This is a genomic window from Nitrosomonas ureae, assembly GCF_900108305.1.
In the GTDB taxonomy this organism is placed as follows: Bacteria; Pseudomonadota; Gammaproteobacteria; order Burkholderiales; family Nitrosomonadaceae; genus Nitrosomonas; species Nitrosomonas ureae_B.
Window position 1 is genome coordinate 57,672 of record NZ_FNUX01000011.1, and the last position, 40,784, is coordinate 98,455.

The window sequence follows — 40,784 nt, forward strand, 5'->3', positions numbered from 1 at the left end:
GTTATGACAAAAGACCGTATCACGACTACAGTGGAAGCGGTCAATGAAGTTATTGCGGAACTTTATCCTGAATTACCTGATGGTGTAGGCATAACGACTTGGGATGATTGGTCGAAATACTATGAGCAAAACATGTCGATGCTCATGTCTTCAGCTTTGTCCGGTTTTTGTCTGATCTTTCTGATATTGGCATTAATCTTGCGATTCCGTCTGGCGCTTTGGGTAAGCAGCGGGATTCTGATATCGATCATGGGTGCTTTCTGGATGATGCCGATACTGGGTATTTCATTGAATACCTATTCAATTGCGGCGTTAATTCTTGTATTGGGCATTGTGGTTGATGATGCTATTGTGGTAGGTGAGAATATCTATACCCATGAACAGCGAGGGTATATCGGCTTATCAGGAGCAATCAATGGAACGCTGGAAGTTGCTCCGTTAGTGATCATTATGGTGTTATCGACAATGATTGCTTTTATCCCCGGTATTTTTTTGCCCGGGATGAGCGGTCATTTGATGTATAACGTTTCAGCCGTGGTTATTTTAACGCTGATGTTCTCTATTTTGGAAGCGCTACTGATATTGCCTTCCCATTTGGCGGCATACTATAGCCCAAATGCCGATCAATCTCAGAATGGTTTGATGGTTTTTTTTAACGCACTCCGAAGAAAGGTCGATGCAGGGCTGCATTGGTTAATTAACAGCGTATATATTCCGACCCTTGGAGTATTATTGTGTTTTCGTTATATCACGTTATCAGTATTTGCCATTGTCCTATTGATTGCTATTGCACTGGTCTCTTCCGGGCGTGTTCAGAGTATTATGGACATGCCGGTGAGTGATTATTACGTGTTCGCTGTTCTTCAGCTGGCCCCAGGTACTCCGTTTGAGGTGGTCAATCATGAGGTGATGCGCCTGGAGCAGATAGCCAATGATATCCGGCTTGAATTGAATACGGAACTCGGGATCGATGCAACGACCCCATTGAAAGATAGTTTCCAGCATATTATCGCAGTGATGCATGACAATTCCGGTTTTGTGGACATTGAAATAGCTATTGATGAACGTATTCGTTCGCGGGTCGATAGCATCAAACAAAAATGGCAGGAGCGTTTTGGCGAACTTCCCGTTGATGCGACTTTATCTATCCAGACTTACTGGCCAAGAAATCTTGGGTTGCCAGCAACGCAATCGGCAAGCGCAATCGAATTGAAATTGATCGCACCAGATACAGCAAGTCAAAGCGCTGCTAGTGAGATACTCAAAACCAGGCTTTCTTCTTATGCCGGAGTTCACAGCGTAACTGGCTCCATGCAAACTGGAAAGCCTGAATTGAATCTCAAATTAAAACCTGAAGCTGCACTCCACGGATTAACAATGAGAGATCTGGGAGAGCAGGTACGCAGCGGTTTTCTGGGGCTCGAGGTGCAGAGATTCTTTCTTGAGCGTGATGAAGTTCGAGTGATGCTGCGCTTTCCTTCGGAATATCGCCGCTCTGTGGATGATTTGAATCACATGCCGATAAAACTGGCTAATGGTAAAACCGTGCCTTTTTTTACGGTTGCAGAAGTGGAATATGCGCCAGGTTTTGTCAGTATTACTCGTCAGAATCGTGAACGTATACAACTGATCAGCGCAGAAGTGTATAAAGAGGAAGCGAGTGTTGAGGCTATTCTTGCTAGTTTGCGTACGAATGAAATTCCGAAACTGGAGGCGCAATACCCAGGGCTTAAAATTGAACCAGGTCAATCCAGGCAGAAGCAAGAAGAAACGATGTCAGCGTTGTGGGGTTATGGCGCATTAGCAATTCTCGGAATTTACGCACTTCTGGCGGTGCCGTTGCGTTCTTATGTACAACCGCTAATAATTATGCTGGCAATTCCATTTGGTTTTATCGGTGCAGTATTAGGCCATTTGCTTTTGAATATACCGCTATCGTTGGAATCTTATGTGGCGTTGTTTGCGGTTGGAGGAATAGTTATTAATGATAGTCTGATATTGGTTGCAAAAATCAATGAGATTTCACAAAATGATACATCAGTTCATAATGCTGTAATTTCTGCCGGCAAAGCACGATTTCGTGCAATATTCCTTATGACTACAACCACCTTCGTGGGATTGTTGCCGCTAATTAATGCACAAAGTTCAGATGCGGAAAAAATTATGCCGATGGTGGTCACCCTTGCATTTGGCATATTGTTCTCGTTTTTGGTTACTTTATTTCTAATACCAACCGCTTGTGCCATTTTAAAAGAAATATCTTATCAAAAGCCTATCCATAAGATTTCCGGGTAGATTCTGCGGATGCAATCTTTATGATTATCCTGGAAAGATACTAAATTAATGGTTAAGCAAATAATCTTTGGAAATATTTTCCTTGCGAAATAATACAAATAACAAGGAGGGATCTTGCGTAGATTTATTTCCCTGATTCATCGGTATGTTGGTTTGATCATGGCGGTTTTCTGCTGATTACCGGACTAACAGGAGCAATATTGGCATGGTATCACGAGCTTGATGCTGTGCTAAATCCTCGGTTAATGCAAATCCAAGCGCCATCCCCAGATGCACAACCTTTAAATCCTTTTATTTTGCACGAACAGGTGAAAGTTCACTATCCGGATGCATGGGTAAATTTTAAACCGGTATCAATAGTAAATCATCAGTTCCAATTCCTGTTGCTACTAATGTGCTATTTTTCACTATCTCGAATTCGAGGCATGCGAACTGCCGGTTCGAGGGCTTCAGGTGAATACATTGCTTCATTGTCTCAAGAAATCGAGTACTCATTCAGCTGAATGTATGAGAGATCTTTTTATATTCCAGAAATATCAGGAGAAATTATTTCTAATCCAGAATTTAATTTATAGGTTTTATGGTTTACTGGAAACATTTCCAATGACCCAGTGAAGAGGCTTGCCATGATGAAGAGTAAGTTATTGCATAATAATATCTATGATATAGATCCTGAAGCTATGAGCTTTGATGACGAAGATGCATTGGCTGATGGCATGATTCCAGATAGCCGGATTGCCAAACTTATTGATGAGTTGGAAACTGGTGATGATGATTTGTGTGTTGTGGAGGAATCTGAGATCGCAATAAAATCATTGGGGTTTCACCAATATTACAACTACGAGTAATGAGAGAATAATTCGATATAAACTCTCAGAGTGCTGCTGCTGATATTGGGGTATTTTTTTGTATTATTTTCAGTTGGATAGATCTGGATAGACGCGGTTACGTCCCTTCTTCTTGGCGTGATATAGTTGCCGATCCGCTTGTGCGATTAATTCGTTCAGAGATACGTTAATATCTTGAGCGGTCGCAACGCCAAAGCTTGCGGTGAATGAGATTTTCTCGTCATTATCAATTGAAATTTGAATAGTCGTGATTTTTTTACGCATCCTATCTGCAATGGTTATTGCATCCGTCAATTGCGTTTCCGGCAGAAAAATAAGAAATTCTTCGCCCCCCCAGCGTGCCAGAATATCGCCGCTGCGTGCTTCTTTCTGAATTGTTTCAGCCAGCCGCACCAGAACACGATCGCCTGCAGGATGACCATAATTATCATTCAGTAATTTGAAATCATCGATATCCAGTATGATTACCGAGGTGTAGCTTTTGCTGCGCAAGCTAATGGCCCACAGCGGCTGCACGAATTTGTAAAAGGCCCGTCGGTTATTTAAGTTGGTTAATAAATCAATATCAGCTCTTCTTTCAGCGGCCAGCTTCTCGCTCTGGTTGATGTTAAAACGCTCAGCAAGTGCAAGCGCTAGCAAAATCGCATCCGCCACCATCCCAATTTCTGTGGCTCGGTAAGTGAGCCAGTTGAAAGGAATGAAACCCAATACCGCATTAGCTGTAATGATGCCGCCACAAATCGCAAAAATTGATGCTAAGAGAAAATATTGAGCGAATCTGTTTTGTGCTCGCAGAGAAATAATACCCAATATGACAGCAAGAATATAAAAATAGAATATGAAGAACAATGATATAAATAGCGTTACTATGAATTCTCCGGCTAAGGTTGCAATTAATGTTAATACGCTAAAGCCGAGACAGCAGACGACGACTGACTGATAGATGCGAGGACTGGCGGTTTTGATATTCAAGAAGTTCAATGCAAATGCACAGCCGCTTAAGGTACATGCCACGATCAATACCGGATTGGACCATTGTTGCCAGTACGGTGAATCAGGCCATAACCACTGATAGCCATGACCAGTATAGGCTGCATTGAGTAGCAGAAATAATAAGAGATAGAGTGAGTAAAAAAAATAGGGACCAGAGCGTAATCCGATATACAGCATGAAATTGTAGACTACCAAAGCCAGAATAATTCCATATATCAATCCGTAGCTATATGCTTGCAGCATATTTCTGTCAGTTGTTTCTTCTGAGGTAAAAAAATAAATGGGTAAAACCATTGCGTCGTCAGACTCAACGCGGATTAGCACGGTAGTGTCACCGGTTCCAAAATCATGCCCGATAATAAAAAATCGATGGTTAAGCGGTCGTTGCGAAAATGGTTGGCTGTCGCCCATATGATAGCTATTAACTAACTGATTTTCATGAATATGATAAACATCAATCTTGTCCAGCCAGGAAGTTTCAAGCAATATATTTCGAAGTGCATGGCCATGCGTATTATTTTTGACGCGAAACGCAAGCCACACTGGTTTTGCGCCGATGCCAAAATTGAGCACGGAATCCGCGGATTGCGAAAAGGCGCCATTCTTGAATGCGTCATATGCACTTTGCATGCTTAGATGAGCATCGTCATTTTGATAAAACTGAATATGTTGTCCAATCGGTTCTTGGTATTTTTTAGAAACATCAATATCTTGTGCGTTTGCCAGTAAGCTCCAGAATGAGCACATGAACATCATGGCTAGCAATGCGGATATTTTTTTCATGAACTGCTTGTGTGCGATAGTCAAGTATGAAGAGCAGTTGCGTTAAGCGGATTAAATTCGCGTTATCTTAAGTTTCATAAACAGATATCTGGCGTACGTGCATTTCTAAGTATAATGGTAATTGTGGATAGGTTATACCGTTTCTCCGTAAGGCAAAAAAATAGGGTCAATAATTTCATGTCATGAAAACAATATGGACAAAAAATTGCAGCATAAAACACTTGGTTTTATTTTTGGGTATCTGAAATTTTCTTGATCAGGTGCATTGATAGCAGTATTATCGGCAGTCGGCTATCATCAAAGTACTGCGAACCGAATCATATCATTCACAAAGTCGAATCTGGCTAACCTCTGGAAAGTAGGTTATTCCGATCCGAATTCAATCGCTGTGGATCGACCCTATGCTCAGATTCTTGAGCGGAAGTTATATTGACAAAAAATGTGACCGGGAAGCTGTGGTTTTTCTGGTGAGTGACAGAATTAGGATATAGGTAGTAGTGATATCATTTCGTAAATTATTTTCGATTCTGGTTTTTGTTGAGATCTGATGTTTTTATTTGACAGAATTTATTTCATCTTAGTCTGATGGGATAAATTATGAAGAAATCTAGAAATGTTTATAAGGTGGCAGTGCGCAAAATAATTGTATTATTCCTGCAAATTATATTTAAGTAATTAATGTTGAAAAGAGTTATATGAATTAAGCAGGAAATACCCAACAGCTAATCAATATCCTATCTATGAATTTATCGCTTGTCGCGCTTATACCTTTTGCCGGCGCCATTTTTGTTGCATCCATTTCCCGTTTGGGTCGATTGCATGCCGCTTGGGGCGCCGGTTTCGTGACGCTACTTGCGCTAGCTATTTTATACCCGATGATTGCTGATGTTTTTTCAGGGCAAATTATCATTCAGCGCTTTAGTTGGATACCGGTGCGCGGCTTGGATGTGGTTTTTCGTCTCGATGGATTGGGTTTGCTGTTTTCGCTGATGATCTTGGGTATTGGCCTGCTTATTATCCTTTATGCCCGGTATTACTTGTCCGAGCGGGACGATATGGGGCGTTTTTTTGCTTATTTGCTGATGTTCATGGGTTCCATGCTGGGAATTGTGATATCAGAAAATATTATTCAGCTATTGATTTTCTGGGAATTGACCAGTCTGTCATCGTTTTTGCTCATCAGTTACTGGCAACACCGGCAAGAATCACGCAGCGGCGCGCGTATGGCATTGGCCGTTACTGGCGGCGGCGGTCTGGCATTGCTCGGCGGATTTCTGCTATTGGGTGAAATTTGCAACAGCTATGATTTATCCGTGATTTTGATATCAGGCGACAGTATTCGTGCCCATGCGTTATATCTGCCGATGTTGATACTGGTATTACTTGGTGCTTTTACTAAATCAGCCCAGTTTCCTTTTCACTTCTGGTTGCCTAATGCCATGGCAGCTCCTACACCGGTGTCTGCTTATTTGCATTCCGCCACTATGGTAAAAGCCGGTGTGTTCTTGCTTGCTCGTTTGTTTCCCGCCTTGTCGGGCACATCGGAATGGTTCTGGCTGGTCAGTATGACAGGGCTGATCACATTGCTTGTGGCCGCTTACATTGCTATGTTTAAGCACGATCTAAAAGGATTGCTTGCGTATTCGACGATCAGTCATCTGGGTTTGATTACTTTATTATTCGGCATGGGAACCCCGCTTGCAGCGGTTGCCGGTGTTTTTCATATCATTAATCATGCGATTTTCAAAGCATCCTTGTTTATGGCTGCAGGCATTATCGATCACGAAGCGGGTACGCGTGATATGCGCCGTTTGCGAGGATTATGGAAATTTATGCCACACACAGCATTGCTGGCCATGGTGGCTGCCGCTTCTATGGCGGGTGTGCCTCTGTTTAACGGTTTTTTATCTAAGGAAATGTTTTTTGCCGAAACCCTGCATCATACTCATCAGCCGTGGGGATGGCTGATGCCTGCCGCAGCAACTCTGGCCGGTATTTTTGCTGTGGCTTATTCATTACGGTTTATCCATACGGTTTTTTTTAATGGCGAGCCGGTTGATCTACCCAAAACACCGCATGAACCTCCACGTTGGATGAAAGTGCCGGTGGAAATTCTGGTAGCTTTATGTTTGCTGGTTGGGATGTTGCCCGCATTAACTGTAGAGCCCATTCTTGCAGTAGCCGCTGCCGGTGTTCTACAGGATTCTGTTCCAGAACATGATTTGGCTATCTGGCATGGTTTTAATCCAGCATTATGGATGAGTGTTATTGCATTATGCGGTGGAATTTTAATTTATCTGGTTCGCCGCCCATTATCTGCATGGTACGAAAAAATCGGTGATCGGCTGGAATTTAGAGCATTATACAATTATATGCTTGACCAGCTTTTTAAAATTGCTCGTTATATAACCCATTTACTGAATGCACATTCGCTTCAGCAGATGCTGTTTGTTTTTATGCTTTTTATTCTGGCGCTTGGAGTGACAGGCTTTATCGATAATGCATCCGCTTTAACCGGCGATCGCGCACGACTGCCGATAGATGGTGTCAGCATACTTGTTACGTTGATTCTTATAATTGCGGCAATAGGCGTGGTTGTTTTGCATCGACAACGTCTTGTAGCGCTCATTTTAATGGGCGTAGTGGGTTTGGGAGTGTCTCTTGTTTTTATCAAGTTTTCTGCGCCGGATCTGGCTTTGACACAATTATCCGTCGAGGTGGTAACGATTGTTTTGATGCTGTTGGCGTTATATTTCTTACCGCAATTTTCACCGCAGGAATCCGGGAATCATATACGCAGCCGTGATGCTTTGGTCGCTACAGCAGCGGGTTTAGGTGTGAGCTTATTAGTTTGGGCTATTTTAACCCGTCCTTATCACAGTATCGCAGATTACTTTTTGAACAACAGTGTGCCAGGTGGCGGTGGAACGAACGTAGTCAATGTCATTCTGGTTGATTTCAGAGGTTATGACACGCTTGGTGAAATTACCGTGCTGGCGTTGGCCGGACTGGGTGTATATGCGATGCTGCATCAACTAAAGTTATCCGGCTCGGAACAAGACAATCAGGGACGAATCTGGGATCGTGATTTGCATCCGGTTATCATGGCGTCGTTTGCGCGTCTGTTATTGCCACTTGCTTTGCTGGTTTCCATGTATATTTTGCTGCGCGGGCATAATCTGCCCGGGGGTGGTTTTATCGCTGGATTGATAACTGCGGTAGCGCTAATCATGCAATATTTGGCCAATGGTGTTGCATGGGCGCACGCCCGTTTGTCAGTCAATATGCATCATGTGATTGGTGCGGGTATTTTTATCGCGGTATTGACCGGTGTTGCCAGTTGGTTGTTTGACCATCCTTTTTTGACTTCCACCTTTAGTCATTTGCATTGGCCGATAATTGGAGAGTTCGAATTAGCTTCAGCCATGATTTTTGATTTGGGTGTTTATCTGGTTGTCGTCGGTACCACGCTGTTGATACTCATTTATCTTGGTCTGGTACATAAAGAGAGTCATTTGACAAACGTCAGAAAGAGAATCCGTTAATGGAAGCGCTGGTAGCAATACTGATAGGAACGCTCGCTGGCTGTGGCGTTTATTTGGCTTTACGCAGCCGTACTTTTCCGGTTGTGCTGGGCTTGACCTTTTTGTCTTACGCAGTCAATCTATTTCTACTGGTAATGGGGCGACTCACTATTGGTAAACCACCGATTATTGTGGAAGGCGTAGCAGACTATGCAGATCCTTTACCGCAGGCTTTGGTGCTGACAGCTATCGTGATCAGTTTTGCCATGACTGCTTTCGTTATTGTATTGTCCCTCAAGGCACACCTGGAAATGGGGAATGATCATGTGGATGGGAAACATAAACCATGATAAACCATATTGTCATTCTCCCCGTGATATGGCCGTTATTGCTGGGTGCGTTGTTATTATTGCTGCAGAAACAGAGTCTAAAGGTGTTGCGTATCGCGAGCATTTCATCCGTAAGTGTTTTGGTCCTGTTGGCAGGATGGTTGCTCAGCATCGTTAATGACGGCGAGATTCTGGTTTATGCATTAGGCAACTGGCCACCGCCCTTTGGTATTGTTCTGGTCGCCGATCGCCTTGCTGCCTGGATGTTGATCATTACTGCATTGGTTTCCTTGTGCGCGTTACTTTATGCGGTGCGCGGTACGGATACTATGGGTCCGCATTTTCATGTGTTATACCAATTGCAATTATTTGGTTTAAATGGTGCATTCTTGACCGGTGATCTGTTTAATCTGTTTGTATTCTTTGAAATTCTGCTACTTGCTTCCTATGGTTTATTACTGCATGGCGGGGGTCGGTTACGCACGATGGCCGGATTGCATTTTGTAATCATCAATCTCGTAGGTTCAACCTTGTTTTTGTTTGCCGTAGGAACACTTTACGGGCTTTTGGGCACATTAAATATGGCTGATCTGGCGATTAAAGTTGCCGATGTTGCTAGCGAGGATATTGCGCTCATTCGTACGGCGGGCTTACTGTTGTTTGCCGTGTTTGCTCTCAAGGCCGCTCTTTTGCCGCTTTATTTATGGTTGCCTGCGGCTTATGCGCATACATCTGCGCCGATTGCCGCTCTATTTGCTATCATGACTAAGGTTGGCGCGTACAGCATCCTGCGTATTTATACCTTGATCTTTGGCGAACAAGCCGGGCCGATTGCCAATTTGATTCAACCCTGGTTGTTACCATTGGCTTTGGCAACACTGATTGCAGGTGTACTGGGTGTTCTGGCAAGTGCGCGTTTGCGGCAGCAAGTGGCCTATCTGGTGGTTGCATCGGTTGGCACGCTGCTCATTGCTTTTGGCATCAATACGAGCGCCGGAATAGCGGCGGGATTGTATTACCTGCCACATTCCACCTTTGCTGCCGCCGCATTTTTTCTGCTTGCTGATGGCATAGCCAATCGCCGTGGCGAAACGAGCGATCGTTTTGAGCCGGGTTTGATCATGATGCACCAGCGAATAGTAGGTACACTCTTTTTTATAGTGGCGGTTTTAGTGGCGGGACTACCCCCATTATCCGGCTTTGTAGGAAAATTCCTGATCTTGCAAGCGGCACTATCACATGCGGCTCTGCCATGGATAATGGCTATTGTATTAATAACCAGCTTGTTTACTATCATTGCATTGGCGCGTAGCGGGAGCCTGCTTTTTTATCGGGCACAAGCACCGCAAGCGATTCATACTGCAATGGATACCCATGTTCAGCCCGGTATAACGCCAGACATAAATGGATTGGTGATTACTGCCTGCTTGCTTGCACTATGTGTGGCTTTAATGATCTGGGCGGGTGCAATTATCGAGTTTGTACAGGCAACGGCAAATCAGTTGCTGCAGCCTGATGATTACATTCAATCCGTGCTAGGTATTGAAAAATGACTACCATGACTCGTTTGCTGCCTCATCCGATTCTATCCCTCACGCTGACAGGCTTATGGTTATTGCTGGTAAATAGCATAACGCCCGGGCAGATTGTTCTCGGTTTATTACTCGGTTGGATGATACCGTTATTAACCCTGCGCTTCTGGCCAGAAGTTGTGACAATTCGCAAACCTTTTACCTTGTTGCGGTATGTTGGGTTATTATTATGGGATATTATCGTGGCCAATTTTACGGTAGCGCGATTAATTCTTGGCGATCTAGATCGCCTTAAACCGATTTTTATTCAATTACCATTAAGCCTGACATCTGATTTGGCTATCAGCTTATTAGCTAGCAGCATCACATTGACACCGGGGACAGTATCCGCGAAGTTGTCTGAAGATCGAAGATATTTGTTGGTTCATGCGCTCAATGAAGCTGATCCGGATACACTGATTGCAACGATTAAGCAACGCTATGAACGTCCATTGCAGGAGATTTTTGAGTAATGTTAGATTTCGTGATAGTCATCGCGCTTGGATTAGTGGCTGTGGCAGTCGCTATGAGCTTCTGGCGACTGTTACGTGGTCCCAGCTTGCCGGATCGGGTTCTGGCACTGGATACTCTATATGTAAATGCCATTGCATTACTCATGTTGCTGGGAATTCATTTGGGTAGCGCGCTATTCTTTGAGGCAGCATTATTGATTGCATTGATGGGCTTCATCGGTACTGTTGCATTATGCAAATATTTACTGCGTGGCGATATTATCGAATAAACTATGCTGGAATATTTATTATCTTTCTTAATTTTGACTGGCGCTATTTTTACTTTCATCGGTTCCTTAGGCCTCCTGCGATTAAGGGATTTTTATATGCGCTTGCACGGACCGACCAAGGCTACAACATTGGGTGTGGGCAGTCTGCTGATTGCATCGGCAGTATTCTTCAGCAACCACGATGCGGGTATCAGTCTGCACGAAATATTGATTACGCTGTTTCTTTTTATCACTGCACCGGTAAGCGCACATTTACTTGCCAAGGCAGCATTGCATCTGAATCTGCATTCGTTTGCGAAAATGCCGGTCAAATCAATAAAAGAAAAAGAAAGATCAAGTAGTGACGCAATCGATGTCAAACACTGAAGGGAAAGCCTTCTTCATCAGATAAGAGTGTATCCCGTAAACTGGTTTAATTAAAAAATAGCAGTGATATTGTTTTATTCGTCAAGCTCCCTATTCTGCGCGGTCTTCCAGCAAACCTTTTCTTGCTAAAGACAATTCTTAATAATAAATGCAGAAAATTGACTTACTTAGAATGTCCGCAAGTATTATTTAAATCAGGCATATACTTTCAGACTAATCAGGACCTTCAGAAATTTAGGTAATTTTCGTTGTTCGTTGTTAGTATTGCTGGCTTGAAATTCAGGTATTTAATTACTGCTTGAATAAACAAGTAGATTGATAGGGAAGTTATAGTAAATTTTAAGATTTGATTCTTTAGTACCTGCTATTATTCGATAATAAAGCCAACAGTTAATTCACATCTACATTTGTTAAGCAGGAAATCAGAAGGTTTGTTTCTAAGTTAAAATTACGAGGATAAACCGGTTTATTTCAAGATAAGAAAGATCCTCTATTTATATTAATATAACCTTAATGCTATTACATTTTTTTGAAGGAAACTATTAACAATGTTGACACATATACAACGCCTTGAAGCGGAGAGTATTCATATCATGCGGGAGGTAGTTGCAGAGTGCGAGCATCCGGTAATGCTCTATTCTATCGGCAAGGATAGTGCAGTGATGCTGCATCTGGCAGTAAAGGCATTTTATCCCTCGAAACTACCTTTTCCGTTACTGCATGTCGATACTACATGGAAATTCAAGGAAATGATTGAATTTCGTGACGTAATGGTAAAAAAATTGGGAATTGATCTCATCGTTCATATTAACCCTGAGGGTGTTGAAAAAGGAATCAATCCTTTTACGCATGGTTCGGCAATTCATACGGATATCTGGAAAACCGAAGGTTTAAAGCAGGCGCTGGATAAACATGGATTTGATGTCGCTTTCGGTGGAGCACGTCGCGATGAGGAAAAATCGCGCGCCAAAGAACGAATTTTTTCCATTCGATCAGCACAACATCGCTGGGATCCCAAGTTGCAGCGTCCTGAGTTATGGCGGCTATATAATGCGCGCAAGAATCCAGGCGAAAGTATTCGTGTTTTCCCACTTTCAAATTGGACCGAGCTCGATATTTGGCAATACATCCATCTGAATAATGTTCCTATTGTCCCATTGTACTATGCTAAGGAACGGCCTGTTGTAGAACGTGATGGTACTTTAATTATGGTTGATGATGAGCGTTTGCCGCTGAGAGAAGGCGAGTCGCCGATGATGAAGAAAGTCCGTTTCCGTACACTGGGTTGTTATCCCTTAACCGGTGCAATTGAAAGTGAGGCAAGTTCCTTGGTGGATATTATTCAGGAGATGTTGCTGGCGCGAACATCCGAGCGGCAGGGGCGATTAATCGATCATGATTCCACAGGCTCGATGGAGAAAAAGAAACAGGAGGGTTACTTCTAATGGCACACGTATCTGATTTAATTGCCGAAGATATCGAGTTGTATTTAAAAACGCATGAGAACAAAAGCATGCTTCGGTTCATCACTTGCGGTAGTGTTGATGATGGGAAAAGCACCTTAATTGGGCGCATGTTGTATGAGTCCAAGATGCTATTTGAAGATCAATTGGCTCAGTTAGAGGTGGATTCCAAGAAAGTCGGTACTCAGGCCGGTGATCTGGATTTCGCATTACTGGTCGATGGACTTGCTGCAGAGCGCGAACAGGGAATAACTATTGATGTCGCTTATCGTTTCTTTTCCACCGATAAGCGCAAGTTTATCGTCGCAGATACGCCAGGTCATGAGCAGTACACCCGCAATATGGTCACAGGAGCTTCAACAGCGGACGTAGCAGTAATTCTTATTGATGCACGCAAAGGCGTATTGACGCAGACGCGGCGCCATAGTTATCTGGTTTCATTAATTGGAATCCAACATGTGGTGCTTGCAATCAACAAGCTGGACATGGTGGGATATTCAGAAGAAATTTTTCACCGGATCAATAACGAATATCGTGAATTTGCAAAAGAACTAGGGTTGAATAATATTGTAACTATCCCGATGTCAGCCCTCAAAGGCGATAATATTACCGCATTAAGCGAAAACACGCCTTGGTATCACGGTGAAACGTTGATGGGATTTCTGGAAAATGTACAAGTCGATGATACGAATGTGGAATCCGGATTTTTTCGCATGCCGGTACAATGGGTTAATCGCCCTAATCTGGATTTTCGCGGTTATTCCGGTATGGTTGCGCGTGGCAGCGTTAAGCCAGGTGATCTTATTCGTGTTTTACCTTCCGGCAGAGAAAGTCGCGTAACTCGCATTGTGACCGGCGATGGTGATTTGACACACGCAATTTCCGGGCAATCCATTACATTGACATTGGCCGATGAAATTGATATTAGCCGTGGGGATATTTTAGCTGCCATCGATTCTTTGCCCGGTGTAGCAGATCAATTTGAAGCTACGATTGTGTGGATGGTTGATGAACCGATGCTCCCCGGCCGGCCCTATTTGATGAAAATTGGGACAAAAACTGTTGCTGCGAATGTTTCAATGCTGAAATATAAGGTAAACGTCAATACGCTCGAACATATCGCCGTTACCAAGCTGGAACTCAATGAAATCGGTATTTGCAATCTCAGTACCGATCAGTTGATCGCTTTCGACCCGTATAAAGAAGATCATGATATCGGCGGCTTCATTCTCATTGATCGCTTAACTAATAATACAGTGGGTGCCGGCATGCTGCATTTTGCCTTGCGCCGATCACAGAATATTCACTGGCAAGCGATTAATATCAATAAGCAAGCGCATGCTGCCACAAAAAGACAGAAGCCATTTATTCTTTGGTTTACCGGCTTGTCCGGCAGTGGTAAATCAACCATTGCCAATTTGGTCGAGAAAAAACTCTATTCTCTGGATAAGCATACCTACCTGCTGGATGGAGACAATGTGCGTCATGGGCTTAATAAAGATCTTGGTTTCACCGATGCAGACCGGGTTGAAAATATCCGCCGCATCGCTGAGGTTGCTAAATTGATGGTCGATGCAGGGCAGATTGTATTGGTGTCATTCATTTCACCTTTCCATTCAGAACGCAGAATGGCCAGGGAATTGGTAGAGCAGGGTGAATTTTTTGAAGTATTTATTGATACCCCCATTCATGTCGCAGAAGAGCGCGATCCCAAAGGGTTGTACAAGAAAATGCGCCGAGGTGAATTGAAGAATTTCACCGGAATTGATTCACCTTACGAAGCGCCAGAGAATCCGGAAATTCATATTAATACAACGAAACTTACCCCCGAGCAGGCTGTTGAGCACATTGTTAACTATCTGACGCACATAGGTGCATTAAGCTGATATTTTTAATAATCATTGCCCGTTGAATAAAAAATGAGAATTAATTGTTTTTTTTATATGTTTTCATATAGGAAGAAGCTATTCAAATGAATCGTTTTTATGTATTTAATGGTGACGCGGATGGCGTATGCGCATTACATCAACTCAGACTTGTGGATCCAGCAGCCGCGAATCTGATAACTGGTGTTAAGCGGGATATCAAGCTGCTGGATCGGGTGGAAGCAAAATCCGGTGATTCCTTAACGGTACTGGATATTTCTTTGGATAGTAATCGCAAAGGATTGATGCGGTTACTGGAGGAGGGTGTCAAGATTGAATATTTTGATCATCATTATGCTGGAGAAATACCGCAGCACCATAACTTGACTGCACATATCGATTTATCCGCTGATGTTTGTACCAGCCTTTTGGTTGACCAGTATTTGAAAGGGAAATTTCATCTGTGGGCAATCACTGCCGCTTTTGGCGATAATCTTGTGCAAAAAGCTCGTCAACTAGGAATCGCAGCAAAATTAACAGAAACTGAAATAGATCAGCTTGCACATCTGGGTGAATATCTAAACTATAATGGCTATGGGGATAATTTGCCTGATCTGCATTTTCATCCCGCTGCACTTTACGAAGAAATCAAACCTTATATTAGCCCATTTGACTTCATCGCTGAATCGATTGCTTTTAGGAAGCTTTCTGCAGGATATCAGGATGATACGATCCGGGCAGATTCATTGCAGCCTTTAACGATCGATGAACGGTATGCCGCATATTTATTGCCCGATGCGCCTTGGGCAAGGCGCGTCAGCGGTATTTTTGCCAACAAATTGGCAAACGCGCATCCACAGCGTGCACATGCCGTAATAACACCAAATAATTCAGGCAGTTATACTGTAAGTGTGCGAGCTTCTCTCACAAATCCGAGTGGTGCCGATGTATTGTGTTTGCAATTTGATACGGGAGGAGGGCGCAAAGCCGCAGCCGGCATCAACCATTTACCGACAGGTTCATTGGATAGTTTTATAACCACCTTTAAACAGCACTTTTGCAGCTAATTCCGTGAAGCACTGGAAAATTCAGGCGAATTTCAATTCGATTAAATAGATCTACCATTTTTTGCCGAGGCTTATTGTCATGATTCTTGTCACCGGTGGTGCCGGGTATATCGGGTCGCATACATGCGTTGAACTGCTGAATGCCGGTTTTGATGTAACCGTGTTTGATAATTTTTGTAACAGTAATCCCGAAGCACTTGCACGTGTAACACAAATTACCGGTAGAAAACCAGAATTAATTTCTGGTGATTGCCGTGATCAAGCTGCTTTAATTGCCGCCATGCAGCAAAGTAAAGCTACTGCAGTTATACATTTTGCTGGTCTTAAAGCCGTCGGGGAATCCGTCGCTCATCCCCTTTCATATTATGATAATAACGTAGCAGGAACATTGCGGCTATTGGAAGCAATGCAGGAATGCAATGTCAGAACCCTGGTATTCAGCTCTTCTGCAACAGTTTATGGCGATCCGGTTAAGTTACCGTTGACGGAAGATCATCCACTGGCTCCTACTAATCCTTATGGGCGCAGCAAGTTGATGGTTGAAGATATATTGCGTGATTTCCAGCACAGTGATCACTCATTCCGAATCGGCATATTGCGTTATTTTAATCCAGTTGGTGCGCATCCAAGCGGTTTGATCGGTGAAGACCCGCAGGGAATGCCGAATAATTTGATGCCTTTTGTGGCCCAGGTTGCCGTCGGCCGTAGAGATACTCTAAACGTGTGGGGTAACGATTATCCTACTGTTGATGGAACTGGGGTCCGTGATTATATCCATGTCGTTGATTTGGCGCATGGCCATCTCAAGGCATTGGAAGCGCTAGGAGCTCCGCAAGGGGGACAAGAAAATAATCAATTTTCAAACTGCTTAACCGTGAATCTAGGCACCGGTCGAGGATACAGTGTGCTGGAAGTTGTTCGTGCCTATGAACAGGCAAGTGGGCGGTCTATTCCTTATCGAATTGCGCCGCGACGTTCAGGTGATATTGCTTCTTGTTATGCGAATCCAGATCGTGCTTATGCATTACTTGGCTGGCGAGCAAAACTTGGATTGGATGAAATGTGCGCTAATAGCTGGCACTGGCAGAACACTAATCCCAATGGCTATAAAAATTAGACTGAAGAACCTTCTGATTTAATTGACTAAGAAATATTAAGGAGATATTGAATGAAAGCAATCAGAAAAGCTGTATTTCCTGTTGCCGGGTTAGGAACCCGTTTTTTACCGGCAACCAAAGCGAATCCCAAGGAAATGCTGCCTATCGTTGATAAGCCATTGATTCAGTTTGCCGCAGAGGAAGCTGTTGCTGCGGGCATCGATGTGTTAATTTTCATTATCGGTCGTAACAAGAGTTCAATACCGGATCATTTTGACAAAGCTTTTGAATTAGAAGCTAAGCTGGAGGAAGGAGGAAAGCAGGAAATGCTCAATGTAGTTCGCAACATTCTGCCGTCTCGTATTGATTGCGTTTATATCCGCCAGACGGAGGCATTGGGACTGGGGCACGCCGTTTTATGCGCGCAATCTGTAGTCGGTGATGAACCTTTCGCGGTACTGCTGGCCGATGACTTGATCAATGCGAATGAGCAATGCTGTTTGAGTCAAATGGCCGATATCTATAATCAAAATCATTGTTCAATTTTGGGTATTGAACGGGTGCCGCACGAAACGGTTAACCGCTACGGTATAATCGATAGCACGCCAATTTCGGATAAATTGTCCAAAGTTAATGCCATTGTTGAGAAACCGGCGGTTGATCAAGCGCCTTCCAATCTTGCAGTTGTCGGACATTACATTCTGACGCCACGAATTTTTAAACTTCTGGAGCAAACCGAGCGCGGCGCTGGCAATGAAATTCAACTTACGGACGGTATTGCAAAGCTGCTAAAAGAAGAATCTGTACTAGGTTATGAATTCCAAGGCAAACGCTTTGATTGTGGGAGTAAGTCAGGTTATCTGCAAGCAACGGTAGAGTTCGCATTGCAACACCCTGAACTTAAGCAGGAATTCAAAACATATTTAACTGATTTAACAAAAGAATATTCCTGATAGTTATTAGACTCACATAATAACTGAGATTCACGTATTAAGGCGAGCCAGATCGGCGTAAAACTCCGCTATCTCTATGTGTTGAGGTTTTGCAAAATTCTTTATGTTTCCATGCCGCCCTACTTGAATTTTCTAAGCTCTAGGCTAGCAGAACAATCCGTTAGCCTAGTAAAATATTAGAAAAAGTAAATTAAGTTATTGTTATATAAAATAAATAATATGTTTCAAGACCGCGAGGCTTAGAAACGCTCAAACTGATACAGCTTTTCTTTTGGTCTGTCTTGATTCTTTGCATACCGCTCAATTACGCCCCAGTCCGCTTTCTCACCTACAGTTGCAGCGTAATAGTCATCCGTCCAGAACTCACCATTCCTCAGGGTGCTCCGATCATGTCTACTGTAATACTCGACTAATCGTGATACCGTTCGCTTTGACAATCGGCATGATGTTGGGCATGTCAGCGCAAACTGTTATGATGGTAGTCGCAATGGCTGCAACTAGTCTTGTTGGTTCAGTGTCGTATCCGGCTAATACTCTGGTAATGGGTCTGGGAAAATACCGATTTGCCGATTACTCGAAGCTTGCCATCCCGCCCACTTGGGCCGTTTTCTGACTATATTCTTTTTGTTGCTAGTATTCTGGTCACTGTAGATTCAATAAAAATATTCGCTTCCGATGATGTCATAATGCATTGTTATTATTGTAGATAATTCATAATGGAATCTGATGAAATCAAACCCGTAGCCTTAAAAAAGCTATTTTATGACTATAAGACAGGGAGCAAGATAATTGTTGTCTTGGTCTTGAGTTGCGCTTTTTCCGTGCAGGCCGCAAGCTCTATGCATATCCAAGGGCTAATCCAGCAGCTTGGAATTTTGCAGCAAGACCTCGCAAATTTGAAACGAGGGAAAGTTGTTTCTTTTCAGGTTACTGAGAATGACAAGAAGGAATTAGCTGCCGGTGTCGCTATTTATATTTCGTCAACGCCTGCCAAGGTTGTTGAGTTCCTCAGAAATAAAGGCATGATATCGGTGGATACTGAAATTATTTCTCAATCGCTTATTTCGCCGCAAACGACACTCAGTTCTTTTAAAGAGTTAAATTTTAAATTGGGTGATAAAGATGAAGCGGATCTTTTAGCTGCCAAACCGGGGGACACCTTTAATCTGTCGGCTCAAGAATTCAAGACCCTTCAAACCATAAAATCAGAACATCCTGATTCAATAACAGAATCTTACAGGAAGATTTTATTCGAGCGGTGGCAGGCTTACCGTAAAGAGGGTTTGAAGGGAATTGCCACTTATGATCGTGGTGCTGGCAGAGTTTCTGACCCTGGTAAGGAATTACGCAAAGCGATATTAAGCAACAAAGTGTTGCTCAATCATTTTCCTGAGCTTTATCAGGCTTGGCTTAATTATCCTGTCGTTATGCCAGCTAATGCTGAAGAACGGTTTTTTTTGATTAATCGACAGGTTGAGAATCGTTCAACCGCCGTTTTGCTGCATCGCATGATATTGACTGAGAAAGCTGGCGGGATAATTCTTTCCCGGCAGTTTTATGTGGAACATTCCTATAATTCAAACCAGTTTATTATTGGTTCCCTACCTTATCGCAATGGTTCATTGGTTTTCTACACGAATCGGACTTTTACCGATCAAGTGACAGGTTTTGGCAGTGGTTTGAAACACTCGGTCGGACGCGAGCAAATGCGCCATAGAATGGAAAAGCACTTGATTAATATAAAAAATGCTCTGAAATAAAAATACAGATAACAGGTCGATCCAGAAAATCACGTGCATTCTCAGGATGTCTTAACAGTGAGCGAAATATAAATCGCGGAATTTGAGTTTTTAGATTACTATTTATCGCAATGTTATCTGCATCCGGAATTATCTGACATCTGTCCGGATCTCTTCGCGGTGACATATGAACACCCACTTACGGATGAGCATCCCGAGATTCCCTTGCTTGTTATTTTTTAAAAATTATTTTGGATTCGGTAAGATAGATGCCTAATTTAATCAACAAACCAATTCATATCCTAGGGATTGGCGGTATTGGCGCAGTGCTTGGCTGGGCGCTGGCACGGCAAGGCTATGTCGTGATTTTGGTGGACAGTGATCGCAGCAAGATAACTGAAGGTGCAAAGCACGGTGTAACGATAGTTGCATTGGGAACGCAAGATGCTTCATTCGTTTCTTTCGACGATTGGATACCCCCGAAAGAAGGATTTATTCTGCTATGTACTAAAACCTATGACAATCCAAAAGTACTGGCTCGTTTGTCAGATGATGCTTTTCTGGTTCCGATACAGAATGGTTTCGATCCCGATCTTGACCGGCGCAGTCATGCGTGTGAAGGCATTGCCTCTTTTGTTTCGGAATGCCAGCGTGATCGCCCGATAACCAGAATCACCCGGCCGGGTAGCCTGCACATCGGAGCGCGCCGGTCCATCTCAAGTGACGAGCATGTTGAGATAATGTCATTGGCCCTGGCTCTGGGAAAAGCCAGGTTATTTCCTGTTGAACTTGTTAAAGACATACGACCTTATAAGGCAACAAAGCTTATGTACAATGCTGCCATATCACCGCTTGCGGCTGCGGCTGGTGTGGATAATGGAGCGTTGTTAAGCGATCAATTGGCCAAACTGCTTTTTTTTACATTATTGCAAGAGAATTATGCGATCCTTCAAAATGCCAAAGTGCCGCTTGCCCGTATTGGTCCTTTTCACCCGGATACCGTGTCTTTAATTTTGCGCACGCCCTGGTTGCCGGCACTGATGGCTATATTTTTTCGCCCATCTCTGCGCGGTACCTATTGCTCCATGGCACCCGATATTCATGTCGATCACGCGCGTACTGAAATCGATGCGTATACCGGTCACCTGATCCGGCTTGCCGGAGAGTTTCCTTGTCCCTTGAATCGTGCCGTGCTTGTACTCATTAATAAAATAACTTCTGAAGGCTTGAAGCCAAACTATCAACACCTGCAAAATTTGGCAGATCAGTGGGCCGAGAGGATTGCGTCTTGATTTTAGTCACGGGTGGTGCTGGTTTTTTAGGTGCGCATTTAGTTGCTCAATTACTTGATGAGGGTCAATCAGTTCGCGTCCTGGAACGGCCGGGAGCTGGCGTCGATCATTTGCCACTGAATCGGATCGAACTGATCAGTGCCGATATTCGTGACGAGCACGCGGTTAAGAAAGTTACGCGTGATTGCGAGTATGTCTATCATTTGGCGGCAGATCCTAATCTCTGGCGCCGTGACCGGCGGGAATTCGATAGCATTAATCGTCTCGGCACGTTCCACGTTATGCGTGCTGCGCTCGAGAGCGGTGCCAAACGGATATTGTATACCAGTACCGAAAGCATTCTGACATCCCGCAACCCCAAGGGAGACGCGGTTGAGACACTCCGGCTCAAAGCAAGCGATATGCTGGGTCCATATTGTCTGAGCAAGTTTCTTGCAGAGGAAGAAGTTTTTAAGATGGTGTCAGAAGGCGCTCCCATTGTTGTGGTCAGTCCCACCTTACCCGTGGGACCTGGAGATCGGTTGAAAACACCGCCAACGCGATTATCGCTGGCGTTTTGCAGGGGAGAGCTGCCAGCTTTTCTGGATTGCCAGTTCAATCTCATTGATGCCAGAGACGTGGCGGCTGGCATGATTGCGGCAATGAAGAAAGGTAGAACGGGAATTCGTTATTTGCTGGGAGCGGAAAATCTCTTGCTTTCAGATTGGTTAAGCATTCTAAGCAAGGAAACGGGTCAACCCTTGCCGCGTTGGCGGGTTCCTTACCTGGTTGCCCTGCTTGCAGCAGGGATCAGTGAAGCATGGGCAGACCATGTCAGCGGAGAAATGCCGCTCGCCACGATAACCGGGGTGCGTTTGACTCGCCGCAGTATGTTTTTTGATCCATCCGTCAGCTTGACTGAGCTCGAATTACAACCACGTCCAATAAAAACGGCTGCTCATGATGCCATAGCCTGGTATCGGTTACAGGGCTGGCTCTAGTTTTGATATAAGATTGTACCGATTAGGTGGTCGAATGTGTATTACGACGAACCCGGATAATTGGATCATAAATACAATAAACGGTATGTTTTCAAGCAATTGGCATGGTTTCCTGTCAAATCAAAACGATAGTGGAAAATTTGCAGTATTATTTGCAGCGTTTGATAAAGCAGATAGAATTAATAATATCGAGGATATTTCTAATATTTGATCGAATCGCTAAGCTAAGCTCCCGGTTTTTCTCTGGCCGTTTTTATATCCGAATTGGGATAATTAACCTGCTGGTATTCCTTAACCTGAATCCGAGTATTGCTGCAGTGCAGGAGGCGCAGAATTCGACCAAAGACTCGACAGTAGTTATCTTATCGGCACCTAATCGCATTAAAAAGCTTCTTGTTAAATATCTTAGGCTTCCATCAGAACCGTTTGCGGATGCTGCTGCTGAAGAAATCTTCTTATACCGTGCACAAAAAGAAATCCGCGATTTATTGGCAACTGAAGGTTATTTTTCCCCATCGATTTCAGTGTTGCAGCAAATTCAGGATAATGTTGCCATGCCCGAGATCAAAATTGATCCCGGCGTATTGACGCGCGTCGGCAATGTTTTAATTACATTTCAAGGTGAAGTTGCTCGCGAGGATGGCAAATATCAGGAGCGCATCAAGCAGCTCCGCGCTACATGGCCATTGAGAGAAGGTTTACCCTTTCGTTCTTCCGAATGGGAAAAAGCAAAAGCGGCTTTGTTATCCGATGTAACCCAGGAAGAATTTGCTGCGGCGTATATTGTGAACAGTAAAGCCACTGTTAATCCTGATGATGCGCGGGCTGATCTTTCCATCATCATCGATTCCGGGCCTGTTTTTCATTTGGGTGAAATACAAATCACCGGATTGGAGCGGTTTGATTCCGCATTGATCACTAACCTGGCGCCTTTTAAGGTGGGTGATGTTTATCGGCGGGATGTATTGCATCTTTATCAAATCACGTTGCAGAAAGGGCCGCAATTTAGCTCCGTTTCGGTCAGTGTTACGCCGGATGTCGCGCAACATCGATCCGTTCCTGTACAGGTTATGCTGACGGAGGCGCTATCGCAGCGTTTTGCCTTTGGCGCCGGTTACAGTTCAAATAATGGCGCTCGTGGCGAGATCAATTACCGCAATCATGATTTCATGGATCGAGCCTGGAATTTAACCAGTATGTTGCGTCTGGAACAAAAGCGGCAAACTTTTTTTGCCGGCATTGATACCTTGCCTGATCAGAACAATGTCAATTATTCATTGGGCGCCAGTTTGCAAATGACCGATATCGAAAATTTGAAAACTATTGAAGAAAAAGTCGGTATAACACGAAATTACCAAACTCAAAAAATTCAAATGCATTTTGGTTTGAATTGGCATCATGAAAGTAAAAAACCAGCCGGTGCGATTAATCAGATTAATGAAGCATTAGTCCTCGATTGGCGCTGGAGGCGCCAAGTTGTTGATGATCCGGTTAATATCCGGCGTGGTGACGTGACAGAGCTGCGTATCGGCGGCGGCAGCCAGATGTTCCTGTCGGATCAGGATTTTCTTCGTACTTATGCACGGCATCAGACTTGGTGGCCCGTTGGTTCTCAGGATGTCTTTTTTTTGCGTGCGGAGGTTGGCTATACGTTTGCCGCGTCGCGCTTTGGTATTCCGCAGGAATATCTATTTCGCGCCGGGGGCATTCACTCGCTGCGAGGATATGATTTTAAAGGAATTGGCGTACAAGAAGGCAATGCAGTTGTGGGCGGGCTCGTCATGGTAACAGGTACCGCTGAATACACGCATTGGTTGACGCAGCAATGGGGCGTTGCGGCTTTTGCCGATATTGGTGGCGCCGAGGATCACTGGCGAAAAATCCACCCTTTTCTAGGTTATGGCTCCGGTATCCGCTGGCGCAGTCCGGCGGGGCCGGTCGCGCTTGACTTGGCCCGGGGGCACGAAACCGGTTCGTTACGCGTGCATTTCTCAATGGCTGTGGCATTCTGAGTTGCATACATGATAAATCCATCCATTGGCAATCAAGGATCAGAAAATCGCCCGCATCGGTTCAGATGGCTTGCGAGTTTGATATCGATAATGCTGGTTTGCGTTTTGCTTACCGGATATTGGCTTTTGAATAGTCAATCAGGGCTGCAATGGACTTTCTCCGTCATTCATCGATTGAGTTCCGGGGCGATTCATTTTGTTGGTGTTCGAGGGGTGTTACATGATCTACGGATTGAGAATATTCATTTTGCCGGTGATGAATTTAAGCTTGAGGTGCAAAATATCCGTATCATTTGGAATCCGGGTGAGTTGTTTCACAAGCAGATCGCGATTGATCAGTTGACGGTAGAAACATTGAGAATTCATCAATTGGTTCCGGGAAAAGATACTCCGCGCGGTACATTGCCTGAAAGTTTGAATCTTCCCTTGGCGTTGTCGATTCATGCATTGACTATCGATTCGATGGATTTGGCAACGGCAGAAAATAAGAGCGTCGAACCTGTCATAACCAACCTTGCGCTGGCACTGGAAAGTGATGGCCATACGCATCAACTGAAATTCCTCAATTTTTATACTCCGTGGGTTTCGGTTAACGCATCAGCGGAATTTAACGGCAACTCCCCGTTTGATTTATCAGCTCAAATTGATTTGTCGGGCGTTGATTCATGGGGTGATGCGCAGATGCTGATCACGGGCAACCTGGAGCGCATGACGATTCAAGCCAGCACGATGCAATCCACGATCGCAGGAGATTTGCAACTGCAATTACATCCTTTTGCAGATAATCCTGTGGTACAACTGGATGCCAATATCGAACGGCTGAATCCTGCAAGCTTTATTTCTGCAGCACCTCAAGCCAGTCTTTCACTATCCGCGCATTTTGCGCAAAATGATTCCGCACGACTGGAAGGCACGATGCGAGTTGAGAATCATGCGGCTGCTACATACGATGCAGGCGGTCTTCCTTTGTCCTTATTCAGCACGCGAATATGGCTTACTTCGGAATCTTTGAGATTGCAGGAAATTGACGCGCAAATGAATGGCAATGGATCGCTTCGCGGTAATTTAATTTGGCGTTGGGATGAGCAATCCGGATCAGCCGATATACGAGTCGAACGATTAAATCCATACCATATCGATAGCCGTTTGCAAGCGGCGCAGGTTTCCGGGCAAATCGAATTGTCCGGCACTGCGCAAACACAGTCTGCACGTATTCATCTTAAGGATAAATCGGTCAATTTAGCAGCGGTGATTGCTCGATCCGGAGAGAACGTCGCGCTTGAGCAATTGAATTTGCAGCGCAATCAATCACAATTTACCGGACGCGGCGAGATTGCGTTGGATCACGAGCAATTATTTGAGCTTTCAGGCAAGTTGGCAAATTTTAATATTGCGGATTTTGTCCGGACAGCGGACTCAAATCTGAATGCGGCCCTATACTTATCCGGGCAGTTGTCGCCACGCATTTCTGGCGTATTAAAATACACGATCCAAAATAGCCGTCTGGCGAAATCCCCGGTAAGCGGTTCTGGTGAAATCGCCTTTAATGGTCTTAATGCATTTGATGGAAAAGCGGAATTAAAGGCGGGATCCAATCATCTGGTGATGCAGGGCAGCATGGATGAGAAGGGGAACGCACTCCATCTGCGCCTTAAAGCGCCGGATCTGGCACAATTGGGATTTGGATTGGCGGGCGATTTACAAATAAGCGCGAATCTTGCAGGTAGCTTTGAAGCACCCGGCCTTGATCTTAAACTTGCAAGCAAGCATTTGTATTTTCCAGACAATCGAAGCGTGTCAGGAGTTAATGTTGATGCGGGTCTGCACAATGAAGCAATTTCATTGGAAGCTTCGATTGAGCACTATGATGCGCATGAGAAAGTTGCAATCAAGAAGCTGATGATCGGTACTCAGGGAAAAATTTCGAATCACATTCTATCGGTTAAAGCACAGATCAATGAGGATATTACTTTCCGGTTAGCAGCAGCAGGTGGAGTGGATCCTAAGAAATCCTTGCAATCGTTGCGTTGGACTGGTCAATTTACTGAGTTTGCAGCCCTTGGCGAAATGCCCGTACACTTGCTGTCACCCGCGGCATTTTCAGTCAGCGCCCAAGCGATTTCCTTGGATCAAGCCAGATTTTCCCTATCGGGTGGATTTGCCAACATTGATCAATTACATTGGACGCCGAAGGATTGGAAAACTCAAGGCGACTTTTCCGGCATTGTTTTACTTCCTGGTTCGCAGCAAGCATCCAATCAATCTCATCTGCAGTTGGGTGGTCACTGGGATTTTGTTTCTACCCAGCAATTAACCGGCAATTTGAAAATTTTCCGGAAACAGGGTGATTGGTATCTACCCGGTGAAGTACCGCAGCCATTGGGTATGGAAAAATTGCAGTTGATGGTGATCGCTGAGGATGGAAAATTAATCAGTGAATTCAAATTATTCAGTCAATCTATCGGTTCCGCTACAGCTGATTTAACCATGCCAATCAAGCAATCCGGTTCCGGTTGGTCGATTTCCCGTGAATCGGCATTGCATGGTAAGGTCAACGTGGATATCAATACCTTTAACTGGCTTAATGCACTACTTGGCGGCAGCATGAGTACAGAGGGGCAGATTCAGGCTCATGTCGATATTCAAGGTACGCTGCAGCAGCCGGATTTCAGTGGAACAGTTTCCGGTAGTAAGTTGAGTGTGGTATTACTGGATCAGGGAATCAACTTACAGCAAGGTACGATGACAGCAAGATTTCATCAAGAGGATTTAGAAATTGACCGGCTCCATTTTATTACACCTCATGAAGTACCTCCGGACAAGCGCTTGTTTGGTGATTTCGAATCCGATGGCATGCGGGGATCGTTAACCATTACCGGCAATATCGGGCTCGCGGGTAATGAAAGCCGGATGGATTTCATAATCGATCAATTGCCGCTGGCGCATAAAGCCGAATATTGGGTTGTCGCATCCGGTTCTGGAGAAGTCCGGTTCCAGAATAGCCGATTGAATGTGAAAGGGAATTTATGGGCTGACGCAGGCTTGTTGCTGCAACCGCCGGAAGGCCGCCCGGAATTGGCAGAAGACATTGTTTTTGTAAACACTCCGGAGCAAACCAGGCAAAACTTGTCGCTACTTTTAAACATGAACCTGAATTTAGGCGAAAGATTCCATATCCGCGTGGCTGGTCTGGAAGGCCGCCTTGCAGGTCAGCTGCAGGTGCAAAGTGATGAGAAGAACAAGCTGAAGCTCAACGGTACCATTGTGGCGCAGGATACTTCGTTTAAAGCATATGGTCAGAACCTTTCGGTTAAACGTGGAATTGTCAGTTTCCAGGGGCCTTTGGATGATCCGGAATTAAATATTCTGGCGTTACGGGAAAATTTGGCGGTTGAAGCCGGCGTTGAAATTATGGGCTCGGTGCGTTATCCGCGCGTGAAGCTTATATCAACGCCGGATGTTCCTGATACCGAAAAGCTTTCCTGGATCGTGTTGGGAAGAAAACCGGACGCGAGCGGCTTGGATACATCAGTGTTGTTGGCGGCTGCCGGATCGATATTAGGCGGTCAATCCGGAGAAGGCATTACGGAGAAAATAAGTGCTGCCCTGGGGATCGATGAAATCTCATTCAGACAAGCCGGCATCGGCAGTTCATTGACCGGGCAAATTGGTGTGGTTGGAAAACGCCTATCGTCGCGCGCGTACCTGAGCTATGAACGTGGCCTGACGGCAGCTACAATGGGCATCACAAAACTGACCTATAATCTTACGCCAAAACTAACCATTGTTACTCAAACAGGTGAAGATAGCGCAGCTGATCTGTTTTATACGATTCAGTTTGATTGAATGACTGTGCGAATTATCACTTCCTAGCTCTTGAATCCTGGTTTCTTGTTATGCCCGTCAGATATTTTCAGCACAAGAATACTGGCTTAATTTTTTATCATTCACCGGGTTGCAAAGTGACCGATATATCAATAGTCGCGCTTTTTCGCAATACCGTGATCTTGATGGTATCACCGACTTTATAGCTATCGATGCGGGAAAGTAATTTGTCTACCGAATCAATGGGCTTGTCCTCTATAGCCACAATAATATCCTTTGCGATGATGTTACCTTCGGGCGTGATCGTCGCGCTCTGAAGTCCGGCCGTATCTGCCGCAGATCCGGGGCTGATGCTCAAAATGACAACTCCGGTAACTTTCAGGTGCTGAGTCAAGCGATCATTGAGCTTGCTATCGACCGTGATGCCCATTGCCGGGCGAATATATTTGCCGCGGCTGATGATTTGCGGAACTACACGATTGACGGTATCGACCGGTACCGCAAAACCAATCCCGGCACTGGCGCCACTGGGACTGTAAATGGCGGTATTAATGCCAATCAGGCGGCCTGCAGAATCCAGCAGAGGTCCGCCGGAATTGCCTGGATTAATGGCAGCGTCGGTTTGAATCAGATTGTCAATGGTGCGCCCGTCACCGCCCGGGAGTGATCGATCCAGTGCCGAAACAATGCCGGTGGTCAATGTCCAATCCAAGCCAAAGGGGTTACCGATGGCGAATACTTTTTGTCCGACTTTGAGATCATGATTGGTACCCAAGGGAACCGGGATCGGTCTTTGCAAGCCGATGCCTATCCGCAGCACTGCAATATCATGCGCCGGACTCGCGCCTACTAGCGAGGCCTTATAATCACGCCCATCAGTCAAGCGCACGGTGGCCTCGCTGGCGCCTTTGACCACATGGAGATTGGTAATGATGTGGCCATGGTCATCCCAAATAAAACCTGAACCGGTTCCGCTTGGGACCGAGAAGATGTTGCGCGTCCAAGCATCCATAACGCGTTGGCGGGTAGTGATAAATACCACCGAAGCGCGTGAGTTTTCAAATAATTCAATTGTGCTTCTTTCGTCTTCAGCCAGATTGCCACGTGCCTGGACTATTCGTGGTTCAGCGCCTTCAAGTTTATCATCAGCGGAAAAATAGCCCGGCTGAAGCGTATCTGGAAAATAATGGTAAAGAAAGCTGTGAAAAAACAGCGCCAGTAATACGACAGCCAATGAAATAGAGATAAATCGTGGTAACGTTGGCATGAATGATTGTTCCTGTGGTTTTATTATTTATATCATTGGATTGTGGATTTGGCCCAACGTATTATATCCTGCTCGCCCATCGCGCCGGATTGACGGGCAATTTCTCTGCCATTCATAAATAGCGCCAACGTTGGAATACTGCGAATTTGGTAACGAGCAGCCAGAGCTTGTTCTTCTTCGGTATTTACTTTGGCGAGACGCATTCCCGGTTCCAGGGTGGTGGCTGCCTTGGAAAAAGCCGGGGCCATCATACGGCACGGGCCGCACCACGGCGCCCAGAAATCGACCAGTGTGGGGATGTCGTTGTTGGAAATATGCCGGTTAAAGTGATCTTCTGTCAATTCAACCGGTAGTGCAGTAAACAATAATTGATGGCAGGCGCCGCATTTTGGTGCCGCACTCAGGCGGTTTGCCGGTACACGGTTGGTCGCATGGCAGTGCGGGCACACGATGTGTAAAGACATGGGCGGTTTTCCTTGCTAATTTGATAATGTATAAATTAATTGTTAGCTTTCGTTCAGTTCGGACGTTCTCAAACGGGTGCGTAGCGATTCAACTTCTTCGATCAGATCGGCAACCAGACCGGCCAATTCTGGATTGCATTCGAAATCCCTTTCAATTGCAACTATCCTCTTAATGCGTAAGAAGCTATGGCTATCAAATATCCATACATTCGGATCCGTATCGATGAGATTTTTATCTGGCAACAAACCCCACTGAACATGCTCAATAATCCATTCCCGACTCACCCGGCAGCTTCGCGCCAAATCATCCAAACTGAGCGTGGTGTCTTCGAGTACGATGGCATCGATTTCTTGCAACATGGTTTAGACTCCAAGATTCTGGCGCGGATTAAACGCGAGTTCATGCGCCATGGTTTGGTAAAATTTTCGTGCTTTTTCTGTCGCAGCGGATGGCAGCACTACCTCCAGCACTAGATATAAATCACCGGGCGTGGCCGCTGGAATACCACGGCCTTTTAAACGCAGTTTGCGGCCGGATTGGGAATTTTCCGGTATCCGCACATCGACCAGACCATCGGGTACCGGTATCTTGACTGTGGCGCCCAGTACAGCTTCCCACGGAGCGACAGGTAATGCGGCATAAATGTCTTTGTTCTCGATCCGATAGCGAGGGTGCGGTTTGAAATGAACTTCCAGAAACAAATCTCCGGAGGCTTCTCCAGCATGACCGGGACCACCTTGTCCGGCGAGCCGGATCACTTGTCCGGCATGTACTCCTTTGGGAATGCGTACATTTAACGTATGCTCAACGAGTATGGTACGTCCTTGATTATCCAGCTTGGGCATGCGCAGTGTCAGACTGCGTGTTGTACCGTGATAACTGTCTTCCAGGTCGAGCATAATTTTTGCGTGATGATCTTCACCGCGCATTCGGTGAGTGTGCCGGGCGTCACTTCCCATTTGATTTCTAAACAATTGCGAAAAGAAGTCGCTGAAATCCGCGGCCTGCGCATCGCTAAACCCTTGTCCCGTGAATTCAAAACCCGCATCCCAGCCGGGGGGCGGTTGAAAATCACTGCCAGCCTGAAATCCCTGTCGTTCTAATTGATCATAAGCGGCGCGTTTCTCCGGATCGGATAACACCGTATAAGCTTCATTGATTTCTTTCATTTTTTGCTCGGCATCCATTTCTTTGGAAACGTCCGGATGATATTTACGCGCCAGCCGGCGAAATGCTTTCTTGATTTCGTCAGCCGTCGCATCGCGCGCAATGTCAAGCGTTTTATAATAATCCTTAAATTCCAAGCTAATTCTCCTGGCTCAGTGCATTAGTACATCATGAATATTATGTCTGCTTTGAGCTAAATAAAAAAGTTTTGATTGCGAAAAAATTTATTCCGCCGAATTTACTTGATGATACCTATGGCACAATTTAAAAGCTCTGCAATCAATATATTGGTTCTGTATTAACAGAGATTAATACAGAATATCTGCTACTTTGCCATAGCAGTAAAGATTGCCGATGGCGGCATGATGGATATGCTGCTGCGGTGAAGAAGCGGTTGAAATGGTGGTCGCATTATCTTCAATGGTCATGATTTTGAAGTGCAACAACCTGGGGAATTAATCTGAGACATGCTTCTAAGTATAAGAATAGCAATGATTTTCCAATAGTGCACGTCCTGTTTAACCTCAGGCCTGGTTTCGCTGCACGCACAAGTAGAAGATTTGCTTAGGATTATCAAACAACCATTCGATTATACAAAAGCTAGTCATCATGGAACATTCAAAATGCGCAACAGCCTTATTGACTGTTTATTTTGGCTAATCTCCATTAATCAGATATTTTTCAAGATTATTTGCAAAATTTGAATGGCATAAGAATAAATAGATAATGGTCTCAACCTCAGAATCTAGACGCTATTCATGAGGTTGAGCTCGAGCGCCCGATGGGTATGCTGCAATTTTATTTTTTCAGAGCGTCGCATTGATCAAGAAATGCTTGCCGCGCAGCTTCATTGTCCTTCAAATCCGCAAGCGAGGATTCCAGTCCTCTTCCTGCGCAATTTACCGCATTTGCTTCGGGTACTCCGCCGCAACCGATCAGAGAGAAACAAAGACCAATCATGCAAGCGATGCTATATTTTTTAAAATTCATCTAAAATCTTCCTCTATAAAATATTCATTAGGGTTTGTGGGTGATACTCGATCTCTCAATCGTTTGACGTCGGTCCGGAAACATGAACCTGGCGGCACATTTTACCTTAATCCATGCTTTTTGTATTTTTACTATATTCTGATCCGAGCAAAGTGCATTGAGAATGTGCCGAATTCATTCGTAAACTACGGCCCTGTCTACTTCCCTTGGTGTATTGGGCGTACGGTTTAATGCGTTCAGCAATGTAAAAAAAGCCAAACCAAAATATGCTAATCTGGTTTCATGTCTGTATACTTCAAGGTATTTTGAAGGATTTCTATCGACTATAAGCAGTATTCAAACCTACTGGAGCCGGCCAATGAAGTTTTCAATTTACCGCTATGATCCCGATAAAGATGAAAAGCCATACATGCAGGATTACGACGTTCAGTTGACTGCGACGGATAAAATGCTATTGGATGCATTGTTGCGAATCAAATCGATTGATGATAGTTTGAGTTTACGCCGTTCCTGCCGTGAAGGCGTGTGCGGATCGGATGCGATGAATATCAACGGACGCAATGGATTGGCGTGCATAACACCACTTAAAAGCCTGAAAGAACCAGTTGAAATACGGCCATTACCTGGATTGCCGGTGATTCGTGACCTGATCGTGGATATGACGCAATTTTTCCAGCAATACCATTCGATCAAGCCTTATTTGATCAATAATGATCCGCCGCCTGAAACGGAACGGTTACAATCGCCGGAAGAAAGAGCTGCTTTGGATGGTGTCTATGAGTGCATTTTATGTGCTTGCTGTACTACCGCCTGTCCTTCCTTTTGGTGGAATCCGGATAAATTTGTCGGGCCTGCAGGATTATTGCAGGCCTATCGTTTTCTCGCCGATAGCCGCGATCAGGCAACGGCGGAGCGACTAGATAACCTGGAAGATCCTTATCGGCTGTTTCGCTGCCATTCCATCATGAATTGTGTCGATGCGTGTCCTAAAGGCTTGAATCCAACTCAGGCAATCGGCAGAATCAAAGACATGATGGTTAAGAGAATGGTATGAAAGAATTTGAGCGTGCACGCTGGCGCTGCCGGCGTGGTATGCTTGAACTGGATATCGTGTTGCAACGGTTCATGGATCGAAATTACCGGCAGCTTGATGAAACGGAATTGCTGCAATTTGAACGATTATTGGCATTGCCGGATAATGATTTATGGGATCTGATCAGCGGAAAGCAAGTCAATTGTGACACGCAGTGGCGGCCGATATTGGAACTGCTGCAAAAGAACTAGATCCGGGTGTTTTCATCAACATCGTTAATCCGTTAACAGTGCATACTGATTTAATATTGCAATTTGTGGAGATGTAATATGGCGCAAGAAGGCAAAGCGACTTTGAATTTGAATAACGGTAGCGATCCTATCGAGCTGCCGGTTTTATCCGGAACCATGGGTCCGGATGTGATTGATATTCGTAAGTTGCATGCACAGAGTGGCTTGTTTACTTATGATCCCGGTTTTTTGTCAACCGCCAGTAATAATTCCGCGATTACTTTCATTGATGGCGATAAAGGAATTTTGCTGTATCGCGGCTATCCGATTGAGCAATTGGCACTCCATTGTGATTTTATCGATGTGTGTTATTTGCTGTTGCAGGGTGAATTGCCAACACCTGGGCAAAAGTCGGGATTTGATGATGAAATCAAAAGTCATTCGATGCTGCATGAGCAGCTGGTACGATTTTATAGCGGGTTTCGTCGCGATGCTCATCCCATGGCGGTGATGGTCGGAGTAGTCGGCGCTTTATCGGCGTTTTATCATGACGCTCTGAATATTTCCGATCCGTTGCATCGCGAGCAATCTGCATTGCGGTTGATTGCAAAATTGCCGACGATTACTGCAATGGCTTATAAATACAACATTGGGCAACCATTTGTTTATCCGCAAAATAGCTTGAGCTATGCTGAGAATTTCTTGCACATGATGTTTTCTGTGCCGACAGAAAAATATGAAGCTAATCCGGTGATTGTGCGTGCATTGGACCGGATATTGATTCTGCATGCAGATCATGAGCAGAATGCTTCCACCTCGACCGTACGCTTGGCAGGGTCTAGCGGCGCTAACCCATTTGCTTGTGTTTCTGCCGGTATTTCCTGCCTATGGGGACCGGCGCATGGCGGGGCAAACGAAGCTTGCTTGCATATGCTGGAGGAAATCGGTGATGTTTCGCGCATTGACGAATTTATCCAACGTGCAAAAAACAAAGAGGATAATTATCGGCTGATGGGTTTTGGCCATCGCGTCTATAAAAATATGGATCCGCGGGCAAAGCTGATGCGCGAAGCTTGCCATGAAGTTTTAAATGAATTGGGTTTACAGAATGATCGTTTGTTCAAACTTGCGCTGCAACTTGAAAAAATCGCATTGGAAGACGATTATTTTATTTCGCGCAAGCTCTATCCTAACGTCGATTTTTATTCCGGCATTGTGCAACGCGCATTAGGTATTCCAACCAGTATGTTTACCGCGATTTTTGCGATGGCAAGAACAGTTGGCTGGGTAGCGCAATGGAGCGAGATGGTCTCTGATCCGGATTATAAAATCGGGCGCCCCCGTCAGCTCTATACAGGTGCAGCCTTGCGGGATATTGCCAGCTCGTTTTCTCAAAAATAATTATCCTCGATAAAAGCTGCCATTGTTATGAACAAGCTGTTGATGGAAGAAACTCTTTTGTATGGAACTAACGCGGGTTTTATAGAAGCGGTTTATGAGGAATATCTGCATAATCCTAATTCTGTAGCGCTGGTCTGGCGTGAATACTTCGATAAACTGGCCAGGCAACCGGACTCAATTGCCGGTAAATCGCCAACAAACAGCGTTGCCATTGCTCCAGTTACAAAACCTGCCGGCTTGGAAATTCAAGCCGCGCTTCCGGAAGTGATGTCGATTGATTCTGATGATCGTAAGCAGGTGGCCGTGCTGCAACTCATCAACATGTATCGAAGTCTCGGATTGAATCAAGCCAATCTTGATCCTCTCGGGCTCAAACAACAATTGGCCATCCCCGAATTGAATCCGGCGCATTTCGGATTTACCGATGCAGATATGGATAAAGTATTTAATACCGGTTCATTAGTCGGGCCCGATCATGCTTCGTTGCGTGAAATTTTGCGAACTCTGCGCGAGACATACTGCGGTTCGATCGGTGCTGAATATATGTATATTTCTTCAGTCGAACAGAAACGCTGGATACAGGCTCGGCTGGAAGGGCAGCGCTCCAATCCGGATTTTTCCGTTGAGGTCAAGCATCATATTCTTGAACGGCTCACAGCGGCAGAGGGACTGGAGAATTATCTACATACCCGCTATGTAGGGCAGAAACGTTTTTCCGGAGAAGGTAATGAGAGCCTGATTCCATTGCTGGATAGTTTGATTCATCGTGCGGGGAAAGCGGGCATTCAGCAAATTGTAATGGGAATGGCGCATCGTGCCCGGCTCAATGTACTGGTAAATACTCTGGGGAAAATGCCAGCCGATTTGTTTCGCGAATTTGAAGAAAAACAGCCGCAGTACTTGCCGTCAGGGGATGTGAAATATCACCAGGGTTTTTCTTCTGCTATTAAAACATCTGAAGGTATTGTGCGCTTGGCATTGGCTTTTAATCCTTCGCATCTGGAAATTGTTAATCCGGTTGTCGAGGGTTCGGTGCGAGCCCGTCAACATCTGTTAAACGATAAACTGGGGGATCGCGTATTGCCCGTATTGATTCACGGCGATGCGGCGTTTGCAGGACAGGGCGTAGTGATGGAAACGTTGAATTTGTCCCAGACTCGTGGCTATGGTACTGGCGGGACGGTACACATTATCATTAATAATCAGATCGGATTTACCACTTCGGATCCGCGTGACAGCCGTTCCACGTTGTACTGCACCGATGTCGTCAAAATGATCGAAGCGCCAATTTTTCATGTCAATGGCGATGATCCGGAAGCGGTTGTTATGGTGACTGAACTGGCGTTTGATTTCCGCATGCGGTTTCATAAGGATGTTGTGATCGATATGGTGTGTTTCCGTCGCCTTGGCCACAATGAGCAGGATGAGCCGATGGTGACACAGCCAAAAATGTACCGGATCATTAACCAACACGCAGGTACTCGCAAGCGCTACGTCGATAAACTGATTGCCGAGGGAATAATCCAATCGGAAGATGCGGACAATCTCATCAAATCTTATCGTGATGCTATGGATGAAGGTGTCAATCCTAATAAGGCTGTGTGTTATGACTATAAATCTCCGTATTCCATCAACTGGGAACCTTTCTTAAAGCCATTCAAATGGAATAAGCGGATTAAGGCTGGTGTTGCGGTACAAACGCTGAAACAGCTTGCTATAAGGCTGACAGAAGTTCCTCAAGGGTTCAAGCTGCATTCGCGCGTGGAAAAAATCATTGCCGATCGGCGTTTGATGGGTAAGGGTGAATTGCCTCTGGATTGGGGAATGGCAGAGAATCTGGCTTATGCCACCCTGCTGAAGGAAGGTTATCCAGTAAGATTGTCCGGTCAAGATTCCGGGCGTGGCACGTTCTTTCATCGTCATGCCGTATTACATGATCAGGTAGCAGCGGATCAGAACGAACGTATTTATGTGCCATTACGCCATCTTTACCCTGAGCAACCGGATTTTGTCGTGATTGATTCGATGTTATCGGAGGAGGCGGTGCTGGGGTTTGAGTATGGCTATGCAACGACACAGCCCAATGAATTGATTATCTGGGAGGCGCAGTTTGGCGATTTTGCCAATGGTGCGCAGGTGGTAATCGACCAGTTTATCGCCTCGGGTGAGGCTAAATGGGGGCGTGTATGTGGTTTGGTGATGATATTGCCGCATGGCTATGAAGGACAAGGACCCGAACATTCTTCCGCTCGGTTAGAGCGTTTTCTGCAGTTATGCGCGGACTATAATATTCAGGTTTGTATACCTTCCACCCCAGCGCAAATGTATCATTTACTTCGCCGGCAAATGATCAGACCGATACGCAAGCCGTTGATTATCATGAGTCCCAAGAGCATGTTACGCCATAAAGAATCGGTGTCGAATCTGGATGAACTGGCGCATGGATATTTTTATCCGGTTATTTCCGAAGTCGACAGCATGGATCCGAGAACTATCAGGCGGATTATTGTTTGTAGTGGGAAAATATACTATGAGTTATTGGCTTACCGTAAAGAACAGCGCATCAAGGACATGGCAATTATTCGATTGGAACAATTATATCCATTCCCGCACGAGGAATTTCAAGCTGAGATCGATCGTTTCCGTAAGGCCAAAGAAATTATTTGGTGTCAGGAAGAACCAGGCAATCAGGGAGCATGGCATCGTATTCAGCATTATCTTCTGCGTCATATGCGATCCGATCAGGTGTTGGGTTATGCACTGCGTGCTTCTGCAGCTTCACCGGCCGTTGGTTATATGGCAAGGCATAAATTTACACAGAATGAATTAATCGTGGCAGCATTCAGGGATAAAATATAAAAAGAGGGCACCACATGTTAGTTGAAGTCAAAGTACCCGTGTTATCTGAATCAGTAGCTGATGCTACTTTAATCTCCTGGCATAAAAAAACAGGGGATCATGTCGATCGATCGGAAAATTTGATCGATATCGAAACCGACAAGGTCGTGCTGGAATTACCTGCTCCCAGTGCAGGCGTATTGACCAAAGTGCTGAAAAATGATGGCGCTACCGTTACCAGTGGTGAAGTGATTGCCATGATTGAAACCGAGGCTGCTGGGGTTGCCGACGCTAAACCGCCTCAACCGGATAATCAACCGGCTGCCGTGACTGAAAAAGAAGCAGCAATTGTTACCGAGAAAAATACAAAAGATTCTGACGTTGAAGATAGCAATCAAGCAATACCTATGTTGATGCCGGCTGCACGTAAATTAGCGGAAGAAAACAATTTGAAGGTCACGGAAACTTCTGCAATTAAAGGTAGTGGTTTGAGAGGGCGTATCCTCAAGGAGGATGTGCAAACCTATATGGAGCGCAAATCCAGTACATCCCTGGAAATTGAATCCAAGCCTGAAGCTATTGTTACTTCCAAGACAGGAGCACGTACTGAACGTAGAGTCGCCATGTCACGATTGCGGCAACGCATTGCAGAACGTTTAATAGAGTCACAATCTACCGCAGCGATTCTGACCACCTTCAATGAAGTTAACATGCAGGCGGTCATAGATTTGCGTACACGCTATAGAGCTGAATTTGAGAAGGAATATGGCGTAAAGCTGGGCTTTATGTCGTTCTTCATCAAAGCGGTTATTGCTGCGCTTAAGAAATACCCGGTTATCAACGCCTCGGTTGAAGGCAATGAAATTATCTATCACGACTTCTACGATATCGGCATCGCCGTCAGCAGTCCGCGCGGGCTGGTGGTACCGGTCATCCGCGATGCAGATCGTTTAACGCTGGCGGAAATCGAACTGCAGATCGCTGATTTTGCCAAGCGCGCCCAAGACGGTAAATTGAGTATCGAAGAACTTAGCGGCGGTACTTTTTCAATTACTAACGGTGGTGTATTTGGTTCCATGCTGTCCACGCCTATCATTAATCCCCCGCAAAGCGCTATTCTTGGGATTCACGCAACCAAGGAAAGGCCTGTAGTGGAGAACGGGCAAATTGTGATTCGCCCAATGAACTATCTTGCATTGTCCTATGATCATCGGATTATTGATGGCCGGGAAGCGGTATTATCTCTGGTAGCAATGAAAGAAGCGTTGGAATATCCGATGAGCCCATTACTGGAAAAATAAACCAATTATTGTAATGGATTGATCGCGATACAGCGGCTACCGATCCAGCGGCCTGACGTTTCAGCAGATGCATGCACCGGATTAGCACCGATAGTACTGTCGAATTCGGTATTTCCCGTGAAACTTTCCGGACTGGTAAAGCTGCCTTGGGCAAAGCCGTTTCCTTGAAAATGTTGATTGGAGCACGCCAGATCAAGCTGGTAGCGATTACCCGTGCGGGAGGCATTTTTCACCGTACAGCCGGATCGATCTTCATAAAAATAAGTGGGAATTTCCTGCTTTGCCATTTCCTCGGTAATACAAATTTTTGACGTGGTTGAGTCATTCTCGATTTCAGGTAATTTAAGCCCATAGCGGAGGGCAAGGGTGCTGAGTTGCTGCATTTGTTCTGATGGAATATGCGGTACCAATGCTAAAAGTTCAGAGCGAGTGGTAATTTCCCATAAGCCTGGACGGATGTGCTCATGTGCAAAACCAGGCGCCATGAAGATAAGTGTTAACAAACTTGCAATAAGAATTATTCGCATGAAATGTTCGTAGTGTGTTTCTTGATACCATCAAGTCCGGTAAAAGTTTCGTTAAATCGTGCCGATAAGTAGCGGGTTGAGCTATGAAAATTAATTTCCGATTTTAGTAAGTTTAGCCGATTCGAGAATAACCTTCCAGAGTAAAACAGGAAATCCTAATCATTTGGCGCGCGGCAGCATATAAGTTGTAATCATATCATTATAATAATTGGTTATTTATGTTCACGCTATCAGTTGCTGTATATTTCAAACTTTCCTTTGAGGTGTAGAACATATGGAATGGCAAGGCTGGTTTACGTTAGGGTTATGTATTGCGGTGCTGGCAACACTCATTTCTACTCGAATTGGTCCTCATTTGATCATGATCGGAGCATTGACGCTATTGAGCGCACTCGGAATTCTAAGTAGTTCCGATGCGTTGAGCGGCTTTAGTAATTCTGGTTTGATTACGGTTGCAGGCATGTTTGTGGTAGCAGCCGGTATGCATGCCTCCGGTGCGATTGATCTGCTTGTCAATACGTTATTGGGCAGACCTGCGACTCCGCGTGCAGCGCTAAATCGCATGTTTTGGCCGGTTGCATTTTTGAGCAGCTTTCTTAACAATACACCAGTGGTAGCTACGATGATTCCGGCAATTTATAGTTGGTCGAGGAAGATCGGAATTTCACCTTCCAAGCTTATGATCCCACTGAGTTATGCGGCAATTTTAGGCGGTACGGTAACGCTGATCGGAACCAGCACCAATCTGATTGTCAATGGACAATATCAGGCATTGACTGGTGAGCCCGGATTTTCTTTGTTTTCGATCACTGCAGTTGGAATACCCGTAGCGATAGCTGGTTTTTTATTTATGTGGTTATTTTTCCCTAAGCTGTTGCCGGATCGCACCCAAGGTCAAGCTTTTTCCAATCTGCGGGAATTTACACTGGAAGTTTCTATCGCACCTGATGGCCCTTTGGTTGGGAAAACGATCGAACAAGCCGGACTAAGACATTTGCAACGCGTGTATTTGATTGAAATTGAGCGCAACGGAATAGTATTGACCGTTGTAACCGCCGATGAAGTGCTTCAAGGTGGAGATCGTCTGGTATTTGCCGGCGATACCGACGCAATTTCTGATTTGTTGCGTATTAAGGGAATTGTGCCATCAGCCGAGGAGGGGCAAGCACAAACTTTTGCCGAGCGGCATCCTGAGCGGCGTCTGGTGGAAGCGGTAGTATCACCGCATTGTACTGCGGTGGGATATGCCATCCGCGATGCGCGCTTCCGTGCTCGCTATGGTGCAGCGGTTCTGGCTGTAGCACGACATGGCGAGCGTATCAAAGGTAATCTCGGCAGCATTATTCTGCAAGCAGGGGATACATTATTGCTGGAAGCCAGACCGGCCTTTGTCACCCGGCAACGCTACAATAAGGATTTTTTGCTGATTAATGACCTGAATACGGAAGCACCGCGTCATGAAAGAGCTTATGTTGCCTGGATGATTTTATTGGGCGTGATCACAGCCGCCAGCTTTGAGATAATCACTATGCTCAATGCTGCATTGATTGGTGCCGGATTGATGATTATTGCCGGCTGTTGTACTGCCAATCAAGCGGAAAGAAGTCTCGATTTAAAGGTCATCATCACAATTGCGGCATCATTTTCGCTGGGCATGGCGCTGGAAAAAACCGGAGTTGCCAAATACCTTGCCGAAAACATCGTTGATCTGAGTGGAGGCACGCCGGAGCTATGATCATTTCTGGTGTATGTAAGGAGAAGAGAGCGGTGTAATCTGTTGATAAAGATCTGCCCAGATCGATTATCAAAATAAGGAGAACA

General features: G+C 45.1%; 34 protein-coding genes (1 of these 34 only partly in view). 26 read left to right on the forward strand and 8 right to left on the reverse strand.

What is annotated here, in order from left to right:
- The 3 genes from C4S39_RS07905 to C4S39_RS07910 all read left to right on the forward strand — a co-directional run.
- On the forward strand, positions 1-2,295 hold the 3' portion of the coding sequence (locus C4S39_RS07905) for an efflux RND transporter permease subunit (RefSeq protein ID WP_103966484.1). Its footprint begins 840 nt before the window's first position; the window shows 2,295 of its 3,135 coding nt (coding positions 841-3,135); the start codon falls outside the window, past its left edge; its stop codon occupies positions 2,293-2,295.
- A gap of 173 nt (positions 2,296-2,468) precedes the next feature.
- The gene (locus tag C4S39_RS16010) at positions 2,469-2,798 is read left to right on the forward strand and encodes a hypothetical protein (RefSeq protein ID WP_374953019.1); all 330 of its coding nucleotides are present in this window, start codon (positions 2,469-2,471) and stop codon (positions 2,796-2,798) included.
- A 123-nt stretch (positions 2,799-2,921) separates the two neighbouring features.
- Complete coding sequence (locus tag C4S39_RS07910) at positions 2,922-3,143, forward strand: hypothetical protein (protein WP_103966485.1); 222 nt, start codon at positions 2,922-2,924, stop codon at positions 3,141-3,143.
- A 69-nt stretch (positions 3,144-3,212) separates the two neighbouring features.
- Here the strand turns inward: C4S39_RS07910 and C4S39_RS07915 are convergent, their stop codons facing one another.
- Entirely contained in the window at positions 3,213-4,919 is a 1,707-nt protein-coding gene (locus C4S39_RS07915; protein WP_103966486.1) for a sensor domain-containing diguanylate cyclase, read from the reverse strand.
- A gap of 740 nt (positions 4,920-5,659) precedes the next feature.
- Here C4S39_RS07915 and C4S39_RS07920 point away from each other — a divergent pair.
- From C4S39_RS07920 to galU, 11 genes are all read left to right on the forward strand, one after another.
- A complete protein-coding gene (locus C4S39_RS07920) occupies positions 5,660-8,464 on the forward strand; it encodes a monovalent cation/H+ antiporter subunit A (RefSeq protein WP_103966487.1) in 2,805 nt (934 codons plus the stop codon).
- Complete coding sequence (locus C4S39_RS07925; protein ID WP_103966488.1) at positions 8,464-8,793, forward strand: Na+/H+ antiporter subunit C; 330 nt, start codon at positions 8,464-8,466, stop codon at positions 8,791-8,793. Before C4S39_RS07920 ends, C4S39_RS07925 begins: the two co-directional genes overlap by 1 nt.
- Positions 8,790-10,325, forward strand: a complete 1,536-nt coding sequence (locus C4S39_RS07930) for a monovalent cation/H+ antiporter subunit D (RefSeq protein ID WP_103966489.1) — start codon at positions 8,790-8,792, stop codon at positions 10,323-10,325. The genes C4S39_RS07925 and C4S39_RS07930 overlap by 4 nt, the downstream gene beginning before the upstream one ends.
- The gene (locus C4S39_RS07935; protein WP_103966490.1) at positions 10,322-10,816 is read left to right on the forward strand and encodes a Na+/H+ antiporter subunit E; all 495 of its coding nucleotides are present in this window, start codon (positions 10,322-10,324) and stop codon (positions 10,814-10,816) included. Before C4S39_RS07930 ends, C4S39_RS07935 begins: the two co-directional genes overlap by 4 nt.
- Positions 10,816-11,085, forward strand: coding sequence for a K+/H+ antiporter subunit F (locus C4S39_RS07940; RefSeq protein ID WP_103966491.1), 270 nt, complete (start codon positions 10,816-10,818; stop codon positions 11,083-11,085). The genes C4S39_RS07935 and C4S39_RS07940 overlap by 1 nt, the downstream gene beginning before the upstream one ends.
- Before the next feature lie 3 nt (positions 11,086-11,088).
- Entirely contained in the window at positions 11,089-11,451 is a 363-nt protein-coding gene (locus C4S39_RS07945) for a Na+/H+ antiporter subunit G (protein WP_103966492.1), read from the forward strand.
- Positions 11,452-11,999: 548 nt separating this feature from the next.
- Positions 12,000-12,896, forward strand: a complete 897-nt coding sequence (gene cysD, locus C4S39_RS07950; protein ID WP_103966493.1) for a sulfate adenylyltransferase subunit CysD — start codon at positions 12,000-12,002, stop codon at positions 12,894-12,896.
- Positions 12,896-14,800 carry a sulfate adenylyltransferase subunit CysN gene (cysN, locus tag C4S39_RS07955; protein WP_103966494.1) on the forward strand — a complete coding sequence of 635 codons (1,905 nt, stop codon included), beginning with the start codon at positions 12,896-12,898 and terminating at the stop codon, positions 14,798-14,800. The genes cysD and cysN overlap by 1 nt, the downstream gene beginning before the upstream one ends.
- Before the next feature lie 86 nt (positions 14,801-14,886).
- Entirely contained in the window at positions 14,887-15,846 is a 960-nt protein-coding gene (locus tag C4S39_RS07960; RefSeq protein ID WP_103966495.1) for a DHH family phosphoesterase, read from the forward strand.
- Between the two features lie 79 nt (positions 15,847-15,925).
- Entirely contained in the window at positions 15,926-16,963 is a 1,038-nt protein-coding gene (galE, locus tag C4S39_RS07965; protein ID WP_103966496.1) for a UDP-glucose 4-epimerase GalE, read from the forward strand.
- 51 nt (positions 16,964-17,014) lie between these two features.
- On the forward strand, positions 17,015-17,896 hold the full coding sequence (gene galU, locus C4S39_RS07970) for a UTP--glucose-1-phosphate uridylyltransferase GalU (RefSeq protein WP_103966497.1): 882 nt from the start codon (positions 17,015-17,017) through the stop codon (positions 17,894-17,896).
- Between the two features lie 239 nt (positions 17,897-18,135).
- Here the strand turns inward: galU and C4S39_RS07975 are convergent, their stop codons facing one another.
- On the reverse strand, positions 18,136-18,333 hold the full coding sequence (locus C4S39_RS07975; RefSeq protein WP_258039352.1) for a transposase: 198 nt from the start codon (positions 18,331-18,333) through the stop codon (positions 18,136-18,138).
- A gap of 17 nt (positions 18,334-18,350) precedes the next feature.
- Between C4S39_RS07975 and C4S39_RS15300 the strand changes: the two genes are divergently transcribed.
- The 6 genes from C4S39_RS15300 (at position 18,351) to C4S39_RS08000 (ending at position 27,765) form a co-directional block, all read left to right on the forward strand.
- Positions 18,351-18,509, forward strand: a complete 159-nt coding sequence (locus C4S39_RS15300) for a hypothetical protein (protein WP_181023788.1) — start codon at positions 18,351-18,353, stop codon at positions 18,507-18,509.
- 103 nt (positions 18,510-18,612) lie between these two features.
- On the forward strand, positions 18,613-19,656 hold the full coding sequence (locus C4S39_RS07980) for a hypothetical protein (protein WP_103966498.1): 1,044 nt from the start codon (positions 18,613-18,615) through the stop codon (positions 19,654-19,656).
- A 248-nt stretch (positions 19,657-19,904) separates the two neighbouring features.
- Entirely contained in the window at positions 19,905-20,927 is a 1,023-nt protein-coding gene (locus C4S39_RS07985; protein ID WP_103966499.1) for a ketopantoate reductase family protein, read from the forward strand.
- On the forward strand, positions 20,924-21,907 hold the full coding sequence (locus C4S39_RS07990) for an NAD-dependent epimerase/dehydratase family protein (protein WP_103966500.1): 984 nt from the start codon (positions 20,924-20,926) through the stop codon (positions 21,905-21,907). Before C4S39_RS07985 ends, C4S39_RS07990 begins: the two co-directional genes overlap by 4 nt.
- Before the next feature lie 104 nt (positions 21,908-22,011).
- Positions 22,012-23,919, forward strand: coding sequence for an autotransporter assembly complex protein TamA (locus tag C4S39_RS07995; RefSeq protein ID WP_103966501.1), 1,908 nt, complete (start codon positions 22,012-22,014; stop codon positions 23,917-23,919).
- Between the two features lie 126 nt (positions 23,920-24,045).
- On the forward strand, positions 24,046-27,765 hold the full coding sequence (locus tag C4S39_RS08000; RefSeq protein WP_258039353.1) for a translocation/assembly module TamB domain-containing protein: 3,720 nt from the start codon (positions 24,046-24,048) through the stop codon (positions 27,763-27,765).
- A 97-nt stretch (positions 27,766-27,862) separates the two neighbouring features.
- Here the strand turns inward: C4S39_RS08000 and C4S39_RS08005 are convergent, their stop codons facing one another.
- The 5 genes from C4S39_RS08005 to C4S39_RS08025 all read right to left on the reverse strand — a co-directional run bounded on the left by C4S39_RS08005 (position 27,863) and on the right by C4S39_RS08025 (position 31,633).
- A complete protein-coding gene (locus tag C4S39_RS08005; RefSeq protein ID WP_103966503.1) occupies positions 27,863-29,011 on the reverse strand; it encodes a S1C family serine protease in 1,149 nt (382 codons plus the stop codon).
- Between the two features lie 32 nt (positions 29,012-29,043).
- The gene (gene trxC, locus C4S39_RS08010; protein ID WP_103966504.1) at positions 29,044-29,475 is read right to left on the reverse strand and encodes a thioredoxin TrxC; all 432 of its coding nucleotides are present in this window, start codon (positions 29,473-29,475) and stop codon (positions 29,044-29,046) included.
- A 42-nt stretch (positions 29,476-29,517) separates the two neighbouring features.
- Positions 29,518-29,835 (reverse strand): chaperone modulator CbpM, encoded by a 318-nt coding sequence (locus C4S39_RS08015; protein WP_103966505.1) that lies wholly within the window; start codon positions 29,833-29,835, stop codon positions 29,518-29,520.
- 3 nt (positions 29,836-29,838) lie between these two features.
- Positions 29,839-30,780 carry a DnaJ C-terminal domain-containing protein gene (locus C4S39_RS08020; RefSeq protein ID WP_103966506.1) on the reverse strand — a complete coding sequence of 314 codons (942 nt, stop codon included), beginning with the start codon at positions 30,778-30,780 and terminating at the stop codon, positions 29,839-29,841.
- 661 nt (positions 30,781-31,441) lie between these two features.
- Positions 31,442-31,633: an entry exclusion lipoprotein TrbK gene (locus C4S39_RS08025; RefSeq protein ID WP_103966507.1), complete on the reverse strand. Its 192-nt coding sequence runs from the start codon at positions 31,631-31,633 to the stop codon at positions 31,442-31,444.
- A 358-nt stretch (positions 31,634-31,991) separates the two neighbouring features.
- Between C4S39_RS08025 and C4S39_RS08030 the strand changes: the two genes are divergently transcribed.
- From C4S39_RS08030 to odhB, 5 genes are all read left to right on the forward strand, one after another.
- On the forward strand, positions 31,992-32,687 hold the full coding sequence (locus tag C4S39_RS08030; RefSeq protein ID WP_103966508.1) for a succinate dehydrogenase iron-sulfur subunit: 696 nt from the start codon (positions 31,992-31,994) through the stop codon (positions 32,685-32,687).
- The gene (locus C4S39_RS08035) at positions 32,684-32,917 is read left to right on the forward strand and encodes an FAD assembly factor SdhE (protein WP_103966509.1); all 234 of its coding nucleotides are present in this window, start codon (positions 32,684-32,686) and stop codon (positions 32,915-32,917) included. Before C4S39_RS08030 ends, C4S39_RS08035 begins: the two co-directional genes overlap by 4 nt.
- Positions 32,918-32,995: 78 nt before the next feature.
- Positions 32,996-34,297 (forward strand): citrate synthase, encoded by a 1,302-nt coding sequence (gene gltA / locus C4S39_RS08040; protein ID WP_103966510.1) that lies wholly within the window; start codon positions 32,996-32,998, stop codon positions 34,295-34,297.
- Between the two features lie 27 nt (positions 34,298-34,324).
- Entirely contained in the window at positions 34,325-37,156 is a 2,832-nt protein-coding gene (locus tag C4S39_RS08045) for a 2-oxoglutarate dehydrogenase E1 component (RefSeq protein ID WP_103966511.1), read from the forward strand.
- Between the two features lie 14 nt (positions 37,157-37,170).
- The gene (odhB, locus tag C4S39_RS08050; RefSeq protein ID WP_103966512.1) at positions 37,171-38,436 is read left to right on the forward strand and encodes a 2-oxoglutarate dehydrogenase complex dihydrolipoyllysine-residue succinyltransferase; all 1,266 of its coding nucleotides are present in this window, start codon (positions 37,171-37,173) and stop codon (positions 38,434-38,436) included.
- A gap of 5 nt (positions 38,437-38,441) precedes the next feature.
- Here the strand turns inward: odhB and C4S39_RS08055 are convergent, their stop codons facing one another.
- Positions 38,442-38,963 (reverse strand): DUF3617 domain-containing protein, encoded by a 522-nt coding sequence (locus C4S39_RS08055; RefSeq protein WP_103966513.1) that lies wholly within the window; start codon positions 38,961-38,963, stop codon positions 38,442-38,444.
- A gap of 274 nt (positions 38,964-39,237) precedes the next feature.
- On the opposite strand from C4S39_RS08055, the gene C4S39_RS08060 reads away from it, so the two are divergent.
- On the forward strand, positions 39,238-40,698 hold the full coding sequence (locus C4S39_RS08060; protein WP_258039354.1) for an SLC13 family permease: 1,461 nt from the start codon (positions 39,238-39,240) through the stop codon (positions 40,696-40,698).
- The last annotated feature ends 86 nt before the right edge of the window (positions 40,699-40,784 follow it).

Bases quoted from the DNA above. Each gene is read 5' to 3' on its own strand.
- cysN (WP_103966494.1), top strand. From the start codon at position 12,896: ATGGCACACGTATCTGATTTAATTGCCGAAGATATCGAGTTGTATTTA.
- C4S39_RS07945 (WP_103966492.1), top strand. From the start codon at position 11,089: ATGCTGGAATATTTATTATCTTTCTTAATTTTGACTGGCGCTATTTTT.
- C4S39_RS07910 (WP_103966485.1), top strand. From the start codon at position 2,922: ATGATGAAGAGTAAGTTATTGCATAATAATATCTATGATATAGATCCT.
- C4S39_RS08055 (WP_103966513.1), bottom strand. From the start codon at position 38,963: ATGCGAATAATTCTTATTGCAAGTTTGTTAACACTTATCTTCATGGCG.
- C4S39_RS08035 (WP_103966509.1), top strand. From the start codon at position 32,684: ATGAAAGAATTTGAGCGTGCACGCTGGCGCTGCCGGCGTGGTATGCTT.
- C4S39_RS07935 (WP_103966490.1), top strand. From the start codon at position 10,322: ATGACTACCATGACTCGTTTGCTGCCTCATCCGATTCTATCCCTCACG.
- C4S39_RS07940 (WP_103966491.1), top strand. From the start codon at position 10,816: ATGTTAGATTTCGTGATAGTCATCGCGCTTGGATTAGTGGCTGTGGCA.
- C4S39_RS08005 (WP_103966503.1), bottom strand. From the start codon at position 29,011: ATGCCAACGTTACCACGATTTATCTCTATTTCATTGGCTGTCGTATTA.
- odhB (WP_103966512.1), top strand. From the start codon at position 37,171: ATGTTAGTTGAAGTCAAAGTACCCGTGTTATCTGAATCAGTAGCTGAT.
- C4S39_RS08030 (WP_103966508.1), top strand. From the start codon at position 31,992: ATGAAGTTTTCAATTTACCGCTATGATCCCGATAAAGATGAAAAGCCA.
- gltA (WP_103966510.1), top strand. From the start codon at position 32,996: ATGGCGCAAGAAGGCAAAGCGACTTTGAATTTGAATAACGGTAGCGAT.
- galU (WP_103966497.1), top strand. From the start codon at position 17,015: ATGAAAGCAATCAGAAAAGCTGTATTTCCTGTTGCCGGGTTAGGAACC.
- C4S39_RS07920 (WP_103966487.1), top strand. From the start codon at position 5,660: ATGAATTTATCGCTTGTCGCGCTTATACCTTTTGCCGGCGCCATTTTT.
- C4S39_RS07930 (WP_103966489.1), top strand. From the start codon at position 8,790: ATGATAAACCATATTGTCATTCTCCCCGTGATATGGCCGTTATTGCTG.
- C4S39_RS07915 (WP_103966486.1), bottom strand. From the start codon at position 4,919: ATGAAAAAAATATCCGCATTGCTAGCCATGATGTTCATGTGCTCATTC.
- C4S39_RS08060 (WP_258039354.1), top strand. From the start codon at position 39,238: ATGGAATGGCAAGGCTGGTTTACGTTAGGGTTATGTATTGCGGTGCTG.
- galE (WP_103966496.1), top strand. From the start codon at position 15,926: ATGATTCTTGTCACCGGTGGTGCCGGGTATATCGGGTCGCATACATGC.
- C4S39_RS07980 (WP_103966498.1), top strand. From the start codon at position 18,613: ATGGAATCTGATGAAATCAAACCCGTAGCCTTAAAAAAGCTATTTTAT.
- C4S39_RS07925 (WP_103966488.1), top strand. From the start codon at position 8,464: ATGGAAGCGCTGGTAGCAATACTGATAGGAACGCTCGCTGGCTGTGGC.
- C4S39_RS08045 (WP_103966511.1), top strand. From the start codon at position 34,325: ATGAACAAGCTGTTGATGGAAGAAACTCTTTTGTATGGAACTAACGCG.
- C4S39_RS07995 (WP_103966501.1), top strand. From the start codon at position 22,012: ATGGTTTCCTGTCAAATCAAAACGATAGTGGAAAATTTGCAGTATTAT.
- trxC (WP_103966504.1), bottom strand. From the start codon at position 29,475: ATGTCTTTACACATCGTGTGCCCGCACTGCCATGCGACCAACCGTGTA.
- C4S39_RS15300 (WP_181023788.1), top strand. From the start codon at position 18,351: ATGTCAGCGCAAACTGTTATGATGGTAGTCGCAATGGCTGCAACTAGT.
- C4S39_RS07960 (WP_103966495.1), top strand. From the start codon at position 14,887: ATGAATCGTTTTTATGTATTTAATGGTGACGCGGATGGCGTATGCGCA.
- cysD (WP_103966493.1), top strand. From the start codon at position 12,000: ATGTTGACACATATACAACGCCTTGAAGCGGAGAGTATTCATATCATG.
- C4S39_RS08015 (WP_103966505.1), bottom strand. From the start codon at position 29,835: ATGTTGCAAGAAATCGATGCCATCGTACTCGAAGACACCACGCTCAGT.
- C4S39_RS08025 (WP_103966507.1), bottom strand. From the start codon at position 31,633: ATGAATTTTAAAAAATATAGCATCGCTTGCATGATTGGTCTTTGTTTC.
- C4S39_RS07985 (WP_103966499.1), top strand. From the start codon at position 19,905: ATGCCTAATTTAATCAACAAACCAATTCATATCCTAGGGATTGGCGGT.